At 43.3% G+C, this 57,671-nt stretch carries 47 protein-coding genes, 1 tRNA gene, 1 pseudogene and 2 riboswitches (1 of these 51 running past the window's edge); of the genes and pseudogenes, 42 read left to right on the plus strand and 7 right to left on the minus strand.

The features are described 5' to 3' along the window. From PGQ38_RS09270 to PGQ38_RS09365, 20 genes and pseudogenes are all read left to right on the plus strand, one after another. The coding region (locus PGQ38_RS09270) for a restriction endonuclease subunit S (protein ID WP_270431466.1) at positions 1-592 on the plus strand (592 nt) is incomplete at its 5' end. Between the two features lie 56 nt (positions 593-648). Next, positions 649-3,777, plus strand: coding sequence for a type I restriction endonuclease subunit R (locus tag PGQ38_RS09275; protein ID WP_173716565.1), 3,129 nt, complete (start codon positions 649-651; stop codon positions 3,775-3,777). Positions 3,778-3,882: 105 nt separating this feature from the next. After that, a riboswitch (cobalamin riboswitch) is annotated at positions 3,883-4,080 on the plus strand. 118 nt (positions 4,081-4,198) lie between these two features. Continuing rightward, the gene (locus tag PGQ38_RS09280) at positions 4,199-5,191 is read left to right on the plus strand and encodes an ABC transporter substrate-binding protein (protein WP_270431469.1); all 993 of its coding nucleotides are present in this window, start codon (positions 4,199-4,201) and stop codon (positions 5,189-5,191) included. A 1-nt stretch (position 5,192) separates the two neighbouring features. Beyond that, on the plus strand, positions 5,193-6,278 hold the full coding sequence (locus PGQ38_RS09285; protein ID WP_173716563.1) for a FecCD family ABC transporter permease: 1,086 nt from the start codon (positions 5,193-5,195) through the stop codon (positions 6,276-6,278). Then, a complete protein-coding gene (locus PGQ38_RS09290; protein ID WP_270431471.1) occupies positions 6,275-7,048 on the plus strand; it encodes an ABC transporter ATP-binding protein in 774 nt (257 codons plus the stop codon). Before PGQ38_RS09285 ends, PGQ38_RS09290 begins: the two co-directional genes overlap by 4 nt. Before the next feature lie 22 nt (positions 7,049-7,070). Then, entirely contained in the window at positions 7,071-7,859 is a 789-nt protein-coding gene (locus PGQ38_RS09295) for a sirohydrochlorin cobaltochelatase (RefSeq protein WP_270431472.1), read from the plus strand. Then, positions 7,856-8,212, plus strand: a complete 357-nt coding sequence (locus PGQ38_RS09300) for a CGGC domain-containing protein (protein WP_270431473.1) — start codon at positions 7,856-7,858, stop codon at positions 8,210-8,212. The genes PGQ38_RS09295 and PGQ38_RS09300 overlap by 4 nt, the downstream gene beginning before the upstream one ends. Positions 8,213-8,379: 167 nt before the next feature. Further along, positions 8,380-9,609, plus strand: a complete 1,230-nt coding sequence (gene hemA / locus PGQ38_RS09305; protein ID WP_270431475.1) for a glutamyl-tRNA reductase — start codon at positions 8,380-8,382, stop codon at positions 9,607-9,609. Beyond that, positions 9,599-10,084, plus strand: a complete 486-nt coding sequence (locus tag PGQ38_RS09310) for a precorrin-2 dehydrogenase/sirohydrochlorin ferrochelatase family protein (RefSeq protein ID WP_118579973.1) — start codon at positions 9,599-9,601, stop codon at positions 10,082-10,084. The genes hemA and PGQ38_RS09310 overlap by 11 nt, the downstream gene beginning before the upstream one ends. Then, positions 10,077-10,940 (plus strand): annotated as a pseudogene (gene hemC / locus PGQ38_RS19915) (hydroxymethylbilane synthase); the annotation flags it as partial. The gene PGQ38_RS09310 and the pseudogene hemC, both read left to right, overlap by 8 nt. A 39-nt stretch (positions 10,941-10,979) precedes the next feature. Continuing rightward, positions 10,980-12,515, plus strand: coding sequence for a uroporphyrinogen-III C-methyltransferase (cobA, locus tag PGQ38_RS19920; RefSeq protein WP_270431519.1), 1,536 nt, complete (start codon positions 10,980-10,982; stop codon positions 12,513-12,515). Then, positions 12,506-13,489, plus strand: a complete 984-nt coding sequence (hemB, locus tag PGQ38_RS09325; protein WP_173718125.1) for a porphobilinogen synthase — start codon at positions 12,506-12,508, stop codon at positions 13,487-13,489. The genes cobA and hemB overlap by 10 nt, the downstream gene beginning before the upstream one ends. Then, positions 13,489-14,760: a glutamate-1-semialdehyde 2,1-aminomutase gene (gene hemL / locus PGQ38_RS09330; protein WP_195409281.1), complete on the plus strand. Its 1,272-nt coding sequence runs from the start codon at positions 13,489-13,491 to the stop codon at positions 14,758-14,760. The genes hemB and hemL overlap by 1 nt, the downstream gene beginning before the upstream one ends. 223 nt (positions 14,761-14,983) lie before the next feature. Then, a complete protein-coding gene (locus PGQ38_RS09335; protein WP_118579985.1) occupies positions 14,984-16,072 on the plus strand; it encodes a lactonase family protein in 1,089 nt (362 codons plus the stop codon). A gap of 62 nt (positions 16,073-16,134) precedes the next feature. Beyond that, positions 16,135-16,332, plus strand: a riboswitch (cobalamin riboswitch). Between the two features lie 146 nt (positions 16,333-16,478). Continuing rightward, complete coding sequence (locus PGQ38_RS09340; RefSeq protein ID WP_118579988.1) at positions 16,479-17,204, plus strand: class I SAM-dependent methyltransferase; 726 nt, start codon at positions 16,479-16,481, stop codon at positions 17,202-17,204. Between the two features lie 4 nt (positions 17,205-17,208). Next, positions 17,209-18,156 (plus strand): nickel ABC transporter permease, encoded by a 948-nt coding sequence (gene nikB / locus PGQ38_RS09345; RefSeq protein WP_118579991.1) that lies wholly within the window; start codon positions 17,209-17,211, stop codon positions 18,154-18,156. Next, complete coding sequence (gene nikC, locus PGQ38_RS09350; RefSeq protein WP_118579994.1) at positions 18,146-18,967, plus strand: nickel transporter permease; 822 nt, start codon at positions 18,146-18,148, stop codon at positions 18,965-18,967. Before nikB ends, nikC begins: the two co-directional genes overlap by 11 nt. Before the next feature lie 69 nt (positions 18,968-19,036). After that, positions 19,037-20,566: an ABC transporter substrate-binding protein gene (locus PGQ38_RS09355; protein WP_173774240.1), complete on the plus strand. Its 1,530-nt coding sequence runs from the start codon at positions 19,037-19,039 to the stop codon at positions 20,564-20,566. 2 nt (positions 20,567-20,568) lie between these two features. Further along, positions 20,569-21,363, plus strand: a complete 795-nt coding sequence (locus tag PGQ38_RS09360; protein WP_118579997.1) for an ABC transporter ATP-binding protein — start codon at positions 20,569-20,571, stop codon at positions 21,361-21,363. Further along, on the plus strand, positions 21,353-22,309 hold the full coding sequence (locus PGQ38_RS09365) for an ABC transporter ATP-binding protein (protein WP_270431478.1): 957 nt from the start codon (positions 21,353-21,355) through the stop codon (positions 22,307-22,309). Before PGQ38_RS09360 ends, PGQ38_RS09365 begins: the two co-directional genes overlap by 11 nt. 66 nt (positions 22,310-22,375) lie before the next feature. On the opposite strand, the gene PGQ38_RS09370 is transcribed toward PGQ38_RS09365, so the two are convergent. The 3 genes from PGQ38_RS09370 to aroC are packed head-to-tail and all read right to left on the minus strand — an operon-like array spanning position 22,376 to position 27,085. Next, positions 22,376-23,737 (minus strand): nitrogenase component 1, encoded by a 1,362-nt coding sequence (locus tag PGQ38_RS09370; protein WP_173772430.1) that lies wholly within the window; start codon positions 23,735-23,737, stop codon positions 22,376-22,378. After that, positions 23,703-25,940 (minus strand): nitrogenase component 1, encoded by a 2,238-nt coding sequence (locus PGQ38_RS09375; RefSeq protein WP_270431482.1) that lies wholly within the window; start codon positions 25,938-25,940, stop codon positions 23,703-23,705. Before PGQ38_RS09375 ends, PGQ38_RS09370 begins: the two co-directional genes overlap by 35 nt. 53 nt (positions 25,941-25,993) lie before the next feature. Next, on the minus strand, positions 25,994-27,085 hold the full coding sequence (gene aroC, locus PGQ38_RS09380) for a chorismate synthase (RefSeq protein ID WP_118580116.1): 1,092 nt from the start codon (positions 27,083-27,085) through the stop codon (positions 25,994-25,996). A 214-nt stretch (positions 27,086-27,299) separates the two neighbouring features. Between aroC and PGQ38_RS09385 the strand changes: the two genes are divergently transcribed. The 4 genes from PGQ38_RS09385 to PGQ38_RS09400 all read left to right on the plus strand — a co-directional run bounded on the left by PGQ38_RS09385 (position 27,300) and on the right by PGQ38_RS09400 (position 32,019). After that, positions 27,300-28,241, plus strand: coding sequence for a magnesium transporter CorA family protein (locus PGQ38_RS09385; RefSeq protein ID WP_118580119.1), 942 nt, complete (start codon positions 27,300-27,302; stop codon positions 28,239-28,241). Positions 28,242-28,254: 13 nt separating this feature from the next. Then, positions 28,255-29,112: a rhomboid family intramembrane serine protease gene (locus tag PGQ38_RS09390; RefSeq protein WP_118580009.1), complete on the plus strand. Its 858-nt coding sequence runs from the start codon at positions 28,255-28,257 to the stop codon at positions 29,110-29,112. A gap of 98 nt (positions 29,113-29,210) precedes the next feature. Beyond that, a complete protein-coding gene (gene pyk, locus PGQ38_RS09395; protein WP_173715474.1) occupies positions 29,211-30,644 on the plus strand; it encodes a pyruvate kinase in 1,434 nt (477 codons plus the stop codon). A gap of 88 nt (positions 30,645-30,732) precedes the next feature. Further along, positions 30,733-32,019: a diaminopimelate decarboxylase gene (locus tag PGQ38_RS09400; protein WP_270431485.1), complete on the plus strand. Its 1,287-nt coding sequence runs from the start codon at positions 30,733-30,735 to the stop codon at positions 32,017-32,019. Positions 32,020-32,295: 276 nt separating this feature from the next. Here PGQ38_RS09400 and PGQ38_RS09405 read toward each other — a convergent pair. Further along, a tRNA-Leu gene (locus tag PGQ38_RS09405) sits at positions 32,296-32,378 on the minus strand. Between the two features lie 148 nt (positions 32,379-32,526). On the opposite strand from PGQ38_RS09405, the gene ftsH reads away from it, so the two are divergent. The 10 genes from ftsH to PGQ38_RS09455 all read left to right on the plus strand — a co-directional run bounded on the left by ftsH (position 32,527) and on the right by PGQ38_RS09455 (position 44,276). Then, positions 32,527-34,386 (plus strand): ATP-dependent zinc metalloprotease FtsH, encoded by a 1,860-nt coding sequence (gene ftsH / locus PGQ38_RS09410; RefSeq protein ID WP_195699743.1) that lies wholly within the window; start codon positions 32,527-32,529, stop codon positions 34,384-34,386. A gap of 236 nt (positions 34,387-34,622) precedes the next feature. After that, positions 34,623-34,961 (plus strand): anti-sigma factor family protein, encoded by a 339-nt coding sequence (locus PGQ38_RS09415; RefSeq protein ID WP_226854980.1) that lies wholly within the window; start codon positions 34,623-34,625, stop codon positions 34,959-34,961. Positions 34,962-34,984: 23 nt separating this feature from the next. Then, entirely contained in the window at positions 34,985-37,624 is a 2,640-nt protein-coding gene (gene polA / locus PGQ38_RS09420) for a DNA polymerase I (RefSeq protein WP_270431490.1), read from the plus strand. A 92-nt stretch (positions 37,625-37,716) separates the two neighbouring features. After that, entirely contained in the window at positions 37,717-38,316 is a 600-nt protein-coding gene (gene coaE, locus PGQ38_RS09425) for a dephospho-CoA kinase (RefSeq protein ID WP_118580027.1), read from the plus strand. Further along, complete coding sequence (locus PGQ38_RS09430; RefSeq protein ID WP_195590683.1) at positions 38,303-39,100, plus strand: MBL fold metallo-hydrolase; 798 nt, start codon at positions 38,303-38,305, stop codon at positions 39,098-39,100. The genes coaE and PGQ38_RS09430 overlap by 14 nt, the downstream gene beginning before the upstream one ends. Before the next feature lie 141 nt (positions 39,101-39,241). Then, the gene (locus PGQ38_RS09435) at positions 39,242-39,514 is read left to right on the plus strand and encodes an ACT domain-containing protein (protein ID WP_021925040.1); all 273 of its coding nucleotides are present in this window, start codon (positions 39,242-39,244) and stop codon (positions 39,512-39,514) included. Positions 39,515-39,597: 83 nt separating this feature from the next. Further along, complete coding sequence (locus PGQ38_RS09440; protein ID WP_118580033.1) at positions 39,598-40,962, plus strand: PFL family protein; 1,365 nt, start codon at positions 39,598-39,600, stop codon at positions 40,960-40,962. 544 nt (positions 40,963-41,506) lie between these two features. Then, positions 41,507-42,532 (plus strand): ABC transporter substrate-binding protein, encoded by a 1,026-nt coding sequence (locus PGQ38_RS09445; protein WP_270431495.1) that lies wholly within the window; start codon positions 41,507-41,509, stop codon positions 42,530-42,532. A gap of 22 nt (positions 42,533-42,554) precedes the next feature. Next, on the plus strand, positions 42,555-43,481 hold the full coding sequence (locus PGQ38_RS09450) for an ABC transporter permease (RefSeq protein ID WP_226814784.1): 927 nt from the start codon (positions 42,555-42,557) through the stop codon (positions 43,479-43,481). 3 nt (positions 43,482-43,484) lie between these two features. Continuing rightward, a complete protein-coding gene (locus PGQ38_RS09455) occupies positions 43,485-44,276 on the plus strand; it encodes an ABC transporter ATP-binding protein (RefSeq protein ID WP_118580042.1) in 792 nt (263 codons plus the stop codon). Positions 44,277-44,352: 76 nt separating this feature from the next. Here PGQ38_RS09455 and PGQ38_RS09460 read toward each other — a convergent pair whose 3' ends face one another. Further along, positions 44,353-45,666, minus strand: a complete 1,314-nt coding sequence (locus PGQ38_RS09460) for a tRNA(Met) cytidine acetate ligase (protein WP_270431497.1) — start codon at positions 45,664-45,666, stop codon at positions 44,353-44,355. 165 nt (positions 45,667-45,831) lie between these two features. On the opposite strand from PGQ38_RS09460, the gene pta reads away from it, so the two are divergent. The 7 genes from pta to PGQ38_RS09495 all read left to right on the plus strand — a co-directional run bounded on the left by pta (position 45,832) and on the right by PGQ38_RS09495 (position 54,317). Further along, a complete protein-coding gene (gene pta / locus PGQ38_RS09465; RefSeq protein ID WP_173718136.1) occupies positions 45,832-46,836 on the plus strand; it encodes a phosphate acetyltransferase in 1,005 nt (334 codons plus the stop codon). A gap of 75 nt (positions 46,837-46,911) precedes the next feature. Continuing rightward, positions 46,912-48,102, plus strand: coding sequence for an acetate/propionate family kinase (locus PGQ38_RS09470; protein WP_118580050.1), 1,191 nt, complete (start codon positions 46,912-46,914; stop codon positions 48,100-48,102). A 283-nt stretch (positions 48,103-48,385) separates the two neighbouring features. Further along, positions 48,386-48,913: a YceD family protein gene (locus PGQ38_RS09475; RefSeq protein WP_270431499.1), complete on the plus strand. Its 528-nt coding sequence runs from the start codon at positions 48,386-48,388 to the stop codon at positions 48,911-48,913. A gap of 5 nt (positions 48,914-48,918) precedes the next feature. Further along, positions 48,919-49,101, plus strand: coding sequence for a 50S ribosomal protein L32 (gene rpmF / locus PGQ38_RS09480; protein ID WP_077610953.1), 183 nt, complete (start codon positions 48,919-48,921; stop codon positions 49,099-49,101). Positions 49,102-49,236: 135 nt separating this feature from the next. Next, positions 49,237-50,124: an alpha/beta hydrolase gene (locus tag PGQ38_RS09485; RefSeq protein WP_270431500.1), complete on the plus strand. Its 888-nt coding sequence runs from the start codon at positions 49,237-49,239 to the stop codon at positions 50,122-50,124. 184 nt (positions 50,125-50,308) lie between these two features. Further along, positions 50,309-52,390, plus strand: coding sequence for a hypothetical protein (locus PGQ38_RS09490; protein ID WP_270431501.1), 2,082 nt, complete (start codon positions 50,309-50,311; stop codon positions 52,388-52,390). Beyond that, the gene (locus PGQ38_RS09495; protein ID WP_270431502.1) at positions 52,368-54,317 is read left to right on the plus strand and encodes a GHKL domain-containing protein; all 1,950 of its coding nucleotides are present in this window, start codon (positions 52,368-52,370) and stop codon (positions 54,315-54,317) included. Before PGQ38_RS09490 ends, PGQ38_RS09495 begins: the two co-directional genes overlap by 23 nt. Before the next feature lie 72 nt (positions 54,318-54,389). Here PGQ38_RS09495 and PGQ38_RS09500 read toward each other — a convergent pair whose 3' ends face one another. Continuing rightward, positions 54,390-55,094 (minus strand): LytR/AlgR family response regulator transcription factor, encoded by a 705-nt coding sequence (locus PGQ38_RS09500; protein ID WP_270431504.1) that lies wholly within the window; start codon positions 55,092-55,094, stop codon positions 54,390-54,392. 197 nt (positions 55,095-55,291) lie between these two features. On the opposite strand from PGQ38_RS09500, the gene PGQ38_RS09505 reads away from it, so the two are divergent. Further along, positions 55,292-55,915, plus strand: a complete 624-nt coding sequence (locus tag PGQ38_RS09505) for a hypothetical protein (protein ID WP_270431506.1) — start codon at positions 55,292-55,294, stop codon at positions 55,913-55,915. Positions 55,916-56,090: 175 nt separating this feature from the next. Here PGQ38_RS09505 and PGQ38_RS09510 read toward each other — a convergent pair whose 3' ends face one another. Next, positions 56,091-57,671 carry the 3' portion of a glycoside hydrolase family 2 protein gene (locus PGQ38_RS09510; protein WP_270431509.1) on the minus strand. Its footprint extends 357 nt past the window's final position, so only the last 1,581 of its 1,938 coding nucleotides appear in the window; its start codon lies off the right edge, out of view; its stop codon occupies positions 56,091-56,093.

The raw sequence follows: 57,671 nt of genomic DNA on the forward strand, positions 1-57,671 counted from the left end.
GTTAAACAAGAATTTAGAGCAACAAGCTCAGGCAATTTACAGCCGTATGTTTATTGAGCACCGACAAGAAAGTTGGAGCACAGGGCAGCTGTCTGACTTAATCTCAGTTAAGTATGGAAAAGATCATAAAAAACTGGCTGACGGAAACTATCCAGTATATGGATCAGGCGGAATAATGCGATATGTAGAAAAGCCTCTCTATACTGGCGAATCTGTTCTAATTCCCCGTAAAGGAACTCTCAACAATGTCATGTATGTCAATGAAGCGTTCTGGTCGGTAGACACCATGTTCTATACCGAGATGCTGCGTCCTAATATTGCAAAATTTGTATACCATTTTGTAAAAAGCAAAGATCTGGCTTCACTGAATGCTGGCTCTGCTGTACCGAGCATGACAACCAATATTCTTAACGCAATGCAACTATATATTCCTGACGAAAAAACATTAGAAAAGTTTGAGAATATAGTTTCGCCAATGTATAGTGCAATGCAGGAAAACACAAAAGAATCCAAGATTCTTGCCAATACTCGTGATGCACTTCTGCCAAAACTTATGCCCGGCGAGCTTGATGTCTCTGACATCGATCTTTAAGCCGCTAAATTCTTGTTTACCACGAAAAATGTAACGAAAAAAGGAGTGATTAACCTATGGCTGGCTTTTATACCGAAGCAGACTATGAAAATTCTGTTATAGAGCTATTTCAGAATATGGGGTATCGGCATGTCTATGCTCCTGATTTGGAGCGGGACTTCAAAAGCCCCCTGTATGAAGATAAATTAGACGAAACACTGCATCGTTTGAATCCGGATATGCCGGAGGATGCAATTCACGATGCTTTGTATAAGCTGAGAAATTTTGAAAATGCGGAAATTGTGCAGAAAAACGCTCTTTTTATGGATTACATTCAGCACGGTGTAGAAGTGCGTTATTTTGTCAAGGGTGAGGAACGCTCCGGCTTGGTATATCTTGTTGATTACAAGAATCCGGACAACAACTCCTTTATTGTGGCGAACCAGTGGACATTTATTGAGAACAGCACCAAACGCCCTGACGTACTGCTATTTTTGAATGGTATGCCGGTAGTCCTGGTGGAACTGAAATCTCCCTCTCGTGAGGAAACGGATGCATCCGAAGCATACACACAGATTCGCAACTATATGCATGAGATTCCTTCCATGTTTATTTATAACTGTATCTGTGTTATGAGTGACCTTATGACATCGAAAGCTGGTACAATCACTTCTGGCGAAGATCGCTTCATGGAATGGAAAACGAAGGACGGCGGCTATGAAAATACACAGTATGCTCAGTTCGATACATTTTTTGAGGGTATTTTTGAAAAAGAACGTTTACTGGATATTATCAAGAACTTTATCTGTTTCTCCAATGAAGGAACCAAACAGTTCAAGATATTAGCAGGTTATCACCAGTATTTTGCTGTCAATAAGGCAGTACTTTCCACGAAACACGCAACGGAGACAGACGGCAAGGGTGGTGTATTCTGGCATACACAAGGCAGCGGCAAATCGCTGTCGATGGTGTTTTATGCCCATTGTCTGCAAGATGCTTTGGATAGCCCGACCATCGTAGTTATCACAGATCGCAACGACCTGGATGACCAGCTTTACAGGCAATTTGCCAAGTGCAAGGATTTTCTGCGTCAAGACCCAGTTCATGCCGAAAGCCGGGTGCATTTGAAAGAATTACTGGACGGTAGAAAAGCAAACGGCATTATTTTTACCACGATGCAGAAATTTGAGGAATCCTTTGATTGCCTTTCTGAGCGCAGAAATATTGTGGTTATGGCGGATGAAGCTCATCGTGGGCAGTACGGTTTGAAAGAAAAGGTCGATGTCAAGACAGGTGAAATCAAAATCGGTTCTGCTCGTATTATCCGCAATGCTCTGCCGAATGCAACTTTTATCGGATTTACCGGAACACCGATTTCTATGAAAGACCGCAATACTCGTGAAGTGTTTGGTGACTACATAGATATTTACGACATGACACAGGCAGTTGAAGATGGTGCTACTCGTCCGGTATATTACGAAAGCCGTGTTATCAAGCTGAAACTGGATGAGCAGACTTTGAAGCTCATTGACCAAGAATATGACATTATGGCAAAAAATGCTGATCCAGAGGTTATCGAAAGGAGCAAAAAAGAACTGGGGAAGATGGAAGCCATTCTTGGCAATGAGAAAACTATCAACTCCCTTGTGGACGATATTTTGAATCATTATGAAAATTATCGTGCGAATCTGCTCACAGGTAAGGCAATGATCGTAGCATACTCACGCCCTATTGCCATGAAGATATATGAGCGTATCTTGCAACTTCGTCCCGGATGGACGGATAAGGTTGCTGTTGTTATGACAGGTAGTAACAAAGATCCAGAAGAATGGAATAAAATCATCGGCAATAAACACCATAAGGATGAGCTGGCAAAGGAGTTTAAGGATAATGATAGTCCGCTGAAGATTGCCATTGTCGTGGATATGTGGCTTACAGGATTTGATGTGCCATCTCTTGCAACCATGTATGTGTACAAGCCGATGCAGGGGTATAATCTGATGCAGGCTATTGCCAGAGTAAACCGTGTATTTGGAGATAAGGAAGGCGGTCTGATTGTCGATTATGTTGGCATTGCTTCTGCATTGAAGCAGGCAATGAATGACTACACTACTCGCGATAGGAAGAATTACGGTGATACCGATGTTGCCAAGGTTGCATATCCGAAGTTCCTTGAGAAACTGTCTATCTGTCGGGATTTGTTCCACGGTTATGATTATTCCAAGTTTATGACAGGTACGGATTTGGAGCGTTCCAAGGCAATCAGCGGTGCGGTCAACTTTATTGTCGCTGTGAATAAAGAACAGGAACGAGAGGATTTCCTGAAAGAGGCATTGCTGCTCAGGCAAGCATTGTCGCTGTGTTCTTCTCTGGCAGAAAAAGAGCTGCGTGTGGAAGCGGCATTCTTTGAATCTGTTCGTGTGCTTGTTACAAGATTGATGAATCAGGGAGAGGGGAAGAAAATTTCTCTGCCAGAAATGAATGCTCGCATTAACGAGCTTCTGAAAGCCAGTGTTCAGAGCGAAGGCGTCATTAACCTTTTCTCAGATATAAATCAGGAATTTTCGCTCTTTGATCCAAAGTTCCTTGAGGAAATCTCTAAAATGAAGGAGAAAAACCTTGCTGTAGAGCTGTTAAAAAGGCTGATTGCGGAACAGGTGCAGATTTACCGTCATACAAATGTGGTAAAATCGCAGAAATTCAGTGAAATTATACAGCGTGCTATGAATGCGTATCTGAATGGAATGTTGACCAATGAACAGGTTATTGAAGAATTGCTGAATCTGGCAAAACAGATTGCGACAGCTCATAAAGAGGGAGACAAGCTTGGACTGACTGCTGATGAACTGGCATTTTATGATGCGCTGACAAAGCCGGAGGCCATTAAGGATTTCTATGAAAACGAAGAACTGATTGCCATTACAAAGGAACTGGCAGATACACTGCGTAAGAACAGAACAATAGATTGGCAGAAACGGGATTCTGCCAGAGCGAAAATGCGTATGATGATTAAGCGGTTGCTCAAAAAGCATCGCTATCCGCCGGAAGGAATGGATGATGCAGTGCAGACCGTGATGACACAGTGTGAGCTATGGACAGATAATAATGATATGGAGAATTACGCTGAGAATAGCAAGGTGTATACCTATTCTCCGAAAACGGAATTGGGTATGGTTGCTGAAGACACGGCACCGTATGGGAAATAGATATATAAGTAAGGAAGGGGATGCCTATATTATATTCAAAATCAAAAACATTGTTAAAGAAATATCTTTACTTTATTTAAGGGGTAAGTTATAATAATTCTGCTTAAAAGAATAAATGTGCCAAGTGCTGAAAAAATATATAAAATTTGTGCTATTTTCAGAAGAGGGAATCAGGTGAGAATCCTGAACGATCCGGTCACTGTATTCAGTTATGCCACATTCATATCCATTGCATTTTTATGTGAGAAGGGAATGGGGATTTAAGCTGTAAGCCAGGAAACCTGCTTGGTTCATAGAAAGAAACTTCCGTGTAAAGTGCTGTCTTTCGTATCATGTTTTTTTGTGATGCCCGCTTTTTCATGGAAGCGGACTTTTTTCTTTTAAAAACAAAAAAACAAAAGAAAAAATAAGGAGAAAAAGCATGAAAAACATGAAAACAGCAGCAGGAATGTTATGTCTGGCAGGAATTCTCAGCCTGGGAATGGGAACAACTGTATTTGCGGAGGATGGAGACAGCCATTATCCCGTAACGATCACAACCTACAATTACGAGCATGAGCCAGTTGAAATGACTTTTGAGAAAGCTCCGGAGAAAGTATTTGCCTATGCAAACTCTAACGTAGAAGAGCTTTTGGCACTTGGTCTCGGTGATAAGATCGTAGCAGCCTGCGGCCTGGACGGTGATGTGCGTGAGGATTTAAAGGATGAATTTGACAAGATCCAGTACATGGATACCAAGCCATCCAAAGAGGAAGTAGTTGCAATGGAGCCTGATTTTATTGCAGCATGGTATTCCTCCTTCAGTGATGACTGGCTTTCTGATGTAAGCTTCTGGCAGGAGAGAAATGTAAATACATATATGTCCCTGAACAGTGCTGCAAAGGGACCGGCTTCTGAGTTCCCACGTACAATTGAAGACGAATATGAGGATATCCTGAACCTTGGCAAGATCTTTGATTGTGAAGACAAGGCAGAAGAAATCGTTGATCAGATGAAGGGTGAGATTGATAAAGTAAAAGAGCATGTAGAAGGAACAGACCCGTTATCTGTAGCAGTTCTTGAGGATGAGGGAGATTCCTTCCGTGTATATGGAACAGAGACACTTGGCGGAAATATTCCGGAGACACTTGGTGCGGAGCTGAAGCTTGGTGCAGAGAACTCTGAAAACGTTGGTGCAGAGGATCTGATTGCAGCTGATCCGGACGTATTATTCATGATCAACTATGATGGATTTATGACAGCTGATGAGGCTATCGCTGATATTACAGATAACCCTGCATATGCAAGCCTTTCAGCAGTTAAGAACAACAAAGTATTCTCTGTAAACCTGAATGAAGTATACTGCAGCGGTGTCAGAACCTATGATGGAATTATGACATTTGCAAAAGCATTATATCCGGATCTGTACGAATAAAATGAAAAGAAAACCGGATTTTAAAAATGGAATTTTTCATGGAAAGCCGATCTATGTGCTGGCGGTGATATTACTGACTGTGCTTCTGGTGATATCCATTCTGACTGCAGTTACCATTGGTTCTGTAGATCTTTCTGTGAAAGATGTGTATAGTGTAATTTTGTATAAAGTATTTGGAATCGGGGATCCGGAGGTTTATGGTGTAGGAGCCATGTCTGATATTGTGTGGTTTATCCGCCTTCCCCGTATTCTTCTTGCAACAGCCGTTGGCATGGGTCTGGCAGTTGCAGGTGTGGTAATGCAGGCCATTGTGAAAAATCCGATTGCAGATCCGTATATTCTGGGTATTTCCTCTGGTGCATCTCTTGGTGCAACAGTGGCAATCTTTCTTGGAGTTGGAGCCGTATTTGGCTCCAACTCTATTGGAATCTGCGCATTTATCGGAGCCTTCCTTATTTCTGTACTGGTACAGATCACTGCAAATATAGGAGGCCGGGCAAATTCGGTCCGACTTCTGCTTGCAGGTACAGCACTTGGAAGTGTGTGCAGTGCATTTTCAAACTTTGTTGTCTATATTGCGGGCGACAGAGATGGAATCCAGACAGTTACTTTCTGGCTGATGGGAAGTCTGGCAGGTGCGAAATGGGAAAATCTGGCTGTGATTATTCCCTGCGTTTTTATAGCAACCCTGTTTTTCTGCACCCAGAGCCGTATTCTCAATATGATGCTGCTTGGAGATGAGGTATCCATCACATTAGGCACTGACCTGCACAGATATCGTCAGGTATATCTTGTGGTGACAGCATTGCTGATTGGTTTTGTGGTATATTCCGCAGGTATCATTGGATTTGTAGGACTCATTATTCCTCATGTGGTAAGAATGTTCTTTGGAACAGATCATAAGAAAATGCTTCCACTGTCAGCACTTAGCGGTTCCATTTTCCTGATTTGGGCAGATGTTGCTTCCAGGATCATTATTCCAAAGAGCGAAGTTCCCATCGGAATCCTGGTATCCATGATCGGAGCACCTTGCTTTATTTATCTGCTGGTACGCAGATCTTATGGATTCGGAGGTGAGAAATCATGAAACTGACAGCTTCTGATATCCATGTAGAGCTTGGCGGAAATGAGATCCTTAAGGGAATTGACGCAGCCATAAAGGAAAAGGAATTTGTAGGAATCATAGGACCAAACGGAAGTGGAAAAAGTACACTGCTGAAATGTATTTACCGTGTACTTAAGCCTGATACCGGCGTGATCATGCTGGATGGAAAACCGCTGAACGAATATAAGGTAAAGGATTCTGCAAAAGCACTGGCAGTGGTGTCCCAGCACAACTACTATAATTTTGAATTTTCCGTACAGGAAATTGTAATGATGGGAAGGGCTCCTCATAAGAAAACCATGGAACGGGATAATGCCGAGGATTATAAGATCGTGGAAGAGTGTCTGGAAAAAGTGGGAATGATTCCCTATCGGCACCGTGTTTTTTCCAGTCTGTCTGGCGGTGAGCAGCAGCGAATCATTCTGGCAAGAGCTCTGGCGCAGAAAACGGACTGTCTGATCCTGGATGAGCCTACCAACCATCTTGACATCAAATACCAGCTTCAGCTTCTGGATATTGTAAAAAGTCTCGGGATTACCGTGATCGGTGCTTTGCATGATCTGAATATTGCAGCAGCATATTGCGACCGGATCTATGCCATGAAGAACGGTCGTCTGGTGGCTTGCGGAACTCCGGAAGAAGTCATTACAGAAGATTTTATACATATGTTGTATGAAGTAGATGCAACTGTAAAAAAGGATGAATACGGCATGCTGAATGTTACATACCATCCTTTGCATGTGAAAAAATAAAGGAAAAGTGGAGGAAATCTGAATGAGCGATACAGCAAAAAAAGGGATCCTTGTAGTCAGCTTTGGCACCAGTCACGAGGACACCAGAGTAGTGACCATTGATGCAATTGAAAAAGAAATTGGAGCTGCTTTTACAGATTGTAAAGTTTATCGCGCATGGACAAGCAAGATGATCCTTGCCAGAATTGCAAAGAGAGATCATATTCACTATGACAATGTGACAGAAGCAATGGAGCGTATGAGAACAGATGGAATCACAGAGGTGATCGTCCAGCCTACGCATGTAATGAACGGTGTGGAAAATGACCTTATGAAAAAGGATGTTCTGGCGTGTGCGGATCATTTCCAATCTGTGAAATTCGGAGCTCCTCTGCTTACAACAGAAGAAGACAATGAGTATGTGGTGAAAGCGGTTGCAGATGAGTTCCCTGTAATTAAGGATAAGGAAACGGCACTTGTGCTTATGGGGCATGGAACCGAGCACTACGCAAATGCCGTTTATGCCGCACTGGATTACAGATTCAAGGATATGGGATATGAAAATGTGATCGTAGGAACTGTGGAAGGTTATCCTGAAATTGACCAGGTCCTGAAACAGCTTGGAAAATGCGGGGTAAAAAAAGTGGTAATCGCACCGTTTATGATCGTTGCCGGTGACCATGCGAAAAATGACATGGCAGGAGAGGAAGAAGACTCCTGGAAAAATATCATCAGCAAAGCTGGCTATGAAGTGCAGACAGTTCTGAAAGGACTGGGGGAATATGAAAGTATTCGAAAACTCTTTGTGGAACATGCGAGGGAAGCGGTATGATTAAAATTGGAACACTGACCTGCCTTCATTCCAATAATGTCTGTGCCAGAGTGGGATGCCTGAAGGCCTTTCAGAATCGCAGTGACTTTTTTGATGGATATTCTCCGGACACACTTCTGGGAGCAATGATGACCTGTAATGGATGCAAAAGTGCAAATCCCAAAGAACCGGATGTAGATGAGGGAATTCTGGAAAAAATAGACAGGCTGGTCAGCGAAGAAATTAAGGTGATGCATGTGGGAGCCTGTCGTCTGGACAGGGAGAAAAAAGAGTGCCCAAGAATTGCCAAAATCTGTGAGATGATAGAATCCAGGGGAATCCAGGTGGTAAGAGGAACTCACAGAGAATCCTGAAACAGGATAGAGAAATCGTATAGGGAAAACTTCCAGGCAGATTGTGGAAAATAGTCCGTCTGGAAGCTTTTTTATTGCTGTGTTTTGCCTGGCTTTATTGACAATATACGCAGGAATTAGTAAAATGAGCGGTGGCAGAAAATGATATTTAAGGAGAATTACATAAGATGAGTATTTCTATGATTGGAATAGACCATAGTATGGCTCCCGTAGATATACGAGCCTTGTTTGCATTTACCAGAAAAAATGCAGGGGAGGCTATGGAAAAATTAAAGGAACAGCGGGGAATAGACGGCTGTATTATTCTTTCTACATGCAATCGCCTGGAGATATGGGCAAGTGTGGATGATGAGGCAGAGCTTTCTTTATATAAAGAGCTTTGTAAACTGAAAAATATTAATGATGATCAGTACGAGATATATTTTACAAAGCGTGAAGGCCATGCTGCTGTGGAACATCTGTTTTACCTTGCATCCGGTCTGAAATCCCAGATACTTGGAGAAGATCAGATTCTTACTCAGGTAAAAGATGCACTGGGAATTGCCAGAGAGCATTTTACAACAGATGGAGCCCTTGAAGTGCTTTTCCGAATGGCTGTAACAGCAGGAAAAAAGATTAAAACGGAGGTACCATTTTCTCATGGAAATCCGTCTGTGATCCATCAGGCGATAGAAATGCTTGACAGACAGGGCTATTACGTACAGGATAAGGTCTGCATGGTGATCGGAAATGGGGAAATGGGAAAGGTTGCAGCCCAGGCTCTTATGGAAGCCGGTGCAGATGTGACTGTAACCGTGCGTCAGTATCGCAGCGGAATGGTGAATATTCCATTTGGATGTAAACGAATTAATTATGGCGAAAGAATGGACTATCTGCCTAAGTGTGATCTTGTAGTCAGTGCTACGGCAAGTCCGAATTTTACTTTGCGTGAGGAACTGTTTGAAAATCTGGAACTGGAAAAAAGTATTGTTCTCATTGATCTGGCAGTTCCAAGGGATATTGAACCGGAGGTTGGAAAATTCGAAGGGATAACCTTGTTTGATATGGATAGCTTCCGCATGGAAGAAACTCCGGCTGAGCTTCAGGAAAATCTTGAGGCGGCAGGACTGATCGTGAGAGATCAGATGGATGAATTTTTTAAATGGTTAGATGGTAAGGAACTGATACCAAGAATTCAGGAAATCAAAGAGAATGCAGTGAATGACTTTAACCTGCGGATCATGAAGCCATTGAAAAACACACAGATGGATGAGCAGGAAAAAGAGAAGTTGATAAATGCAGTGGATACTGCAATGGGGAAGGTTATAAATAAAATGCTGTTTGCATTGAGAGACAGTGTGAATGAGAAAGCATTTCTGGAATGTGTAGCAGGACTGGAGAAAACATATGAAAAATAAGCGCTATTTCCCACTGTATGTGGATCTATCGGATAAGAACATTGTGGTAGTGGGTGGGGGAACCATTGCCACAAGAAGAGTGAAAGCATTATTATTATTTACCAGGAATATTACAGTAATTGCGCCGAAGATGACAGCAGATCTCTGGGAACTGGGCAAGCTGGGAAAAATTCAGATCCAGCCCCGTCCTGTGAAAAAATCGGATTTCTCTATGGCTTATATGGTGCTGGCTGTTACGAATAACAGTGAGCTAAATGAGGAAATTTACCGTACCTGTAAAGAAGAGGGAATTTATGTAAATGTTGCAAGTGATAAGAATTTGTGCGATTTTTACTTTCCCGGAATTTGTCTGAAGGATGATATTGTAGTGGGAATCACGGCCAGCGGTGTCAATCACAAAAAGGCTAAGGCAGTAAGAGAAAAAATGCAGGCACTTCTGGAAGAACTGGAAAAAGATGAGGATAGTTATGAATAAAAAAGTTGTGATCGGAAGCAGGGAAAGCAAGCTTGCCGTACTGCAAAGCCAGATGGTGAAGGATTATATTGTATGCAGGCATCCGCAAATGGATGTGGAAATCCTGACCATGAAGACTACAGGAGACAAAATACTGGACCGTACTCTGGATAAGATTGGAGGAAAAGGCCTTTTTGTAAAGGAACTGGATCGGGCGCTTTTAGAGGGCAGAAGTCAGCTTTCTGTTCATAGCCTGAAGGATATGCCTATGGAAGTCCCGGAAAAGCTCCCCATACTTGCTTTTTCAAAAAGGGAAGACGTAAGAGATGTGCTGGTTCTCCCAAAAGGCTGTGATGTTCTGGATCCTTTGAAGCCTATCGGTTGTTCCAGCCTTCGCAGAAAGCTGCAGCTGAAAGAAATTTACCCGGATATGCAGGTGAAAAGTATTCGTGGAAATCTTCAGACCAGACTGGAAAAGCTGGATAGTGGAGAATATTCTGCGTTAGTTCTTGCAGCCGCCGGTTTGAAACGTCTGGGGCTTGAAAACAGGATCAGCAGGTATTTTGATACAGAAGAAATGATTCCGGCAGCGGGACAGGGAATTCTTGCAGTTCAGGGAATTGATGGTCTGGATTATGAGTTTCTGAAAGGGTATGATGATTTGCAGGCCCATCAGGCTGCAACAGCAGAGAGAGCCTTTGTAAAATATTTAAATGGCGGATGTACCTCTCCGGTAGCTGCCTATGGAGAAATCAAAGATGGTCAGTTGAAACTTACCGGTCTTTACTATGAAGAAAAGACTGGACATTATCTGAAAGGATATAAAACAGGAAATCCTTCAGATGCAGAAAAACTGGGAACTTCTCTTGCAAAAGAACTGCAGGAGCGCTGCAAAGTGGAATACAAAGAGTCTGGCTTGCAGGAAGACAACAAAAAAGAACCGGGAAAAGTCTGGCTGGTGGGAGCTGGTCCTGGAGATGTGGGGCTTTTTACAATGAAAGGTGCCCAGGTTCTGGAACAGGCAGATGTGGTTGTTTATGACAGCCTGGTAGGACAGGGAATCCTGACCAGAATTCCTGCTTCTGCAAAACTGATCAATGTGGGAAAACGTGCTGGCCACCATACTATGTCCCAGGAGAAGATTAACCAGGTTCTTGCTGATGAGGCAAAAAAGGGCAACCGGGTAGTACGTCTGAAAGGCGGCGATCCTTTCCTTTTTGGACGAGGAGGAGAGGAACTGGAGCTTCTCACAAAGGAGGGCATTCCTTATGAAGTAGTTCCTGGTGTGACTTCCCCGATTTCCGTACCTGCATATAACGGAATTCCTGTGACACATCGGGATTTCTGTTCGTCTGTCCATGTTATCACCGGACATAAGCGCAAGGGAATGGAGTATGACATTGATTTTGAGGCGCTGGTACATACGAAAGGAACTCTTGTTTTTCTCATGGGAATCACTGCCATGGAGGATATCTGCAGTGGCCTTATGAAAGCTGGAATGGATCCGGATATGCCGGCTGCTGTTTTATCCAAGGGTACTACGGCTGGTCAGCAAAGAGTCGTGGCAACTGTCGCTACATTAAAGACAGCCTCTGATCAGGCGAAAATCCAGACACCGGCCATTATTGTGGTAGGAAAGGTCTGCACTTTGGCAGATGATTTTGCCTGGTATGAGAAATTACCTCTGGCAGGCTGGAAGATTCTTGTCACCCGGCCAAAGGAGAATATTTCCAGAACTGCGGCCCTTCTTCGGGAGAAAGGTGCAGAAGTACTGGAACTTCCATCCATCAGTATTATCCCTCTGGAGGATCAGAGCAGACTGTACCAGGCCTTTTCTCATATCCGCAGCTATGACTGGCTGGTATTTACAAGTCCTGCAGGCGTGGAAGTTTTCTTCAGGCAAATGGAGAAAAAGAAGATCGACCTGCGTTCTCTTGGAAATGCAAAAATCGCGGTGATCGGTGAGGGCACAAAGAAGAAATTTCTGGAAAGAGGAATCTATCCGGATTTCATGCCTTCTGTTTATGATGGAAATACCCTTGGAAAAGAACTTGGCGCTCTTTTAAATGGAACAGAAAAGATTCTGATTCCAAGAGCCTCCCTTGGAAACAAGGAGCTGGCAGAAGAACTGAAAAAAACAGGTGCACAGGTGGATGATATTCCGACTTACGAGACCGGATATGTAAGCTGTCCTCTTATTAATGAGAAAAGAGAATTTGAAGAGGGCACCATTGACCTGGCTGTATTTACCAGTGCTTCCACAGTGAAAGGCTTTGTGGAGAGTACCAAAGGACTTGATTATTCCAGGGTTCGTGCTGCATGTATTGGAAAACAGACTCGTGCAGCGGCGGATTCTTATGGAATGCAGACATATATGTCAGAAAAAGCAACCATCGACAGTCTGATCGAACTGGTTGAGACACTGAAGAGGAGTGAAGAAAAATGGAACTGATTAAGAGACCTAGAAGATTAAGGGGCAGTGCAAATTTGCGAAAAATGGTGAGAGAGACCAGAATGGACAAATCTTCTCTTATCTATCCGCTGTTTGTAATGGAAGGAAATGGAATCCAGGAAGAGATTCCTTCCATGGAAGGGCAGTACCGTTACAGCCTGGACCGTCTTCCCTATAAGCTGGAGCAGTTGGAAAAAGCAGGGGTAAACAGCATTATGCTTTTTGGAATCCCGGCTCATAAGGATGAAGTCGGAAGCGGCGCTTACGCTCAGGATGGTATTGTACAGAAGGCACTTCGGGAAGCAAAGAGCAGATTTCCAGAGATGTATTATGTGACAGATGTGTGCATGTGTGAATATACCTCTCACGGTCACTGCGGCGTTCTTTGCGGCCATGATGTTGACAACGACAAGACATTGGAGCTTCTGGCAAAAACAGCTCTGTCTCATGCGCAGGCTGGCTCTGATATGATCGCGCCTTCCGATATGATGGACGGACGTGTAGCTGCCATCCGTAAAGAACTGGATCTGGGCGGTTATACCAATATTCCAATCATGTCTTATGCGGTGAAATACGCTTCTGCGTTCTATGGCCCGTTCCGTGATGCAGCCGGAAGTGCTCCTGCTTTTGGAGACCGCAAGAGCTATCAGATGGATTTCCACAATAGAAGAGAGGGAATGAAAGAAGCTCTTATGGATATTGAAGAAGGCGCTGATATTATTATGGTGAAGCCTGCCATGTCTTATCTTGATATGGTATCTGAGATCTCCAAGGCTGTGAATGTTCCGGTAGCTGCCTATAGTGTAAGTGGTGAGTATGCCATGGTGAAGGCGGCGGCAAAGATGGGCTGGATCGACGAAGAGCGGATCATTGGAGAAATGGCGGTGGGAGCTTATCGTGCAGGTGCCCAGATTTATATCACTTATTTTGCAGAAGAAATTGCAAAAATGATGGAGGAAGGGAGAATCGGATAATGACAAAGTCTGAGAAGCTTTTTGAGAGAGCGGTAAAAAGAATCCCCGGCGGTGTAAACAGTCCGGTGCGTGCATATGGCGCTATAGGAGAAGCACCGAGATTTATTGAACGTGCAGATGGCTGCTATATTTATGATGTAGATGGCAACCGCTATATTGATTACATAGATTCCTGGGGACCAATGATCCTGGGACACAATTTTCCTGCAATACGGGAAAGTGTTCTGAAGGCCTGTGAAAAAGGTCTGAGCTTTGGATGCGCTACAGAGATCGAAGTGGAAATGGCTGAATTTATCTGTGACAGAATCCCGCATGTGGATATGATCCGAATGGTCAATTCTGGTACAGAGGCTGTTATGAGTGCAATCCGTGTTGCAAGAGGTTATACGGGGAAAAATAAGATCATCAAATTTGCAGGCTGCTATCATGGACACAGTGATGCCATGCTGGTAAGCGCAGGTTCCGGTGTGATGACAAGTGGTGTGCCGGACAGTGCCGGTGTTCCAAAAGGCTGTACAGAGGATACTATGCTGGCAGTTTACAACGATCTTGGCAGTGTGGAGACTCTTTTTCAGCAGGCAGAGGGTCAGGTGGCAGCAGTGATCGTGGAAGCAGTTGGAGCCAACATGGGTGTAGTTCCGCCAAGGGAAGGATTTCTGCAGGGACTTCGCGCTCTTTGCGACCAATACCATGCCCTTCTTATTTTTGATGAGGTGATTACCGGATTCCGACTTGCATTTGGCGGCGCAGCACAGTATTTTGGTGTAACACCGGATCTGGTTACTTATGGAAAAATCATTGGTGCCGGAATGCCGGTAGGTGCATATGGCGGAAGAAGAGATGTGATGGAATTGGTTGCTCCGGCAGGAAAAGTATATCAGGCAGGTACTTTAAGCGGAAATCCGGTAGCTATGGCTGCCGGGCTTACCCAGCTGAAATATTTGTATGACCATCAGGAAATTTACACGGAACTGGAGAAAAAGGGAGAGCTTCTCTACGGTGGAATGGGAAAAATCGTGAAAGAAAAAGGTCTGAATTACCAGATGAATTATGTGGGCTCTCTTGGAAGCCTGTTCTTTACGGGACAGCCTGTTGTAGATTATGTTTCCGCAAAATCTTCTGACACAGTGGCATTTGCAGAATATTTCAAAAAAATGCTGAATATGGGAATTCATATGGCTCCGTCCCAGTTTGAAGCCATGTTCCTGTCAGCGGCTCATACAGATGAAATTATTATGGAAACTCTGGATGCAGTAAAGCTTGTTCTTTGAAAATGTGTGTGGTATAATTTAGACACAATTACATAAAAGAAACCAGAATACGAGTTGCTGTAATAAAATGCGGCTGTAATAAATGAACCGTGGCAGAGGATTTACTGATATAGAGAATGCAGTAATATTCAGAGCTGCACAGTGACCCGCTACGCTGTAAAAAAGATCGGAAGAACAGCGTGAACGGATGGTTTCCAGAAAGAGACTGTAGGAGGCTAGACAAATGGGTAAGAAATATGTGGCTTATGTAGGAACCTATACTCACGGAACCAGCAAGGGAATTCAGGTTTATGACGTGAACCTGGAAGAAGGTACTCTCACAGAGAGAAGTGAAGTGGAAGTAAGTAATGCGTCTTATACCGCGGTATCCAAGAATGGAAAATACCTTTATTCTATCGAGGATGAGGGCGTTGCGGTATTCAAGCGTGATCATAATGGCGATTTGGCACGTATCAACAGCGTGGATATTGATGGCATGAGAGGTTGTTTCCTTGCTACAGACGTAGATGGCAAATATCTTTACGTAGCAGGTTATCACGATGGAAAGGTAACCGTTGTACACACTCATAAGGATGGACGTCTTGGAAGTGTTATGGACGGTGTTTTCCACACTGGTCTTGGAAGTGTTGCAGAGCGTAACTTCCGTCCTCACGTAAACTGTGTACGTCCTACTCCGGATAATAAATATCTCTGCGCAGTAGATAATGGAATTGACCAGATCAAGGTCTATCGTATTAATAAGCGGACAGATAAGCTGGAGCTGGTGGATATTGTAAGATGCCCGAGAGAGAGCGGACCGCGTATTATCCGTTTCAGTGCAGATGGACGTTATGCATATGTTCTGTTTGAGCTGAGCAATGAGATTAAAGTGTACAGCTACAATGGAGAGGGTGATACTCCGGAGTTTGAGCTGCTTCAAAGTGTTTCCACCCTTGCGAAGAAGGAAGACGGAAGCGTATCTCATAATGCCGCATCAGGTCTTGCTCTTGCACCGGATGGCAAGCATTTATTCTGCACTACAGCAGGTGAGAATACAGTAGGTATGTTTGAGGTAGATGGTGAGACTGGTCTTCTGGATCGTAAATTTGTTCTTCCTGTAAGTGGTGATTATCCGAAAGACCTTGTTATTTTCCCGGATAATCAGCACATTGCCGTTGCCAACCACTCCAGCAACAGCATTACAACCTTCAAGGTTGACTACGAGAAGAACATCATTATGATGAAGGGCAAACCACGTAAGATCGAGACCCCGAACTGTATCAATATCTGGCCGGTACCGGATGGAGAGGATATTGAGGATATAGAGGCCTGATAAATTCTGATTGACAAACAGGAAATGCTGTATTATACTTTTTTGATGTTGTGTTGAGAATTGAATAAAACGACCATTTTGGTGCCTGGTGGAAATTAAAATAAATTCTAGCAGGTCAAACGGGAAACAGGTGAAAATCCTGTGCTATGCCGTAGCTGTAACAGTTGAGTAAGCTTTCGAAACCACTGAATTTTTATCGGGAAGGGAAAGCATTATGATGACACTGGAGCCAGAATACCGGCCAGAATGAAGAACTTTTGCTGCGGGGCACGGTATAGGGGTTGGTTTTATATAACAGGATTATTATGTCATTAAGCCGCTGCGTTAGCAGCGGCTTTTTCACGCTTTTATTACATGAATTCCCTGATTTGGCAGAAGTTTATGCTATTGGAAAGGATAAACACAAATGGCAGAATTGTTAAAGAATATTCAGTCATATTGGGATATGAGAGCTGGAGGATTTTCAGATGCCAGTATGGAAGAAAGAAAAACAGAACCTGGAGAGAGATGGGAAAATATTTTCAAAAATTCTCTTAAAACGGGATGCCATGTATTAGATGATGGGTGTGGCGCTGGCTTTTTTACCACTTTGCTTGCTTCGATGGGATTTCAGGTGACTGCGGTAGATTATAGCACAAAAATGCTGGAAGAAGTCAGAAGAAATCTGGAGACAGAAGGACTTAAAGCAGAACTTCATCAGATGGATGTGCAAAGCTTAGAATTTGCTGATAATTCCTTCGACGCAGTGGTATCAAGAAACGTATTCTGGAACCTGGAGCATGCAGATAAAGCTTATGAGGAAGCGTACAGGGTTCTAAAAAAAGATGGAATTCTAATTCTGGAAGATGGAAATTATTATCGCCGTTTTTTTAGTGATAAGTATCAGAAAGCCTATGATGAGTTTCAGCGGGGACATGAAAAAGAAGAACAAGGGTGCCATGCGCGACATAATAAAGAAAATGTAGATTTTTCCATTATGGATGAAATTGCAAAGAAATTGCCAATGAGTCAGGTAGATCGACCTGCCTGGGATTTTAATAAACTTGTAGAAACAGGATTTCATAAAATACAGGTGGAAATAGCTGGCAGCCCTTTACCGATGAGTTTTTGTATTGTAGCACAGAAAGGCTGAAAAAGTGAAAAGAGAGATTATAAAACGACTGATTTCACTTGTGATTATTTTGTTTGGGCTGTCTCTGATGACCTTTGGACTTACATATATTTTGCCGTCAAATCCAGCTGAACAGCTGGCAGAATCTATGGGTGCAGGTCATGACCGGGAGGTAATCGCAAAGATTGAAGAAAAATACGGATTAGACAAATCTTTTGGAGAGCAGTATGTGAACTGGCTGAAGGGTGCGTTACATGGCGATTTCGGAATGTCGGTAAAATATGCACAGCCCGTTTCCCAAGTATTAGGAAGAAAACTCCCCAATACGGTTAAACTGGCAGTTGCATCGTTTATTCTGATGATATTAATTTCTTTTCCGTTAGGAATTTTATCAGCAGTATATAAGGATAAAAAGGCTGATTATATTATTCGGTTTATGTCTTTTATTGGAATTTCACTGCCTAGCTTCTGGGTTGGTATGATGATGATCTATTTTTTTGCAGTTAAGATGCACTGGCTGCCTGTGGGGGGATCAGATTCTTTTAAAAGTCTGATCATGCCGTCTGTAACACTTTCGTTAAGCATGAGTGCGTACTACATAAGACGGATCAGGGCGGTAATGGTCGAGCAGATGAATGAGGAATATATAAATGGCTGTCAAGCAAGGGGAATTGGAAGGTTTCGTACAATTTTCTTTCATGTGCTGCCAAATTCCCTGCTTACTGTAGTGACAATGCTCGGCATGTCATTTGGAGGATTACTTGGTGGAACAATGATCGTTGAAACGGTCTTTAGCTGGAATGGAATCGGCAGCGCAGCAGTGGCTGCGATTTCCGGCAGAGATTACCAGCTGATCCAGGGATATGTTATGTGGATGGGATGTATTTATGTACTGGTGAATCTTTTGGTAGATATATCTTACCAGTGGCTTGATCCAAGAATTAGAAGAGGAGCCCTGCAACATGAAGAGTAAGAAAAAATTATGGATTCGTTTTGTGATTATAATGGCATTTGCAGTGCTTTTCTTATTATTTGCATTGTTCGCGGGAAAATTTGCACCTTATGATCCGTTGGAAACACACTATACAGACCTTCTGAAAGCGCCATGCAAACAGTATCTCATGGGAACTGATCAGATGGGAAGGGATATATTTTCGAGAATTCTTTACGGAGGAAAAACATCACTTTTGATCGCATTTGTTGTGACAGCGATCATTTCCGTTGTAGGAATTCTTATCGGGACAATAGCAGGCTTCTGGGGAGGCGCTTTTGATGCTGTTTTAATGCGTTTATCTGACATGCTGATGGCCTTTCCTGGTTCCATTTTTACAATTGCACTTGTAAGCTTTCTTGGTACAGGACTTCCAAATCTGATTTTGGCAATGACCATAACAGGATGGACTTATTATGCTAGAATTAGCCGGTCATTAGTGCTTTCCATAAAAAATAATACATATATAGAGCAGGCAAGACTGGGAGGCGCTAATAATTTCCGGATTATGACAGGTTATATTATTCCAAATGTCATGCCTTCGCTGTTAGTAAATATTACGCAGGATATTGGAAGTAAACTTTTGACCATTGCAGGTCTTTCCCTGCTGGGGCTTGGTTCCCAGCCACCTACACCGGAGTGGGGATATATGCTGTCTGAGGGAAAAGACTATATGTATTCGGCACCCTGGATGCTTATGGCACCTGGTATTGTTATTTTAATAAATGTAATCATATTTAATTTACTTGGAGACAGTATTCAGGATCTGATGAATCCGAAAAGAAAAAATTAAGAATGTTTACTCTTTAAAATAAAGAGTTGAACATAGATTATAGTTTAACAACAGGAGGAGAAATAAAAAATGAGAAAACGGTTAGTATCTTTATTGTTTGCAGGAATTATGGCATGCAGCGTAATAGGAAGCGGTGTTACTACATTTGCAGCCGAAAATGACAGTCACATTAATCTGGCACTTTTCACCTACATCGAAGGCATGGATCCTGCAACAGACTGGTGCGGATGGAATCTTACACGCTGTGGTGTAGGAGAAACTCTTGTGACTGTAAATGAAAATATGGAAATTGTAGGACAGTTAGCTGATGAGTGGGAGCAGGTTGATGATACAACTTATCGTTTTCATATCCGCCAGGGAGTAAAATTCAGCAATGGTACCGAGCTGACACCAGAGATCGTAAAGGATTCTATCCAGAGATCTATTGATAATAACTCTCGTGGAGGAGATCTTAAAATTGCAAACATCGAAGTAGATGGAGAGAATGTAGTATTTACTACAGATGGTGCATACAGTGCTTTTGTTTCACAGCTTACAGAGCCGATGACAGTTATTGTAGACACCACAGCTGATACAAGCAATTATGATACTATGCCAATCTGTACAGGACCTTATGCAGTGTCTGAGTATGTATCTGAAGAGAAGATTGAGCTTGTGGCAAATGAGAACTACTGGGATGGAGCACCGGAAATCAAGAGCATTACTGTAAAGAATATCGGAAGTGATACAAAGGTAGATGCAATGCTTTCCGGAGATATTGACCTTGCACAGGGACCGGATGCAACAGCTCTTAATCGTGTGGAAAATAATGACGATATCAACATTGTAAAAGTAACCGGAACAAGAGAGAATGATTTCGAATTAAACTGCCGCGAGGGAAATCCCCTTTCTGATAAGAACCTTCGTCTTGCACTGTCCTATGCAGTAGATCGTGATGTTGTAGCACAGGTAGCAGGAAATGGTTATTCTTCTCCAATCAGCACAGCATTCCCGCCATCTGTAGGATACGATTCTGAAGATGTAAACGGACAGGTTTATGATCTGGATAAGGCAAAAGAATGCCTTGAGGCAGCAGGCTACAGCGATTCTGACGGAGATGGAATTGTGGATAAGGATGGAGAGAATCTGTCCCTTACAATTTCTATTGCCAATGGTTCTTCAACAGCAGTAAGTGAGACTTTACAGGATATGTGGAAGCAGATCGGAGTTGATGTACAGATTGAAATGCTGGAGAATGTAAGTGACAAACGTGCTTCTGGTGATTTCGATATGCTGGTATCTCCAAACTGGCAGACTGTAAATGCTGGTGATGGTCAGAAATATCTTATGAACCGCTGGTCTGATGGAGGAAGTGACAATTACAGCGGATATCACAGTGATGAATTCCAGTCTGTTCTGGATAAACTGGATGCTGCATTTACTCAGGAGGACCGTGTAAGCGCATTTGTAGAAGCCCAGCAGATCCTGGCAGATGATGCCCCGGCAATCTGGATGTATGCAAATGATAACGTGACTCTTGTAAACAGTAAACTTGAGAATGTAACAGTATTCCCAATTGACTATTATCTTGTAACAAACAAGTGGACATTAGCTGAATAATTATGGATATTCTGAATATTGAGAACTGTACGATTCGCTATCAGGAGCAGGAAGCGGCAGTAGAGCATGTTTCTCTTTCTGTAGGAGAGCAGGAAATCGTCAGTATCGTAGGTGAAAGTGGAAGTGGAAAAACAACTTTAATTCGTGCTATTCTCGGAATTTTACCTCCTGGCGGGACAGTGACAGAGGGGAAAATCTTATTTCAGGGAAAAAATATTTTGGAATTAGATGAGACGTCTTTACAAAAGCTCCGGGGAACGGAAATTGCAATGATCTTTCAGGATGTTGGAGCATCATTGGATCCCATACGGATTGTAGAGTCTCAATATCGGGAATCTATTCTGGCGCACAGGAAAATGGCAAAGGCTGACTGTCGGTCACTAGAAAAAGAAATGCTGGCAAAAATGCATCTGACAGATCCGGAACGTGTAATGGTATCTTATCCTTTTGAGCTTTCCGGCGGGATGAAACAGCGTGTTGGAATTGCAATGTCAATGACTGCAAGACCAAGACTTCTTCTTGCAGATGAGCCTACTTCTGCATTGGATGTGACAATTCAGGCAGAAGTGGTACGAGAAATGAAGAAGCTTCGGGAGCAGTATGAAACTGCAATTATTCTTGTGACACATAACATGGGAGTTGCTTCTTACATTTCAGATAAGATCGGTGTGATGTGCAAGGGTGAGCTGGTGGAATTTGGAAAAAGAGATGATGTGATCTTTCATCCGAAGCATGAATACACCAAAAAACTTCTGGCGGCAGTGCCAAGGCTGGAGGGAAAACGATTTGCAAAATGATACGATTCTCCTGGAAGTTAAAAATCTGAATAAGACATTTCCAGTGAAAAAAGAAAAATTATATGCAGTAAGTGATGTTAGTTTTTCCCTCAAAAAAGGTGAATGCCTGGGGATTGTGGGTGAAAGTGGATGCGGGAAAAGTACAGTGGCGAGAATGATTGCCGGTATCATACCTGTTTCGGGTGGAGAAGTACTGCTGGAAGGGGAAGCTTACATGAACCTGAAGGGCAGTGAAAAAAGACGTTTCCGCCGAAACATTCAGATGGTTTTCCAGGATCCTTTAAGTTCATTCAGTCCAAGAATGAAAGTTGGCACTTATCTTATGGAATCCAGGAGAAACTTTGATGGGATCAGTAAAGAAAATGGTCTTAAGGAAGCGCGCAAACTGCTTCTGGAAATAGGTCTTCCGGAAGATTTTGTGAATCGTTATCCACATGAGCTTTCGGGTGGTCAGCTGCAGCGTGTGGCTATTGCCAGGGCCATTTCTATTCAGCCTAAACTACTGATCTGTGATGAAGCGACAGGTGCACTGGATGTTTCCATACAGAACCAGATTGCGAAGCTGCTGGTAAAGCTGGTGGAAGAAAAGCAGATCAGCTGTCTGTTTATTGGGCATGACCTGGCACTGGTAAGGAGTGTAAGTCAGAGAATCGCAGTTATGTATCTGGGAAGAATTGTGGAAATTCTGGAGAGTGAGACGCTTGCTGCAAAAGCAGTACATCCATATACGAAAATGCTGCTTGGTTCTGTTTTTGATGTATATTGCGATCAGAATGAGAAAATTGCAGCTGCAAAGGGAGAGCCTCCAAGTCCTCTTGAAGTGCAAAAGGGCTGTGCTTTTGCCGGGCGCTGCAACTGGTGCAGGGAGAAATGTAAAGAAGAACTGCCTCTTTTGCAGGAGATTGAGCCAGGACATAAGGTTGCCTGTTTTCAATTTATGAAATAAAATACTGCTCTGAGCAGCAAAAGCTGTCTGGTAGATGCCAGGCAGCTTTTTTGAGGTGGAATAAAGTTAATTCCATGCTCGAAGCAGTTTTGTACCATTTAAGATTTGTTCCAGAAGATATAGAGCACCTGTACATCCAACGTAAGTTTTGGGAATGACATGGATATATCCGGAACCTGGATTGGCAGTTTCAATGCCAAAAATGTTGTCGCTGTAAGTGTTCAATTCTACGATTGTGTTTGCACCAGCAAGAAGGATAACATTATTTACAGAGGCAATATCCTGTTCCAGTGCGTCTTCACAATGAAGCTCATGAAGCTTTTCCTGAATCAGATTTTCCGTGTGGCATTGTAAATAAAGTGGATGGATGACTTTGGGCTTAATGCCTAAATAACCGGAAAGATAATCCACATATCCTCTTAGAACGGATGGTTCGCCTTCCGCGGCATAGCGAAGATCCTTTGGGAAGCCTTTATTTCCCATATTATGTGCAATGAAATAGAAAGCGCGCGAACGGCTTTCTTCAATATAATCTAATGCAGGTTCACAATTTGTTCCGAGCAAAGAGGAAATCCCCCGGACAAATTCTTCGGTGAGGTCAAAACCGATTGGCATTCCTCCGGTCTCGTAAACTGGTATGGGAAAATGGCTGCGGAGATATTCGGCTGTTTTTTTACAACGCTCCGGGCAGAGTATAATATTGGCGTCTGCCTGAGCAATTGTACGAAAATCAGTTATGGGACAATTCATACCAGCTGCTACATGAACAGAGATTCCGCAAAGCTTCAGTAATTTGGTGATTTCCTTTAAACCGCCTTCCGGGAATTTCTCATGTGCATCAAAACCAAAAAGGTTAATAGATGGAATTTTGGAGGCTTTTTTATTGGTGCAAGGTTTATCACATAACAATTCCATCAGGCGAACGGTTGCTTCGTCGTATCCGATCATAGAATTTTCTGATAAGCCAGGGGATTCGATAAAAAGGTGTGGAATTCCAAATTCTTTGCTGATGGCATCCAGTTCCGGCTCCAGTGCTTCGCCGAGGAGAGAAGTACCGGGAGTCTGGATTACTGTGAATAAGTCATAACTTCTTTCTGAAAACAGATCGTTTAATGCGCGATGAAGTTGTTCGGCGGTCCCGAAAATATAATCAGAATAGCGGAGATTGGTAGCTGGTATGCGAGGACTGCCGATGCAAAACTGGCTGCGAAGCAACCGGTCATCCATAGCATCTTCCAGTCGAAGCTCATCACCAAGAGTCCATAGATTGGATCTTCGAATCAAAGAATCAACACCACTAAAGGTATAGTAGGTTTTACAGCCAATAGGACCATTTAGGAGAACCAGGTTGTTTTGGATCCCTTCGCATGCAGAGATAACACCCGCAATGTGATCAGGGACAGCGTTTCTCAAATAATGATTTGTCATTTTTCCATCGTCCTTCCAAAGTGTTTTCAAATAAACGGATCCATTTTGCAGCACAATCTGTTCCAGTAAAGAAACCTGTGCTGATATCCCGTGCAAGATTTACGGTGCAGATTTCATCAGGTATGAAAGCCTGTCCCATAAAATCATTCAGGATAATAAGATCTGGCTTTTGTTTTGCAATAGAAGTAAATAATGTATTTTGTGCATTTTCCCAGTCCGCTGAGAATTGATGCTTCCAATCTGCAACGCTGTCTTCTTTACTTCCGATAAGGATAGAATCCAATACATCCAAATCCAGATCATGAGCCAATTCAAGAATCCAATCAATGCTATTGTTCTTTAAGAATAAAATTACTTTTTTCCCTTTATACAAAAGCTTGAGGTTGTTAATAGTTTGGGTGTATTGAATGCGGTTTTCTAAAATTACCTGTTCTGTTTCTTTTTCTTTTCCATAAAGTTTTCCTATTTTGCGAAGCCAGGAGGCTGTTTGGGAAAATCCCCTGGGAAGCTCGTTGCAAAGAAAACGGCAACCATATTTTTCTTCAAATATTTTTTGCAGTTCATGTCCTAGTTTATCATAGCGTGCCATGATCGAATAAGGCGCTTTTAAAAAATTATGGATGTTCTCCATTGATTCTGCGCAGATAAAGCGACAGTTGATTCGGATTCCTATTCTTTTAAATATTTCCTGCAGATTCATAAAAGTACAATCTGTCTGAGAAGAAATTGTATGTTCATAGACAAGATTGATGCAATCAGGTTCTGGCTTTACGTTCGGATCAACAGCTTGAAGAGCAAGCGTTTTGTAGCAAAGTGCCATTCCTTCGTTATAGTCACCGGCTTCGATTCCGTCAGTATGAATAATATACATATCGACACCAAGACTTTTTAATTCTTTTTGAAGTGGAACCAGGTCATCGCCACTCATGCCTGGAATACAGGAAGTGACAGTGATAATATTGCGGATTCCGCGTTTCACCATTTGAAAAGCTTTACGCCGTGTCTGTTCTACACCACCGTATACGGCTTCGTTTATGGTGATATCAGTATTCTCAAACTGTCTTGGAACAAAGGCCGGGTAAAGGATTCCGCGTTCATACAATCCTCTTCGTCCGTAGCTGGTAAAACCGTTAATGGCATACCAGGTGCAGCTTTTGGGAGCATGTCCGAGAATTGCGGCATCTTTGATATGAACCGCCAGATCGATAGCACCACGATAAGCACAGCCATATAGCGGAACTCTGCTAAAAGGATCAGATAAAGCTCTCTTTTTCGTGGCAGAAGGTTGTGCGGGAACAGCAGGAATCACGGGAGCAGATGTATGTTTGGAAATTGTAGTGGTAGTGTGGGATAGTCTTTCCCCACGCATAAAAAGCTCCATCTGCTCTTCAGATAAAGGGGCAGCGGCATAAAGAACAGGCTGCGTTTGTAATTTTTGTGCAAGCTCCAGAAAAATATTAGCTTCGGCACTTTTGGGGGATTTTTCAACCAGAGTCATTGCTTCTTTTTCTGCCTGGGTAAAAAGATTACTTCTGGGAATTTCTGCAAGAATTGGAAGATTGACAGCATTGGTAAAGTCTTCTACATATTTGCGATCATCACCGACTCCGCGGCTGTTATAGATGATCCCGGCAATCTGTCTGCCCTGGGGATTAAGATTCTTTATTCCGCACAGAATGTTATTTGCAGCATAAATAGACATAGATTCCCCACTTGTTACAAGAACTACTGCATCGGCATATTGTTTGCGGACAGGAACCGCAAAACCGCCACAGACAACATCTCCTAATACATCATATATGACCTGGTCATATTTTTCTATGGCGTGGTATTTGTTTAAAAAATCAAATGCAGTCAGAATTCCCCGGCCTGCACAGCCCATTCCTGGTCTGGGACCGCCTGCTTCTATGCAACCAGTGTCAAGAAAACCTGGTATTAATACATCTGCCAGGTTTTGTTCATCTTCAGGAGTGTTTAGAAGATAATCGAGGATAGTTGTGATTTTTTGCCCATGGTGTAGAAGACGGGTTGAGTCGTGCTTGGGATCACATCCTATTTGAAGTACTTTACTGTTGCAGACTGCTAAGGCTGCGGTCAGATTCGCACTTATTGTGGATTTCCCAATCCCTCCCTTTCCATAAACTGCAATTTGCATATTGGTCCTCCTCATTATGAAATTCCAAATTACCTTTGATAATGGCATTGGAGACTGTTATTACTTGCTGGAAAAATTTTTAACGACGTTTTTTTCGTAATCTACAGATAAAAATCCTTCACATAATCCATCCGTGCGCTCATATTAGAAAACATAGCATCTACCAGTGTGATGGCGGCCATGGATTCTACTACTACAACGGCACGGGGGACGATTACCGGATCATGGCGGCCTTTGATCTCAATAGAGATATCTTCTCCGGTTGTAGTAACTGTCTGCTGTGGCTGTGCGATAGATGGAGTTGGCTTAACGTGGGCGCGGAGAAGGATTTCACTGCCGTCGCTGATCCCGCCTAAAATTCCACCGGAATGATTGGTGTTTTTTACGATTCTGCCGTTTTCCATATGGAAGCCATCGTTATTCTCGGAACCCCTCATAGTGGAAACCTTGGCACCGTCACCAATCTCTACTGCCTTTACGGCTCCAATAGACATCAGTGCCTGAGCAAAGGCTGCATCAAGCTTACCGAAAACAGGATCTCCGATTCCGGCAGGAACACCGTTTATACGACACTCAATGACACCACCTGCACTGTCATTCTTTCGCATACAGCTCTCTAGATATTTGATTGCATTTTTGGCAGCAACCATATCCGGCATATAGAAGGAGTTTTCTTTGATTACCTCTGGGTGGTAGGTCTGACAGGAAACAGGTCCGATGGAGCTGGTATAAGCCTGCAGAGTGATGCCAAGCTCCTTCAAGATTTTTGCTGCAATAGCACCTGCAGCAACTCTGCCGATGGTTTCACGTCCGGAGGAACGTCCGCCGCCTCTGTAGTCCCGGATACCATATTTGCTGTCAAAGCCAAAATCAGCATGTCCCGGCCGGTATGTATTTGCAATATTTCCATAATCATGGGAACGCTGATCTTTATTGCGTACGATCATGGAGATCGGGGTTCCGGTGGTCTGTCCTTCAAACACTCCGGAGAGGATTTCTACTTCGTCACCTTCATTACGGGCAGTAGTATAGCGGCTTTGTCCGGGTTTTCTCCGGTCAAGATAAGCCTGTATATCTGTTTCTGTAAGGAAAAGACCTGCGGGAACACCATCCACTACAGCTCCAAGCGCTTTTCCATGGGATTCTCCCCAGGTAGTAACCGTGAATTTTTTTCCAAATGTTGACTGACTCATAGGCATAAATCCTTTCTGCTGCTGATCATGGTGCTCAATATGTTTTTTAGCAGCTTAACTGTATCGAATTAAAGTATAAATGTGTCTTTAAAGACATTATAGCGAAATGCAAAAAATTTGTAAACCGAATCTATTAGAATTGACAAAATTTCCTGTACAAATTATAATGGAAAATGTATTTTTTGAGAAACAAGAGATGGAAGGAGTGCAGTTTGTGGTAAGGATTTTTAAGACGATAGAGGGTGCGATCCATCAGATCCAGGAACCACAGGAGGATTGCTGGATTGCGATGACCAATCCCACTGCCACTGAGATCTTTGAAATGTCCGAAAGGTTCGGGATAGAAGTAGATGATCTTCGGGCACCTCTGGATGAGGAGGAACGTTCCCGTATCGAGGTAGAAGATAATTACACTCTGATCCTTGTAGATGTTCCTATGATCGAGGAACGCAATGACAAAGACTGGTATGGCACTATTCCCCTTGGTATTATCGTTACCAAGAAGATGATCTTTACGGTATGTCTGGAAGATACTCAGGTACTCACCAGATTTATGGAGGGAAGGGTACGTAACTTTTTTACCTATATGAAAACCAGATTCATTTTGCAGATCCTGTACCGCAATGCCACTATGTACCTGCATTATCTGCGTATTATAGATAAGAAAAGTGAACAGGTGGAGGAGAAGCTCCACATGTCCACCCGTAATCAGGAACTGATGGAACTGTTGGAACTGGAGAAATCCCTGGTTTATTTTACTACATCTCTTCGGTCGAACGAGGTAGTACTGGAGAAGCTTCTGAAGGTAGAGAGCATTAAGCAGTACCCGGAGGATACGGATCTTCTGGAAGATGTTATCATTGAGAATAAACAGGCAATCGAGATGGCCAATATATACAGCGGTATCTTAAGCAGCATGATGGGTACTTTTGCCTCGGTTATTTCCAATAACCTGAATGTGGTTATGAAGGTTTTGTCCGTTATCACGATTGTAATGAGTATTCCCACTATTGTGTTCAGTGCATATGGAATGAACCTGAGCCCTTCGGGAATGCCGTTTTCTGCTGACAAATGGGGATTTTTAGTGGTGATATTGCTGTCCATACTGGTGAGTATTGTGGCAGCTGTGATTCTGTCCAAGAAGAAATTTTTCTGAGTAGGAGGATTACATGAAATTTATTGATAAGCTGGAACGAAAATTTGGAAGATTTGGTATTCCCAATCTCACAATTTACATGATTGTATGCTATGTGATCGGTTATGCACTGATGATCGTGAATCCAGGCATACTGAACTGGCTGAGCCTGGAACCAGCGTATATTCTGCGGGGACAGGTATGGAGACTGGTAACCTGGGTACTGTATCCACCGAGCACTTCCGGAGTATTATGGTTTGCAATTGCAGTTCTGTTCTTTTATTATCCAATTGGAACTTCTCTGGAGCGGACGATTGGAACTTTTAAATATACGTTGTATATTCTTTCGGGCGTGATATTTACAATTTTGGGAGCGTTTATTCTGTATTTCCTTCTCGGAGGAAATGTTCTGGTAGGAAACGTATTTTCTACTTATTATATCAGTCTGTCCACATTCCTTGCATATGCAATGTGTTATCCGGATATGCAGGTTCTGCTTATGTTTATCATTCCGGTGAAGATGAAGTGGATGGCAATTTTTTATGTGGTGATTGTTGTATATGAAATGATTCAGTATGTTATGGCAGGTGCATGGTATCTGGTGATCCCGATTGTGGCTTCACTGTTGAATTTCATTATTTTTTACTTTGGAACAAAGGATTTCAGCCGGTATAACCCGAAGGAGATCCACAGAAGAAATGAATTCCGCAGAGCAATGGAACCCCAGGGACGTATGAAATCAGGCAGCGGCAGTGTGACCAAGCACAAATGCGCGATTTGCGGACGTACTGAGCTTGATGATCCTAATCTGGAATTTCGTTTTTGTTCCAGATGCAATGGAAATTATGAGTATTGCCAGGATCATCTTTTTACACATACACATGTGAAATGAAATTAATGTAATTGTTAACCGGTAACATCGCATGGCTGCTGTGAACGATGTGGGCAGCAGCCAGCAAATGACTGAAAAGACAGAGGGAAAGACTGCTTATGAAGAGAACAAAAATTATCTGTACTATGGGACCAGCATCCAGTAAGAAAAATACTTTAAGAGCTATGATGCGTGCCGGAATGGATATTGCACGTTTTAATTTTTCCCATGGTTCTCATGAAGAACACAGGGGAAGAGTAGACATGGTCAAAAACCTACGGGAAGAACTGAATATTCCGGTTGCCCTGCTTCTTGATACAAAGGGACCGGAGATCCGTACCAAGCTTCTTAAGGATCATAAGAAGATTACATTGGAGGCTGGAAGCGAATTTACACTTACTACCGGTGATATAGAGGGAGATGAGACCAGAGTCGCCATCACATATGAAAATCTTTACAAAGATGTGAAAAAAGGCGGTAAAATCCTGATTGATGATGGTCTGATCGAACTGGAGATTGAGAATATTAAGAATGGGGATATTGTCTGCCGTGTCTTAAACGGCGGCGAGCTTGGAGAGCGCAAAGGAATCAATGTTCCTTATGTGAAAGTGAAGCTTCCGGGAATTACAGAGCAGGATAAAGATGATATTCTGTTTGGAATTACACAGGAGTTTGACTATATTGCAGCTTCTTTTGTCCGTGATGCAAAAGCGATTAAAGAAATCCGTCAGCTTTTGGATGAAAATGGCGGACATGATATTGGAATCATTGCCAAAATCGAGAATGCCGAAGGCGTTGAAAATATTGATGAGATCATCAAGGCTGCAGATGGTATTATGGTTGCCAGAGGTGATCTTGGTGTGGAGATTCCTCCGAGTGAGGTTCCTTATATCCAGAAAATGATCATCCGCAAGTGCAATGAGAACTATGTTCCGGTTATTACTGCTACCCAGATGCTGGATTCCATGATTCGCAATCCACGTCCTACAAGAGCAGAGGTGGCAGACGTTGCCAATGCTATTTACGACGGTACAGATGCTATTATGCTTTCCGGTGAGACTGCAGCTGGTAAATATCCGCTGGAAGCTCTGAAGATGATGGTGGAGATTGCACAGACCACAGAGCCTCACCTGCATTATGAAGATTATACCCATAACCGCAATATGTGTGGTGAGAGCAGAGTGTCCAGTGCTGTGGGACTGGCAGCAGTGCAGACTGCAAGAGATCTGAAGGCTAAGGCCATTGTGACTCCTACCTTTGGAGGAAGAACAGCCAGACTGATTTCCAATTTCCGGCCGGAAGCTCCTATTTATGCTGTTACTCCCAATGATACGATTCTGCATAGACTTCAGCTTGTATGGGGCGTTACACCGTTGAAAGGATACGAGAAGGATTCCACAGAGCATATTATTTCCCAGGCCATGAGCGTTGTCCGCAGAAAGCGGCTTGCAAAGAAAGGAGACCTGATCGTATTTACGGTTGGAGATCCTGCTACCAATATGACCCGGGAAGGTGCTGTAACAAATATGCTGCATGTGATTGAAGCCAAATAAAGCTGTCACAGGCTCTGACTTGTGACAACAGAAAAATTACTTTTTAAGAGCAGCGAGTGCTGTATTTTACAAACGAGGAGAAACTATTATGAAAAAGACACCTTTTGTAACACTGGAGAAGGTACAGGAAATTGCCGGAAAATATCCTACCCCATTTCATCTTTATGATGAGAAAGGAATCCGGGAGAATGCACAGGCTTTGAAGGAAGCTTTTGCATGGAACAAAGGCTTTAAGGAGTTTTTTGCAGTAAAGGCAACCCCGAACCCATTCCTGATCAAGATTCTGCAGGAATATGGCTGCGGATGTGACTGCTCATCCATGACAGAACTGATGCTTTCCAAAGCTATCGGATGTAAGAAGGGAGACATTATGTTTTCCTCCAACGACACTCCGGATAAAGAGTTTAAATATGCAGATGAGATCGGTGGAATTATCAATCTTGATGACATCACTCATATTGAGAGTGTAGAGAAAGCTGTTGGAAAGATTCCGGAGATCATCAGCTGCCGTTATAATCCTGGCGGAGTGTTCAAAATCAGCAACGATATTATGGATAATCCCGGGGATGCAAAATATGGCATGACTACGGAGCAGATTTTTGATGCATTCCGCATTCTGAAGGGCAAAGGTGCTAAAGAATTTGGAATCCATGCATTTCTTGCCAGCAATACCGTGACCAATGATTATTATCCGATGCTTGCAAAGGTTATGTTTGAGCTTGCTGTGAAGCTTCAGAAGGAGACTGGCGCGCATATTAAATTTATCAATCTTTCCGGTGGTATTGGTATTCCTTATCGCCCGGAGCAGACTCCAAACGATATTCGTGCTATTGGAGAGGGTGTGCGCAAGGTATATGAAGAGGTTCTGGTTCCGGAAGGAATGGGGGATGTAGCTATTTATACAGAACTTGGACGATTCATGATGGGACCTTATGGCTGCCTGGTAACAAAAGCGATTCATGAGAAGCACACTCACAAAGAGTATATCGGTGTGGATTCCTGCGCAGTAAACCTTATGAGGCCAGCTATGTACGGTGCTTATCATCATATTACTGTTCTTGGAAAAGAGGATCAGGTTTGCGATCACCTGTATGATATCACAGGATCTCTTTGCGAGAATAATGATAAGTTTGCAATTGATCGTTATCTTCCGAAGATTGATATGGGAGATTATCTGGTGATTCATGATACTGGCGCGCATGGTTTTTCCATGGGATATAATTACAATGGCAAATTGAAATCTGCGGAGATCCTTCTTCACGAAGATGGAAGCTTCGATATGATCCGTCGCGCCGAGACTCCAAGAGATTACTTTGCAACTTTCGACTGCTTCCCGATTTTTGAGAAAATGCTGGAGGATGAAGACCGGGCGTAATTACTTATGAGTAAAATAAAAACAGTTTGATGCGTTTGGCTTGCAGACTGTGTAAATGAAAAGAGGAACCGCTGAGATGCTGGCGGATCCTCTTTTGCTATATAGAAAAAATTTCTTTGGAACAGTTTGGGATAGATGATCAAAAGTATGAACCCGCGAGGTAAATGCGGGGCAGATTTTTGACAACCCTTGACATTTTTTGAAATTCTGAGCAACAAAAAATCCCGCAAAATCAAGGACTTGACGGGATTTATATAACTTATGAAGTATTAAAAATGCCGGCAGTGGGACTTGAACCCACACGTAGTTGCCTACAACAGATTTTGAGTCTGCCTCGTCTGCCATTCCGACATGCCGGCGGTTGAACAATTGATATAATAGCACATTACAAAAATAAAGTAAAGATGAAATTATGAAAAGTTTATAAATTTTTGAGGCAGAATATTGATATTCCTACATGGAAATGCTAAAGTATTTAACAGTTGACAGAAAATGGAGGAAATGCCAATGAATATTGACCATAAAAAACCAGAAAACCGGCCATTGTACATTTTTGTACTGATAGCGGTTGTGGTGATCCTTTTCCTGAACATATTTGCCATTCCAGCCATGCAGGAACACTCTGTAGAGAAAACCGACTACAGTACATTCCTCAGCAATGTAGAGCGTGGAAATGTATCCAAGGCAGAGGTGCAGGACGATTATATCTATTATATAGTGAGAAAGAACGGCGAGGACGTGGTGTGCAAGACTGTACGCATGGATGATCCGGATCTTGTAAGCCGCCTTTATGAAGCCGGAACCAGTATGGAAGCAGTGGAGCCTCAGAAGCAGTCCATCTTACTCAGTCTGGTGATCGGATATGTGATCCCAATCGTAATCTTTGTTTTCCTTGGAAGATGGCTGAGTAAGAAGATGATGAGCTCTATGGGAGGTGGCCCTGGCGGAGCAATGTCCTTTGGAAAAAGCAATGCCAAAGTATATGTGAAGTCTTCTACAGGAATTAAATTTACAGATGTGGCAGGTGAGGACGAGGCGAAAGAGCTTCTTACAGAAATTGTAGATTATCTTCACAATCCGCAGAAATACACGGAGATTGGAGCATCCATGCCCAAAGGCGCCCTTCTTGTAGGCCCTCCGGGTACAGGTAAGACACTACTTGCCAAGGCAGTTGCAGGAGAAGCAGAAGTACCGTTTTTCTCTATTTCCGGTTCAGAATTTGTGGAAATGTTTGTGGGCATGGGTGCTGCCAAGGTTCGTGATCTGTTTAAGCAGGCAAATGAGAAGGCACCTTGTATTGTATTTATTGATGAGATTGATACCATTGGTAAGAAACGTGACAGCGGAAGTTTCACAGGTGGAAACGATGAACGTGAGCAGACATTAAACCAGCTGCTTACAGAGATGGATGGATTTGACGGCTCCAAGGGAGTTGTGATCCTGGCTGCTACCAACCGTCCGGATTCCCTGGATCCGGCCCTTCTGCGTCCAGGTCGTTTTGACAGACGTATTCCGGTAGAACTTCCGGATCTGAAAGGACGTGAGGAAATCCTGAAAGTCCATGCCAGAAAGATCAAAATCGCAGACAGTGTCCGTTTCGATGAAATTGCCAAGGCAGCAGCCGGCGCTTCCGGTGCAGAGCTTGCCAATGTTGTAAACGAGGCAGCTCTTCGTGCTGTCCGTGACGGCAGGAAGTTTGCTACCCAGGCTGACTTTGAGGAGAGTATTGAGGTAGTTATCGCTGGTTATCAGAAGAAAAACCGGGTGCTTTCCAATAAGGAGAAGTTGATCGTATCCTATCATGAGGTGGGACATGCACTTGTGGCGGCGAAACAGACGGATTCTGCTCCGGTTCACAAGATTACCATTATTCCCCGTACCTCAGGCGCTCTTGGATACACCATGCAGGTGGATGAGCAGGAGCACTTCCTGATGTCAAAGGAAGAATTGGAGAATAAAATTGCTACATTTACTGGTGGACGTGCTGCTGAAGAACTGATTTTCCACAGTATTACAACTGGCGCGTCGAATGATATCGAGCAGGCTACCAAGATTGCCCGAGGCATGATTTCACGCTATGGCATGAGCGATGAGTTCGATATGGTTGCGATGGAAAGTATGAGCAATCAGTATCTGGGTGGTGATTCAAGTCTTAGCTGCTCCTTTGAAACACAGACACTTCTGGACAAAAAGGTAGTAGAGCTGGTACGAAGACAGCATGAGAAGGCCTATAAGATTCTTGAGGATAATATTGAGAAGCTTCATGAACTGGCAAAATATCTGTATGAGCATGAAACAATCACAGGCGAGGAATTTATGAAGATTTTAAATGATCCGCCGAAGTCTCTTACGGCCAGTGCAGAGTAAAAAAGCATTTTTGTATTATTTGACTGGATTTTGCGGCAATAAAGAGAACCGCATTGCCGGATATATAAAATAAGGGACAGCAGAAAATGATCGGATACCTCTTAAGCAGATTTTTGTTATTTACATTGTCTGTTTAAAGAGTAACCGTATCCGATCAAACATCTGCTGTCTCTTGTGTTTTGAGGGAGATTCGGATATAATAACAAATATGGGCTGCAAAAGGGAGGTGTGTTTCCATGAATTGTCAGACAGCAGAGAGTATGGTAAACCGATACATTGAGCATGATTTATCTGTAGATGAACTGGAGGATTTTCTGGAACATGTGGAGAATTGTCCGTCCTGTTACGACGAACTGGAAACTTATTTTATTGTTCATGCTGCCATGCAGCAGCTGGATGAGGAGAGCAGAGATTCCACATTGGATCTTCGGGAGCTTCTGGAAGAAGATATTCGTAAATCCAAGCATTATATACTGAAGATGAGATTCCGCCGCGCGCTGAGTGGAATGGGATTCTGCGCGTTGATTGCCGGACTGGGTGGATTTTTGATTTATATTATTATGCAGGTATTATAGGAAACACGGTACAGGAGGCTTATATGTGTGAGAAAATTTTACTGATAGATGGTCACAGTATTTTAAACAGGGCATTTTACGGACTTCCGGATCTGACTAATTCAGAAGGTTTGCATACAGGTGCTGTCTATGGCTTTTTAAATATCCTGTTTAAAGTGCTGGGAGAAGAGAAACCGGAATATCTGGCAGTGGCATTTGACAGAAGTGAGCCGACTTTTCGCCATGCGAAATATCCGGAATACAAAGGTACACGTAAGTCCATGCCGCAGGAACTAAAGGAACAGATGCCGCTTTTGAAAGAGATGCTTGAAAAGATGGGAATCGCCACAGTTTCCCTTGCTGGTTTCGAAGCAGACGATATTCTTGGTACGCTGGCGAAAAAGGGTGAAGAAAAAGGTCTGGATGTAATCATTCTTTCCGGTGACCGTGATCTTTTACAGCTGGCGACTAAAAAAACTATGATCCGTCTGCCCAGGACTGCAAAAGGGCAGACTGTTATAGAAGACTATAAGGAAGACCAGGTGCAGGAACGTTATCTGGTTTCCCCTGCCCAGATCATAGAATTGAAGGCTCTTATGGGTGATCCTGCCGACAATATTCCTGGAATTCCAGGTGTCGGAGAGAAGACAGCTATCAGGCTGCTTGTAGAATATGGCTCCATAGAAAATGCTTTTTCCCATGTGGAAGAGATTTCACAAAAGCGGGCCAGAGAATCTTTGAGGGAAAATTACCAGATGGCCCAGCTGAGTAAGGAGCTTGCAACCATTTGTACAAACAGCCCAATAGAATTTGAACAGGAGAAATTCCAGTTAGGAAATGTTTTTACAAAGGAATCCTACGAGCTGTGCAGAAAACTGGATTTCCGAAATTTTCTGCTGAAATTTGATCCGGCTGAAGTGAATGAAAATACAATGGAACAGGATTTTTTCACCTGCAATGATCTGGAGGGCTGTGAGGCACTTTTTGAAAAAGCGGGACAGGCAGAAGCTGTGGGAATAGCGCTTCTCTGGGATAAAGAAGGCGTCTATGGAGCTGGTCTGGCATTAGGGGAAGATGAAATGTATTACGTTCCTGTGGAGGGAATGGTAACAGCAGCTTATTTAAGTGATAAAATCGGGAGGCTGGGGAAGCATACCACAGTTTGCTCCATGGACGTAAAAACCATGCTCAAGCGTGCTGATCTAACACCCGATGCAAACGTATTTGACTGTGGCATTGCAGCTTATCTTCTGAATCCTTTGAAAAGTACTTACACTTATAAAGAGCTTGCAAAAGATTATCTGGATGGGAAGCTTCTTCCGGGAAAAGAAGAGCTTCTGGGAAAAATATCCCTGAAAAAGGCCTGGGAGGAGGATATGCCGGAACTGGAACATCTGGCATGCTATATGGCGTATACCGCATTTGCCACCAGAGCCCCCCTGAAAGCGAAGCTTCAGGAAACAGGTATGTGGAAGGTATATACAGAGATTGAACTTCCTCTTGTATTTACGTTAGATTCCATGGAAAAATGGGGAATCGAAGTAAAAGGAGAAGAATTGAAAAATTATGGTGAAAAGCTGACTGTCCGCATTCATGAACTGGAAAAGCTGATCTGGCAGCAGGCAGGAGAAGAATTTAATATCAATTCTCCGAAACAGCTGGGTGTGATCCTTTTTGAAAAAATGGCGATTCCAGGAGGAAAGAAAACGAAGACCGGCTACTCTACATCCGCAGATATATTAGAGAAACTGGCATCAGAGAATCCAATCGTAAATGATATTTTGGAATATCGTCAGCTTACAAAGTTGAAATCCACTTATGCAGACGGCCTTGGAGCCGTGATCGAGAAGGATGGAAGGATCCATTCCACTTTTAACCAGACCATAACTGCCACTGGCAGAATCAGCAGTACAGAGCCAAACCTTCAGAATATTCCGGTCCGCATGGAACTTGGAAGACTGATCCGCAAAGTGTTTGTACCGGAAGCTGGATTTGTATTCCTGGATGCTGATTACTCACAGATTGAGCTGCGTGTTCTTGCTCACATGTCCGGGGATGAGAAGCTGATCAAGGCTTACAGGGAGGCGGAAGATATTCACCGACTGACAGCGTCTCAGGTCTTTCATATTCCGCTTGAGGAGGTCACTCCTCTGCAAAGACGAAATGCCAAGGCGGTGAATTTTGGTATTGTATATGGTATCAGCTCTTTTGGTCTTAGCCAGGATCTTAGCATTACAAGAAAAGAGGCTGCTGCTTATATCCAGAAATATTTTGAGACCTATCCAAGCATAAAGGGATTTCTGGATGGACTTGTGGAGCAGGGAAAAGAAAAAGGCTATGTTTCCACTATGTTTGGCAGAAAAAGGCCGGTTCCGGAACTGAAATCCAGCAATTTTATGCAGAGATCCTTTGGCGAGCGTGTTGCCATGAACTCGCCAATTCAGGGAACTGCTGCAGATATAATCAAAATTGCCATGAATCGTGTGTATAAACGTCTTTTGGATGAGAAACTGAGATCCAGACTGGTGCTTCAGGTCCACGATGAATTGCTGATCGAGACCTGGAAAGATGAAATCCCTCAAGTATCAAGAATTCTGGAAGAGGAAATGAAGGGGGCAGCCAATCTGGCAGTGGAGCTGGAAGTAGATATGCATCAGGGGAATAACTGGTACGAGGCAAAGTAGAAGCAGAACTATGTCTGGAATAAGATTGAGGAAGAAAATAGTTTGTACCTCATAATTACCAGGTGAAATCGAAGCAGTAAGGAATAGGAAAAATGAAGACAATTGGTATTACAGGAGGAGTTGGTGCCGGAAAAAGCACGGTGCTTGCTTATCTTGAGGAAAAATATAATGCTTTTGTTATACAGGCTGACGAAGTGGGACATATTGTGATGGCTCCGGGACAGGAATGTTATCAGCCAGTGATCGATCTGTTTGGGAAAGATGTGATAAAAAACGATAAAACTATTGACCGGAAGAGGGTTTCCGATGTAGTATTTGAGCAACCGGATTTTTTGAGCCGTCTAAATGGGATAATTCATCCGGCTGTAAAAAGATATATCCTGAAAAGCCTGGAGGAACAGAAGAAGGAGGGACGGAAGCTATGCGTTGTGGAAGCCGCACTTTTTCTGGAAGAACATTACCAGGAGTTTTGTGATGAAGTATGGTATATTCATACAGATGAGGAAATCCGCATTCAGCGCCTGATGAAAAACCGAGGCTATACCAGGGAGAAATCTCTTGGAATTATCGGAAATCAGGCCAGCGAAGATTATTTTCGAGCCCATACAGATTTCGTTGTAGAAAATAACGGAAATGTGGAAAAAACCTGGAAGCAGATAGATGAAGGAGTAAGAAGAAATGAGACTTTGTAGCATTGCCAGTGGAAGCAGCGGAAACTGTATTTATGTGGGATCAGAAGAGACCCATGTTCTTGTAGATACAGGAATAAGCGGCAAAAGGATCGAGCAGGGACTGAACCAGCTGGAGCTTACTGGCAAGGACATTGATGCGATTCTGGTCACGCATGAGCATTCTGATCATATCAGCGGTCTGGGGGTGATGGCACGCAGATACCACATTCCGGTTTATACTACAGGTGGAACTGCAGATGCGATCAGCAGAATGAAGAATATGAAGAATCTTCCGGAAGACACTTTTCATGAGATTGTGGAGGATCAGGATTTTCATATCAGGGATCTGACCATTCATCCTTTTTCCATTCCACATGACGCGGCACAGCCGGTAGGATACCGGGTTGAGTGTGAAGATAAGGCAGTTGGAATCGCCACAGATCTTGGGAAATATAACGATTACATAGTAGATAATTTACAAAATCTGGATGCTCTTTTGCTGGAGGCAAATCATGATATCCGTATGCTTCAGGTGGGAAGTTATCCCTATTATCTGAAACAGCGTATCTTAGGCGACAGGGGACATCTTTCCAATGAAAATGCAGGAAAGCTGCTTTGCAGGCTTTTGCATGATGACATGAAAGCTGTTTTTCTTGGACATTTAAGCAAAGAAAACAACTATGAGGCTCTTGCCTATGAGACCGTGTGCTCAGAGGTAACCCTTGGAGATAATCCATATAGATCAAAAGATTTTCAGATTCAGGTTGCGAAACGGGACAGTATTTCAGATGTGGTTGTATTGTAGAAGAGATAATTTACAGTAAAGAAACAAAACTATATTTGAAATACAGGTTCAGTTTTTATATACAGTTCAGGGAAAACTTAAAGCTGTATTTTCCCTGGGACAGTCAAAATGGGCAGCAGACCCAAATACAGGAGGAGTATCATGAAAAAAACAATTATCACAGTAGTAGGAAATGACACCGTTGGTATTATTGCAAAGGTATGTACTTATCTTGCCCAGAATCAGGTTAACATTCTGGATATCTCCCAGACGATTGTACAGGGATATTTTAACATGATGATGGTCGCAGATACCAGCGCTTCAGACAAGGAAATTGCAACTCTTTCCAAAGAACTGGCTGCTCTCGGGGATGAGATCGGCGTAGTGATCCATTGCCAGCATGAGGATATTTTCAACGTAATGCATCGAATTTGAAATGAAAGTCCCTTCCATCGGACTTTCATTTAACAAAAATGTCGCCTGTAGGTGATATATCCATAGAAAGGAATACGAATGCTATGATTAATATATTTGAGGTAAATGAGACCAACAAAATGATCGAGCAGGAGAATCTGGATGTACGTACCATTACTCTTGGAATCAGCCTGCTGGATTGTATTGACAGCGATCTTGAGAAATTAAACGAAAAAATTTATAACAAAATTACCACATATGCCAAAGATCTGGTGGCAACTGGTGAGAAAATATCAGCACAGTACGGAATTCCGATTGTAAACAAACGAATTTCTGTTACACCAATCGGTCTGGTTGGGGGTGCTGCATGTAAAACTACAGATGATTTTGTAACAATAGCCAGGACCCTGGACAAAGCAGCAAAGCAGGTGGGGGTGAACTTTATCGGTGGATATACAGCTCTTGTAAGTAAGGGAATGACACCGGCAGAGGAGCTTCTGATCCGTTCTATTCCGCAGGCACTTGCCAGTACGGAGCGGGTATGCAGTTCTGTGAATGTTGGTTCCACAAAGACTGGAATTAATATGGATGCCGTGAAGCTTATGGGAGAGATTATTCTGGAAACAGCTCAGGCAACCAAAGAACAGGATTCCCTTGGCTGTGCCAAGCTGGTAGTATTCTGCAATGCACCGGATGACAACCCCTTTATGGCAGGTGCTTTCCACGGTGTTACAGAAGCTGACAGTATTATTAATGTTGGCGTCAGCGGTCCAGGTGTTGTAAAAACCGCTCTGGAGAAAGTAAGAGGAGAGGATTTCGAAACTCTCTGCGAGATGATCAAACGAACTGCATTTAAGGTAACACGTGTAGGTCAGCTGGTTGCACGGGAGGCTTCCAAGATGCTTGGCGTTCCATTTGGAATTGTGGATCTTTCCCTTGCGCCTACTCCTGCAATCGGTGACAGTGTGGCTGAGATCCTGGAAGAAATCGGTCTTGAAAGAGCCGGCGCACCTGGAACTACAGCAGCTCTTGCCTTGTTAAATGACCAGGTAAAAAAAGGTGGTGTAATGGCTTCCACAGCAGTTGGAGGCTTGAGTGGTGCATTTATTCCGGTCAGCGAGGATCAGGGAATGATCGATGCGGTAACAGCAGGTGCACTTACCATTGAGAAATTAGAGGCTATGACCTGCGTATGCTCTGTGGGACTTGATATGATCGCAGTACCAGGTGATACGAAGGCATCCACCATTTCCGGCATTATTGCAGATGAAGCAGCAATTGGAATGGTGAACCAGAAGACAACAGCAGTCCGTCTGATCCCTGTTATCGGAAAAGGAGTAGGAGAGACAGTAGAATTCGGCGGTCTTCTTGGCTATGCACCAATTATGCCGGTAAACAATTTCTCCTGTGATGCGTTTGTGGCAAGAGGCGGAAGAATTCCGGCTCCGATCCATAGCTTTAAAAATTAAGGTTACTGGATGAATTTGCACTTGACATTCTTACATCACTGTGCTAAAGTATAAATCAGTTAAACCGATGAGAAAGAGTAGTAAATCAGATGTGACATTTAGTCATTATGAATGGACTGAATAATGACTTACCAGAGAGCGGAGGATGGTGTGATCTTCGTATGAAGCGGCTGATGGAATGGACTTTCGAGGGCGGTCCGAAATTATATTTCAGGAGAGTAGGCGCCGACGGGAACCGAACCCGTTACCAATCAGGAGTGTATGTTTGTACATGAGAAAGTGGACGATTTGTCAATTTGAGTGGCACCGCGATAATAAGATTTTATTACCGTCTCAAAGAGCAACAGGGAATGTTGTTTTTTGAAGACGGTTTTTTGATATCCATTTTACCACTCATTCTTTCTCGCAGACAAGATGTAGAAGATCGGCTTAGTTATCTTCTGGAGCCTGTTTGAAAATCATTTCCGTAAAGTGTGACACATATTATGCGGAAAGCCTTTTTTAACACGCTCCCGCCAATTTTAAGAGAGAGAGGAAAAACACTATGAAAAAAAGAATGATCGCAATCGCAGCAGCAACAATGGCAACTATGATGATGGCAACACCTGTTCTTGCAGAGGACTACAAGATCGGTATCTGCAATTATGTAGATGACGCATCTCTGAACCAGATTGTAGACAATCTGGAAAGCCGCCTGAAAGAAATCGGCGATGAGAAGGGTGTAAACTTCGATATTTCCTATGACAACTGTAATGCAGATGCCAATGTTATGGAGCAGATTATTTCTGATTTCCAGGCAGACGGTGTAGACCTTATGGTTGGCGTTGCAACACCGGTAGCTATGCGTATGCAGGCAAGCACAGAAGGAACCGACACGCCGGTTGTATTCTCCGCAGTATCGGATCCGGTTGGTGCAGGTCTTGTAGAATCCCTGGAGGCACCTGGCGCAAACCTTACCGGAACAAGCGATTATCTGGATACCGCTTCCATTATGAAACTGATCGAAGCTGTTAATCCGGATACCAAGAAGATCGGACTTTTATATGATATCGGACAGGATTCCTCTACAGCAGCCATCGAGGCAGCAAAAGCTTACATGGATGAGAACGGAATCGAATATGTTGAGCGTACCGGAACCACTACTGATGAAGTTCAGCTTGCAGCAGATGCACTGGTTGCAGATGGTGTTGACGCAGTGTTTACCCCAACTGATAATACCATTATGACAGCAGAGCTTTCCATTTATGAGAAATTTATTGATGCAGGAATTCCGCATTACACAGGAGCTGATTCCTTTGCGTTAAATGGTGCTTTCGCAGGGTATGGTGTTGATTACGCAAATCTTGGAGCAAAAACAGCAGATATGGTTGCCGATATTCTTCTGAATGGTGCTGATCCGGCAACCACTCCTGTAGAAACCTTTGACAATGGTACTGCTACTGTAAACACAGAAACATGCGAAGCTCTCGGCCTTGATTTTGAAACTGTCAAAGCTGCTATGGAGCCGCTCTGCACACAGGTAAATGAGATCGTTACAGCAGAGAGCTTTAACGAACTGGAAACAAATTAACGATTAACCGGAGGAAATGATTGTGACACTGGCTACTGCACTCTCCTTAGGAGAAACTGCCCTGAAACTTGGACTGATCTGTTCCTTGACTGTCCTTGCATTGTTTTTAAGTTATTCCATGCTGAATGTCTGCGACCTTTCTACAGACGGCTGCTTTACATTAGGAGCCGCTGTAGGAGCTGCCGTGGCGGTCAGCGGACATCCTTTTTTATCAATAATAGCAGCAATGCTTGCCGGAATCTGTTCTGGTTTTGTAACCGGATTTTTGCAGACAAAAATGGGAGTAGACAGTCTGCTTGCGGGAATTATTGTGAATACAGGATTGTATTCGATTAACATAGCAGTGATGGGAGGCTCTTCCCTGATCAACATGAACCGTACAGATACGGTGTTTTCCATGATGAAGGATGTTCTGGCAGATACCCCTCTGAAGGGAAGAACAGATATAATTGTTGCGCTGATCGCAGTAGCAGCAGTGGTTGCTTTTCTGGTGGTATTTTTAAAGACACGACTTGGCCTTGCAATCCGTGCTACAGGAAATAATGCAGATATGGTGAAGTCGTCGTCTATCAACCCGGTATTTACAACGATTATCGGACTTTGTATTGCAAACTCTTTTACAGCACTGTCCGGATGCCTTCTTTCCCAGTCCCAGAAATCTGTGGACATTAACATCGGTCAGGGAATGGTTACCATTGCGCTTGCATCCCTTCTGATCGGAGGAACAATTCTTGGAAAAGGCGGAATTTTTGTAAGAGCTGTGGGAATGGTATTGGGTTCTTTTGTTTTCCGACTGGTTTATACGGTGGCTTTAAGATTTAATATGCCAGCGTTTATGCTGAAACTGGTATCTTCTGTGATTGTTATTCTGGCAATTTCCGGCCCTTATCTGAAACGACAGTGGCCGCAGCTGAAAAGAAGAATGACGCACAAGAAGGGAGGAATCTAATCCATGTTAAAGCTTTCACATATTTCCAAAACTTTTAATCCGGGAACAGTAAATGAAAAAGTGGCAATCAGAGATCTGTCTCTGCATCTTGAAAAAGGCGATTTTGCAACAATTATCGGTTCCAACGGAGCTGGTAAATCTACTATGTTTAATGCCATCTGTGGAGATTTTCTCACAGATTCCGGATCTGTTGTTCTGGATGGAGAGGATATTACATTTCTGCCACAGCATGCCAGAGCAAAAAATATTGGAAGACTGTATCAGGATCCGATGCGGGGAACTGCTCCTGGAATGACGATTCTGGAGAACCTTGCGCTTGCTGCAGGTCAGGGAGGCTGGCTTTCCCGTATTTCCAAAAGTGATAAACAGCGTTTTCGTGAACAGCTTGCACTTCTGGATATTGGCCTTGAAGACCGCATGAACCATCCGGTGGGACTTCTTTCAGGCGGTCAGAGACAGGCACTTACTCTTTTGATGGCAACTATGAATCCACCGAAACTGCTTCTTCTGGATGAGCATACAGCAGCTCTTGATCCGGGAACAGCCGAGAAGGTGCTGAACCTGACCAGCAGGATCGTGGAAGAACATCATCTGACCTGTCTGATGATCACCCACAATATGCAGTCTGCACTGGAACTTGGAAATCGTATTCTGATGATGGATTCCGGTGATATTGTTCTGGATATCAAGGAAGAGGAGAAAAAAGGTCTTACTGTGGAAGGGCTGCTTGACAAGTTTAAAGTTGGAGCAGGAAAGAAACTGGATAATGACCGCATTCTTCTTTCTAATGAGTAAGACGAAATGGATAAAAGTGAGCCCTGGCTATTGTACGGAATTGCAGTAGCCGGGGCTCTTTATGCAGTTGAGAATATTATACAATAATAATCTGTTGTCTGTACTCATGAACATAAGAAACACTGTTTTTTTGTGCCAGAATGCTTTCGTAAAGATTGGATGCGAAAGTTGTTTCATTTAGTAAATCCATAGCTTGCGGTGCGTTTTTAAGCACTGCGGCAGCATCCGGCAGTCTGGTAAGCAGAGGAATGCTGCCACATTTTTTTATTTTGCCCAGAAGCGCAGAACTGTTTTTTCGAAATCCCAGAACCCGGGCGTAGGGAATCTGCGCTGGCACACTCTGAATATGAAGAAGCATGTGAAGCAGTGCTCTCTGGATCCTGGTTCGTGTGATCTCCTTGGTTTTCAGAAGGTTGGCAAACTGGGAAAAGGTTTCATACTGATCCCGGCAGGAGAGAATCCTTCTGGCAAGAGCGTGGGACATGTCCAGGTATGTGCACAGGCTTTCTTCTGTTTCCTGAAGAAGACAGTAACGGTAAAGCGTGTCCAGATCGTTTTCCAGAAGATAATGATTTCCAGAAATTGCCTGTAAAAAAAGTTCCAGGGAATTTGCTGGTAAATATTTTTTTGCCATATCAGCAAGAAACGCAAAATTCTGTATTGAGGTTTCTGATGATTCAGATAAAAAGCAGTGGGAATGCTTGGTATCGGACGAGTCCCCTATGGATGGAGCATTGAAATTCAAAATGGCATTTCGAATAGCAGAAGCAGAAGGAAAGTGATTTTCAGACAGAGTATTTTCATGATAATCATTTCCTTCCCGTTTAATGGAAACCGGTGAAATAGAGCTGTTTTCCCGTAGAATAGCTTTACAGTATTCAATTCCCAGAATATTATTGGGGGAAAAGAGCAATTGCTGGTATTTTTCTGATTCGGGAAAAACTGCAGAGAGAGCCATGCTTCTGGCCTTTGGAAAAGTCATTCCGTTTTTCAGATTCCGGCGAAGGGCGGTCTGAAAATCTTCCGGCTCCTCTGCCAGGATTTTGGCCAGCTCCATAAGCGCATCCGTATCACCGCATTCACTTCCGAAACAAAGTATATCTGTAACCCCAAGTCCATCCAGAAGCTGTACGCCTCCTCTGGCAAATAACTCTGCACTGGCAGAAGAAATGGAAACCGGCAGCTCCAGAACCAGGTCTGCGCCGCTTTGAAGAGCCATTTCTGCACGTACATATTTTGAAAAAAGAGCAGGGGTCCCTCTTTGTACGAAATCACCACTCATGGCGATAACTACATAGTCTGTCCTTAGTTTTTCTTTTATATAGTTTATTTGATATTCATGTCCTGTATGGAATGGATTATATTCTGCAATAATTCCGGCTGTTTTCATAAAATTGCACCTCAAAAAATACGTTGTTCTTCCATATTCTAACATTGAAAAGCTTGAAATACAAGGCGGGGTGGCGTATAATGAGGTTAAGTTACTGAATGGGGAATGGATACTTATGCCAGTTCCCAGAGGATTACTGTAACAAATGAAAGGAGCCATTTAATCATGGGATTTATTGATGTAATCAAAGAAAGAGCAAAATCCAACATTAAGACAATCGTACTGCCAGAGACAGAGGACATGAGAACTCTTGAAGCAGCAGACAAGATTTTAAAAGAAGGAATTGCTAAGCTTGTACTTGTAGGTAATGAGGAGGCAGTTAAGAAGAGCGCAGCTGAAGGCGGCTTCGACATTTCCGGTGCACAGATCGTAGATCCTGCAACATCTGAGAAAACTCAGGGATATATTGACAAATTAGTAGAGTTAAGACAGAAGAAAGGTATGACACCAGAGCAGGCTAAGGAGATTCTTCTGAACCAGTATCTGTACTATGGTGTTATGATGGTTAAGATGGGAGATGCAGACGGTATGGTTTCCGGAGCCTGCCACTCCACAGCTGATACTTTAAGACCATGCCTTCAGATCCTGAAGACAAAACCAGGTACCAAACTTGTTTCCGCATTCTTCCTGATCATTGTTCCAGATTGCGAGTATGGCGCTAACGGAGCTTTTGTATTTGGTGATTCCGGTCTGAACCAGAACCCGAATCCAGAAGAGCTTGCAGCAATCGCAGCTTCTTCTGCTGAATCTTTCAAGCTTCTTGTACAGGAAGAGCCTGTAGTAGCTATGCTTTCCCATTCTACAAAGGGAAGTGCGAAACATGCAGATGTCGATAAAGTTGTTGAGGCTACCAAGATTGCGAAAGAGCAGAATCCGGACCTTGCACTTGACGGAGAGTTCCAGCTGGATGCGGCTATCGTTCCAAGCGTAGGTGCTTCTAAAGCTCCGGGAAGCCCGGTTGCAGGTAAGGCTAACGTTCTTATCTTCCCAGACCTTGATGCAGGAAACATCGGATACAAGCTGGCTCAGCGTCTTGCAAAAGCAGAAGCTTACGGACCTATCACCCAGGGTATCGCAAAACCTGTAAATGACCTGTCCCGTGGATGCTCCGCTGACGATATCGTTGGTGTTGTCGCTATCACATCCGTACAGTGCCAGGCTCAGGACTGATTCTAAATGAAGATGCCGGGTATAAGCTGCCTGGTGTCATGTAATACATAATCATGTAAACAGGAGAGTAAAAAAATGAATGTATTGGTAATTAACTGCGGTAGTTCTTCTTTAAAATACCAGCTGATCGATTCTGACACAGAGGCAGTTCTTGCGAAGGGACTTTGCGAGAGAATCGGAATTGACGGAAGACTGGTATATCAGAAAGCCGGAAACGACAAAGAGATCACAGAAGCTTCCATGCCGACTCATAAAGAAGCAATCCAGATGGTTCTGGAAGCCCTTACCAATGAGAAAACAGGTGCAATCAAGAGTCTTGCAGAGGTTAATGCAATTGGTCATCGTATCGTACATGGCGGCGAGAAATTTGCTTCTTCTGCAATCATTACAGATGAGATGATCAAAGCAGTAGAAGAGTGCAATGACCTTGCACCACTTCACAATCCGGCTAACCTGATCGGTATCCGTGTATGCTCCGAGCTTATGCCAAATGTACCTCAGGTAGGTGTATTTGATACTGCTTTCCATCAGACAATGCCTGCAAAAGCTTATCTGTACGGACTTCCAATTGAATACTACAAGAACTACAAGGTAAGAAGATACGGTTTCCACGGAACTTCCCACAGCTTTGTATCCAAACGTGCTGTTGAGTTCCTTGGTCTTGACAAAGACAACTCTAAAGTTATCGTTTGCCACCTTGGAAACGGTTCCTCCATCAGCGCTGTTCAGAATGGCAAATGTGTAGATACCACAATGGGTCTTACTCCTCTTGAAGGCGTTGTAATGGGTACACGTTCCGGAAGCATTGATCCGGCTATCGTTGAGTACATTGCCAAGAAAGAGAACCTGGATCTTGCAGGTGTTATGAATGTTCTCAATAAGAAATCCGGTCTTCAGGGTATGTCCGGTGTTTCCAGTGATATGCGTGACCTTAGAGCCGCAGCCGCTGAGGGCAACGAGGATGCTAAGAATGCAATCGAAGTTCTCTGCTATGGCATTGCGAAATATGTAGGTGGATATGTAGCTGCTATGAACGGTGTTGATGCAATCGTGTTTACAGCTGGTATCGGCGAGAATGTTGGCATGATTCGTGAGAAAGTCTGCTCTTATCTTGGATTCCTTGGTGTTACAATTGATGCTAAGGCTAATGAGGCTATGGGCGAGGAAGTTGTTATTTCCGGTGCTGACTCCAAGGTAAAGGTTGCAGTTATCCCGACTAACGAGGAGCTTGCAATTTGCCGTGATACGGTAGCACTTGTAAAATAATTAGCTGCAGTGTGATCAGCAGTACATGGGCAAAGTCAGTTGCTGAGAGGCAGGCTGCTTTGCGGTAATACTGCATTACTTTGTAAAAATGCATAAATCCTGCCAGAGAATCATACGCTCTGGCAGGATTTTATATGCAACAGGAAATTGATTTTATATTCCACCTGAAATTTCGTCAGCTTTTGTAATTTTTTTGAAAATTTATTGTATATAAGGGAAAATTCAAGTTGACAAATAATGACAGGGTATGTATAATTGATTAAGTGTGAATAGGGAGACGATTATGCAGATACATTTATCAGACATTTCATCCAGCGAGGGTAAGAGCCAGCACTACAGTGTTGCTTTTGAGATGGATACCATCACCTTCCAGCAGGGAACCTTTCCAGTACTGACTAAGGAACCTGTAGAGCTTACGATTACGAATACCGGAGACAGAGTTCTGGAACTGGAGGGAAGCGGTCTTGTGACTGTTGGAATTCCATGTGACAGATGTCTGGAAGAGGTTAGGACCAGGATTCCTTTTGAATTCAAGAGGAAACTTGACATGAAGCTTACGGATGAAGAACGTGTGAATGATCTGGATGAGAGCAGCTATCTCACCGGCTATGACCTGGATGTGGACCGTTTGGTCTATCTTGAGGTACTGATGAGCTGGCCTTTGAAAGTCTTATGTAAAGAAGACTGCAAAGGGATTTGCAGCAGATGCGGGAAGAATCTGAATGATGGTCCCTGCGGATGTGCCGAGGAGCCTAAGGATCCCCGTATGGCAGCTATCAGTGATATATTCAGTAAATTTAAGGAGGTGTAACCGAAATGTCCATCTGCCCAAAGAATAAATCTTCCAAAGCAAGACGCGATAAGAGAAGAGCAAACTGGAAAATGAGCGCTCCGAACCTTGTAAAATGCAGCAAATGCGGCGCACTTATGATGCCACACAGAGTTTGCAAGGCTTGCGGAAGCTATAACAAAAAAGAGATCGTTAAAGTTGAAGACTAATAGCGAATCTTTAAAGAACACCTGAGTTGATTGGGTGTTCTTTTTTTATGCAGCAAGCAGGATTCTTTCCTGTTGTTTTTTCTATATAATTCATTTATAATATTCACAGAAAATACATTATCTGGAGGAACTACAATGTCTGAATTAAGTGATAAGATCAGATCAGAATTTAAAAAGGCAGATGATGAGCGCGATGCTCTTATGAATACCCCGGAAGATATCGAACGTTGGGATAATATTGTATATGGACATGATGACAGGGAAATGCAGAGGCTGGATGTATACAGACCGAAGCAGGCACAGGGAGAAGACCTTCCGGTCATTATCAGCGTTCATGGAGGAGCCTGGATGTATGGAGACAAAGAAAGGTACCAGTACTATTGTATGAGTCTTGCACAGCGAGGATTTGCAGTTGTAAACTTTACATATCGTCTGGCTCCTGAGAGCAAATTTCCAGCACAGTTAGAGGATGTGAATCTGGTATGCAAGTGGGTGATGAAGCGTGCAGGAAGATTCCATTTTGATACAGAACGTATTTTTGCAGTAGGAGATTCTGCAGGAGCTCATCTTCTGGGACTTTATGCAGCAATCTGCACGAATCCGGCATATGCTGCCAAATATGATTTTGCTGTACCAGAGGGCTTTGCCCTTACTGCAATTGCTTTAAATTGCGGTGTGTACAGGATCCCAAGAGAAGAGTCTGACAATATGACTACGCTGATCATGAAGGAACTTCTCCCGGAAGGTGGTACAGAGGAAGAACTGGAGAGCATTGATGTGCTGAACGGCATTACAGATGTTTATCCTCCTGTATTTTGCATGACTTCCGTGGCAGATCATCAGAAAGCACAGGCACCTGCATTAGTCCAGAAACTGATGGAGAATAATGTGCCCTTTGTATATCGTGTGTTTGGAGATAAGGTTAATAAACTTGGTCACGTGTTCCACTGCGATGTAAAAACAATTGATGCTGCCCAGTGCAATGATGCAGAATGTGATTTTTTCAGGGAGTTTTGTTTCTGATAGTAGGACATTCATGTAAAACATATTACGGTACAATGCAAAGTTAGAGCCTGTTTCAAACACGCTCTTGTTGTTGTGATAAAGTAAACAGTAACACCCATTTTTCACGGAAACCTGCGGTTCGCCACAGGTTTCTTGTATTATACGATAAAATCTTATATGCTTGGGACAAGGGAGAAAATCAATGAAAAAAAGGTTAAAAGGTCTGATAAGTGTTTTTTTCTTTTTGCTTTGCATATTTGCCTGGAAAAGCGGGCAGGAAGTAAGGGCAGCAGAAAATATAATAAGGGATTTTTCCAGAATTTTCTACATACCTGCCGGAGTAGTTTTGAAAGGCGGAAGCCTGCAGAAACTGCAGGAAATTTATGACAGCATGAGCTGCATTGCATATACAGAAGATGGGGAAGAGCTTTATCTGGATGCAATCTGGGACTATTCCGGAATTGATATTCAGACTGTGGGAGCCTATAAGATTACAGGGACAGTGAGACTTCCGGAAGGATATACAAGCAATGTCGGTCTTCCGGAATGGACAGCATGGATTTCTGTACAGAATCCGGGACAGCCGGAGATTCAGGTGTATTCCCGAATGATTTCAGCAGGTATTTACTATTTTCCATGGATCACAGAGCAGAATCCGGATAAGATGGCAATATGGCTTCAAAAAGAAGGAGAGGACTGGGTAAATGTAAGCGAGGAAGGATATGGATTTGCGGATACCGATGGGATGTATCTTTCCTGCCAGAGTATGATAGCTGAAAATATATATACACTGACAGTTGTTTATAATGAAGGGAAAACCAGAAATCTTAAATACCGCTATCAGTCAGATGGAAGCTTGGAGATTCTCAGTTATCAGCCTGGAACAATTGGCGGGACAGTATCAAAAGATACTGTTATCCGTTCCTGCGAGGAGATTGACGAAAAGAGCCTGCAGCGCTGCATGGTATATGCGGTGCGGGCGGGGCAGAGTCTGGCAGAAGTACGGACCGAGCTGGAGGAGACTTTTTATATTTTGGGGAGCACCTGTGAAGAATATGAGGATACTGCGGCCCATCCGGCTGTTATCATGCATTCAGTATGGGATTTCAGTCAGGTTGATGTGAATGCTCCTGGCGTTTATAAAGTGACGGGAACTTTTGCAGCTCCAGAAGGCTGCACGGTGGATCAGGAGCTTACTGTTCCGGAGGCGTCTGCTTATATTACCGTTCAGCGCCCGGATCAGCCGGAAGTACAGACGTGCTGTGTGGTTGGCGTGGATACTCTGTTTTTTCCTATGATATTAGACCGTTTTACAGATGAACAGCTGGACAATCTGCAGGTATATCTGCAGGAAAATAAGGGAGATAAAGAAATAAGCAAAAGTAATTTCTATTTTGACAGAAAGGGTCTGTATCTGAAAAAAAGTGTTCTTAAAGCTGGCTGGGAATATGGAATTTACGTAACCTATCCAGGTGGAAGTACCGGGGTATATACTTTTGTGTATGGTGGGGAGCTGATTTTTAATGAGCACTGGTACAAGCGCAACTATGCAGACAGGGATGGCAAAGAGCTTCCGGATATTGACAATGAAACGGAGCGGGTAACGGATACTTCCGCCATCCTTGTAGGAAACAGGCTGCTGGATCTTATGAAGAATGGTGTAAAGCTGATTCCTTTTGAAGGAGACGGAGTGCTGGTAAGGGTTCCTGTGGAAGTGGTAAAAGACTGGAATATAAAAGCGGAGGATCAGATTGAGACAGACATTTCCTGGGTGGGAAGTGATGTTTCTGTAAAAATTTCCAAAAATGGAGAAGCTGTTACAGATATTCCAGGAGCTACCGTGGAGATTCCGTATGCGAACCGTGACTCTCAGACTATGCTGACAGACGAAGAAGGTAACTCCTATACAGGTTCGGTAAATGATGCACAGAACGCTGCGGTGATTCCCATTGATAAAACCGGAGATTATACAGTGGAAGAGCAACCACAAAATCAGACGGAGAATGATGGAAATATAGAAGAGGATGATCCGGAAGGGGACAGTCTGGAAAATGCGGCGGACTCAGGGGAAGAAAAGCTGTCAGAACAGGTTGAGGAACTTCTTTCGGAAAATGTCAAAAACCAGAAAGCGAATTCAGATGAGAATCTTAACAGTCAACATAAAAAAACGGCTTCAATTGTTATAATAATTGTAATTTTGTTAATATTGTTATGGAATATACCAATGAGACGCGGCAAAAAGCTCCGAAAGGGGGAACGGGGTGAAGGAGAACAAAGCAAATAAAAAAGGAAGGAAGCTGCTGTGGGGAATTGTAATCATAACCATGATTCTATCCTTTATGTTTTTTTACGTGTTGTATTGTTCAAATAACAAATATATGACAAGAGAGGAAAAAGCCATACACGGACTTTTGTATGCAGATGGCTCCTATGAGAGCTTTCCTGTCTATTATTTGTCCAGAGAATGGGAATATTATCCGGATGCACTTCTTACGCCGGAGGATGATCTGGATAAATATTATTTTCGTTATATTTCTATTGGGGAATATGGTGGAATGGAACTTGGAAACAGTGGGAGAAGTCCGTATGGAAGTGGTACATACCGGTTAAAAATCATGCTTCCCGCTGAGCAGCATACATATGGTTTGTATCTGCCGGAAATTTTTTCAGCATATAATTTGTATGTGGATGGTGTTCTGGTCGGACAGATGGGAAATCCGGACCCGGATCATTATGTGGAACGGACTCAGAACAGATTGTTTACCTTCAGGGCCAATACTTCATTAGAAATTCTGATTGCAGTGACAGATAAAAGCTCTGCTTCGCCGGGAATCCAGAGTGTACCTGTTTTTGGAAATCCTTTAAAAATAAACACCATAAGGGGAATTTCGGTGTTTATCAATTCCTCTGTATTTACCTTGATCATTCTGGTTCTGGCGTTTTCCGTATGGGCATTTTTTAAAACCAGAAGCAGGGCAAATGTACTTTTTGCAGGAGTATGCCTTTGTGTGCTCGGGTATACCTGCTATCCCCTTCTGCATACATACCTGGCGCTAAGAGTACAGCCCTGGTTCTCTGTTGAAATGCTGTTCTATTTTCTCGCTTTTCCGGCAATGCTTTTGCTGGAATATGAGATCACCGGGCAAAAGTATAAGTGGATGGTATGGGGGGTTCTTGCTACAGCTGTGGCAGGTCTTGTGGTTACACTTGCAGGGATTTTTGCAGGGGGAATGGAGACCGCAGCTCTTTCTTATGGTATTTCAGCGGCAACAGAGGTGCTGAAATGGTTTACCGCTGTATGCCTTGTTTTAACTGCGTTTTTCTATACGGAAGGGATGCAGGGCATTTCTCTTCTTGCAGGAACCGTCATTTACGCAGTATCTCTGGCAGCAGACCGCATATGGTCTTTGTATGATCCGATTATTGGCGGCTGGTTTCCGGAATGGGGCGGCGTCATTTTGACAGGTATATTTGGAATGCTTCTCTGGAGAGAACTGACAGAAGGCTATCGGATGCGGCTGATCTATGAAGAACAGTCCAGACAGATGGAATTGCGTCTGCTTATGCAAAAGGAGCATTATGAGAAGTTAACTGATGCGCTGGAAGAGGCAAGCCGTACAAGACATGACTTCAGACAGTATATCCGTACTGCTTCCATTCTGCTGGAACAGGAACATTATGAAGAACTGAAAGCGTATTTTCATCAGTTCGCACAGGAGAGCACCGAAAAAATGCAGACACCAGTATGCTATTGCAAGAACATGTCTGTGGATGCAATCTTACATTACTATGCGTCACAGCTGGAGCAAAAAGGTATAAAGTACAGATATTCAGTAGAGGTTCCAGAGAAAATGAAAATTTCTGATCTGGATATCTGCAGGATTTTTGGGAATCTGATGGAAAATGCGGTGAGAGCAGTGCAAAAAGAAGAGAACGCGGATGAGGCTTATGTAAATTGCATCTGCAAAGTAAAAATGGGAAAACTTCTGATCAATATTGAAAACACCTATGCAGGAGAAGTGCAGAGAAATGGGGCAGCTTTTTATTCAACAAGTCACAGCGGGCAGGGAATTGGAATTGCTTCTGTTTCCAAAACAGCAGAGAAATATGGTGGATATGCCGACTTTTCTGCCAGAAACGGTATATTCCGGGCGAATGTGTTTATTCCACTGGAAGATATGGATTTACGGCTTTCGGACAAAGCCGGCTGACAGGCTGAGAAATTTTGCCGGGTCTTTCTTCCACATAAAAAGTCTGCGCAACCAGTTGTGCAGACTTTTGTATTACGAGAAAAGATAATTCAGATATTCCTTCTTGATTGCGTTAGCTCCCCGTTTACGGATCTGGACGGTTTCCTGGTTGTCCAGAAGAAAGCCCTCCTCCAGTGTTTTGTAAATGCGGTCCATATTCACAAGACAGCCGCGGTAGCAGGAGAGAAAACAGGGGAGATCGTGAATCAGTTCCTCGAATTTCTGGAAAGTCAGGTATGTGCGCAGAACTCCTGCGTCTGTGTGAAGCTGGACAGCATTGTGAAAGGTGTCTGCATATAAAATGCTTTTTACAGGAACACGTAGAAGGGTACGGTCGCAGATCACCTCTATATATCGTGTATCCTGTGCACGCTTGATCTGAATGGAGTCCAATACCTTTGTGAGCTTGTTTGTATCAAGAGGCTTCAGAAGATAATAAGCTGCCTGCACGTCGTAACTGGCAACCGCAAAAGCATCGCTGCTGGTAACAAAAATAAGAGCACAGGAGTCGTCTTTTTCCCGAAGCTGGGCGGCCAAGTCCATACCATTGGCCTGCTTTATGTAGATATCAAGAAAAATCAGGTCATAACTGCCGGGAGAATAGCTGTTCCAGAAGTCTTCAGGTGAAGAGAAGGTATGTAATTGGATAGATATCTGTCTTTGGTCATAATGTTCCCGGGTAGCTTCTGCAAGTGCATCAAGATCCTGCTGCACATCATCAATTATTGCAATGTTCAATGCTGAAATCCTCCAAAAGAATGAAAACCTGCAGTAAATCAAAATATCACTGAAAGTGTCATTTCATCCCATGTATATTGTTTTTTCAAAATAAATCGGATATAGTAATCTCAAGGTGATGAGGCGTTAGAAAGTATTGTAAGCTTTTTAGGTCCTCTATATAATATCACAAAATATGATAAAAGTGAGGTAGAAAAATGAAAAACTGGAAAAAAGTTATGGCTATGTTGTGTGCCGCAGCAATGGTAACCGGATCTTCTGCTCCTGTATGGGCAGAGGCAGATGCAGCAGAAGATACTGAGGCTGCAGATGATGAGATTACAGAATTAACAATGGACATGCTTGATGAAGCTGCATATGAAGGAACATGGTTATCTTTTGAGCCAGGCTTCGATCTCTATGTACCAAGTAACTGGGACGTTCTGGAAATTTCAGATGAAGATGCTGCAGACGGTGTTATGTTCCAGGCACAGGATCCGGATTCTGAAGAAGGCGTGAACATGGTAGTGACTGCTACAGATGTTGGAACAGAGTATGATCTGCATTCCATGGCTGATGAGCTGGCTACAGAGTATGAAGATGTTGAGAAGGTTTGCATTAACGGACTCTATGCGGTTTCCTTCGAGACTGAAAGTACATACGGAATCGCTTTCCTGGAGGATGCTGAGGGAATGATGTACAATGTTCAGATCGGACCGAAATCTGATGACATTCAGCCTATCGCTGAGACACTTTTCGTTTCTCTGATCAAGACAGAAGACAATGTGGAAAATGCAGAGGCTGAGACCGATGCGGCAGCTGACGAAGAAGCAGCAAACTAATTGCTATAAATGCAATCAGCAGTAATAACTAATTTAAATGCGAAACGTGAATGTCAGCTGGAAATAAATTTTGAAGCTGGCGCTTAAGAAAACAAAACAGAAGCTATGCAGTATATAGAAAAAGACTGCATGGCTTCTGTTTTTTTGTTTCATCATATAAATATGCGTTTAACAGTTAGTTGTGTAAAGATTTCTTCAGCTTCGTATTCCATTTCTGTACAATCAACGGATTCATTTTAATCTTTTTACGATCGTAAGTGATCAGTCCGTTGGTTTCTTCTTCAATATCAGAAAGCTGCGTGAAAACAGTTGCAGAGTATCCTTTTTTTACAGAAGGTACGATAGTGTTTTCCATCAACCTGGAGAAGCCGTCGGTAAGCGCCTCGCTGGTGGTAAATTTCTTATATCCGTAAATATTTTTACAGGCACTGTGCTCTTGCAGGCGAAGAGAGTAACCTCCAAATTCAGATAAAGCAAGTACGCGGTCTGATTCTGGTACTGGAAGTCCAAGAAAATAATAATGGAGACTGTTAATATCACCACAGCCCTGATCAAACCATCCACTGGCAGAATCTACCAGGCGGGAAGGATCAAGCCGGTGAATAAAATCTGTGATTTTTTTGGTTGAAAACTGTCCCCATCCTTCGTTGAAAGGTACCCATGTGACGATGGAAGGATGATTATACAGTGTCCTGACCATATCCCGGATATCGTCAATGTATTCCTGACGGCCGAATTCATCTGTGCGGGAGAGCAGGCGGGCGTGGAGGTCTTTTACTGGAATGCGTATCCAGTTTAATAATGTGGCCAGATAGGTGACAAACCAGTGATGGTAGGAAGAACCGCCGTTAGGCATATCCTGCCATACCAGCATTCCCATGCGGTCACAGTGGAAATACCAGCGGTCTGCTTCGATTTTGCCATGCTTGCGGAGCATGTTAAAGCCAAGATCTTTCATTGCACGAATATCGTAGATGAGAGCTTCGTCGGAAGGTGCTGTATAAAGCCCGTCTGGCCAGTAGCCCTGATCCAGCACGCCGCTCTGAAAATATGGCTGATCGTTCAGGAAAAAGCGTGGATAGCCATCGTCAGCTATCTGTACGTCACATTTGCGGAGTGCGAAATATCCAAGAATCCGGTCTTTGCCATATTCCAGGGAATAGGGGTAAAGCCATGGCTCTTTGGGAGTCCAGGACTTCTGCATATTTTCCGGGATGGAGAGGGTGGCTCCTTTTCCGGGACGGATTGCGGCGGTAGTTATTTCATCCTGGCATAATGTATCGTTAAGTCCGTCTGCTTCGAGAAAAACAGGTGGATAAACTTTACAGATCACATTGGATGAATTCTGCCTGTCAGGTGAAAAAGCCAAAACAGTTCCCTGAGAATCTGTCTGATCCGCTGCCGTGTGACTTATATGGGCAGGAGATACATTTTCAGTCAAGGATGGGGAGGATACGCGGATGCGCATCCGGACCAGACCATTGTCCCAATCCGGGGTAACACGCACATCTCTTATGTATTCGTTCGGTACGATCTCCATCCATACAGTTTGCCATATCCCGCTCTGGGCAGTATAGAACATACCGCCGCGTTTCAGCTGCTGTTTGCCTCGGGCATGATAGGAGGTGTCACTGAAGTCATGGACACTTATTAGGATAGAGACTGTGAGATCTTCTGTGATAAAGTCTGTAATATCTGTGGTAAATGGAAGGTAGCCTCCCTTGTGATAGGTGACGAACTTTCTGTTAATGTACAC

Origin of the sequence: Blautia faecis, assembly GCF_027662325.1 — a bacterium.
Classification (GTDB): domain Bacteria; phylum Bacillota; class Clostridia; order Lachnospirales; family Lachnospiraceae; genus Blautia_A; species Blautia_A faecis.

Excerpts from the sequence above, each read along its gene's own strand:
- PGQ38_RS09275 (WP_173716565.1), top strand. The coding sequence starts at position 649 with ATGGCTGGCTTTTATACCGAAGCAGACTATGAAAATTCTGTTATAGAG.
- PGQ38_RS09280 (WP_270431469.1), top strand. The coding sequence starts at position 4,199 with ATGAAAAACATGAAAACAGCAGCAGGAATGTTATGTCTGGCAGGAATT.
- PGQ38_RS09285 (WP_173716563.1), top strand. The coding sequence starts at position 5,193 with ATGAAAAGAAAACCGGATTTTAAAAATGGAATTTTTCATGGAAAGCCG.
- PGQ38_RS09290 (WP_270431471.1), top strand. The coding sequence starts at position 6,275 with ATGAAACTGACAGCTTCTGATATCCATGTAGAGCTTGGCGGAAATGAG.
- PGQ38_RS09295 (WP_270431472.1), top strand. The coding sequence starts at position 7,071 with ATGAGCGATACAGCAAAAAAAGGGATCCTTGTAGTCAGCTTTGGCACC.
- PGQ38_RS09300 (WP_270431473.1), top strand. The coding sequence starts at position 7,856 with ATGATTAAAATTGGAACACTGACCTGCCTTCATTCCAATAATGTCTGT.
- hemA (WP_270431475.1), top strand. The coding sequence starts at position 8,380 with ATGAGTATTTCTATGATTGGAATAGACCATAGTATGGCTCCCGTAGAT.
- PGQ38_RS09310 (WP_118579973.1), top strand. The coding sequence starts at position 9,599 with ATGAAAAATAAGCGCTATTTCCCACTGTATGTGGATCTATCGGATAAG.
- hemB (WP_173718125.1), top strand. The coding sequence starts at position 12,506 with ATGGAACTGATTAAGAGACCTAGAAGATTAAGGGGCAGTGCAAATTTG.
- hemL (WP_195409281.1), top strand. The coding sequence starts at position 13,489 with ATGACAAAGTCTGAGAAGCTTTTTGAGAGAGCGGTAAAAAGAATCCCC.
- PGQ38_RS09335 (WP_118579985.1), top strand. The coding sequence starts at position 14,984 with ATGGGTAAGAAATATGTGGCTTATGTAGGAACCTATACTCACGGAACC.
- PGQ38_RS09340 (WP_118579988.1), top strand. The coding sequence starts at position 16,479 with ATGGCAGAATTGTTAAAGAATATTCAGTCATATTGGGATATGAGAGCT.
- nikC (WP_118579994.1), top strand. The coding sequence starts at position 18,146 with ATGAAGAGTAAGAAAAAATTATGGATTCGTTTTGTGATTATAATGGCA.
- PGQ38_RS09355 (WP_173774240.1), top strand. The coding sequence starts at position 19,037 with ATGAGAAAACGGTTAGTATCTTTATTGTTTGCAGGAATTATGGCATGC.
- PGQ38_RS09360 (WP_118579997.1), top strand. The coding sequence starts at position 20,569 with ATGGATATTCTGAATATTGAGAACTGTACGATTCGCTATCAGGAGCAG.
- PGQ38_RS09370 (WP_173772430.1), bottom strand. The coding sequence starts at position 23,737 with ATGACAAATCATTATTTGAGAAACGCTGTCCCTGATCACATTGCGGGT.
- PGQ38_RS09375 (WP_270431482.1), bottom strand. The coding sequence starts at position 25,940 with ATGCCATTATCAAAGGTAATTTGGAATTTCATAATGAGGAGGACCAAT.
- aroC (WP_118580116.1), bottom strand. The coding sequence starts at position 27,085 with ATGAGTCAGTCAACATTTGGAAAAAAATTCACGGTTACTACCTGGGGA.
- PGQ38_RS09390 (WP_118580009.1), top strand. The coding sequence starts at position 28,255 with ATGAAATTTATTGATAAGCTGGAACGAAAATTTGGAAGATTTGGTATT.
- pyk (WP_173715474.1), top strand. The coding sequence starts at position 29,211 with ATGAAGAGAACAAAAATTATCTGTACTATGGGACCAGCATCCAGTAAG.
- PGQ38_RS09400 (WP_270431485.1), top strand. The coding sequence starts at position 30,733 with ATGAAAAAGACACCTTTTGTAACACTGGAGAAGGTACAGGAAATTGCC.
- ftsH (WP_195699743.1), top strand. The coding sequence starts at position 32,527 with ATGAATATTGACCATAAAAAACCAGAAAACCGGCCATTGTACATTTTT.
- PGQ38_RS09415 (WP_226854980.1), top strand. The coding sequence starts at position 34,623 with ATGAATTGTCAGACAGCAGAGAGTATGGTAAACCGATACATTGAGCAT.
- polA (WP_270431490.1), top strand. The coding sequence starts at position 34,985 with ATGTGTGAGAAAATTTTACTGATAGATGGTCACAGTATTTTAAACAGG.
- coaE (WP_118580027.1), top strand. The coding sequence starts at position 37,717 with ATGAAGACAATTGGTATTACAGGAGGAGTTGGTGCCGGAAAAAGCACG.
- PGQ38_RS09430 (WP_195590683.1), top strand. The coding sequence starts at position 38,303 with ATGAGACTTTGTAGCATTGCCAGTGGAAGCAGCGGAAACTGTATTTAT.
- PGQ38_RS09435 (WP_021925040.1), top strand. The coding sequence starts at position 39,242 with ATGAAAAAAACAATTATCACAGTAGTAGGAAATGACACCGTTGGTATT.
- PGQ38_RS09440 (WP_118580033.1), top strand. The coding sequence starts at position 39,598 with ATGATTAATATATTTGAGGTAAATGAGACCAACAAAATGATCGAGCAG.
- PGQ38_RS09445 (WP_270431495.1), top strand. The coding sequence starts at position 41,507 with ATGAAAAAAAGAATGATCGCAATCGCAGCAGCAACAATGGCAACTATG.
- PGQ38_RS09455 (WP_118580042.1), top strand. The coding sequence starts at position 43,485 with ATGTTAAAGCTTTCACATATTTCCAAAACTTTTAATCCGGGAACAGTA.
- PGQ38_RS09460 (WP_270431497.1), bottom strand. The coding sequence starts at position 45,666 with ATGAAAACAGCCGGAATTATTGCAGAATATAATCCATTCCATACAGGA.
- pta (WP_173718136.1), top strand. The coding sequence starts at position 45,832 with ATGGGATTTATTGATGTAATCAAAGAAAGAGCAAAATCCAACATTAAG.
- PGQ38_RS09470 (WP_118580050.1), top strand. The coding sequence starts at position 46,912 with ATGAATGTATTGGTAATTAACTGCGGTAGTTCTTCTTTAAAATACCAG.
- PGQ38_RS09475 (WP_270431499.1), top strand. The coding sequence starts at position 48,386 with ATGCAGATACATTTATCAGACATTTCATCCAGCGAGGGTAAGAGCCAG.
- rpmF (WP_077610953.1), top strand. The coding sequence starts at position 48,919 with ATGTCCATCTGCCCAAAGAATAAATCTTCCAAAGCAAGACGCGATAAG.
- PGQ38_RS09485 (WP_270431500.1), top strand. The coding sequence starts at position 49,237 with ATGTCTGAATTAAGTGATAAGATCAGATCAGAATTTAAAAAGGCAGAT.
- PGQ38_RS09490 (WP_270431501.1), top strand. The coding sequence starts at position 50,309 with ATGAAAAAAAGGTTAAAAGGTCTGATAAGTGTTTTTTTCTTTTTGCTT.
- PGQ38_RS09505 (WP_270431506.1), top strand. The coding sequence starts at position 55,292 with ATGAAAAACTGGAAAAAAGTTATGGCTATGTTGTGTGCCGCAGCAATG.